The 57,395-nt window shown below is 71.6% G+C and carries 51 protein-coding genes and 2 riboswitches (1 of these 53 only partly in view); of the genes, 29 read left to right on the top strand and 22 right to left on the bottom strand.

The genetic code is table 11. The features are described 5' to 3' along the window. Positions 1-19: 19 nt before the first annotated feature. Entirely contained in the window at positions 20-1,024 is a 1,005-nt protein-coding gene (locus tag IF09_RS0113250; protein WP_051832411.1) for an Lrp/AsnC family transcriptional regulator, read from the bottom strand. Positions 1,025-1,182: 158 nt separating this feature from the next. Between IF09_RS0113250 and IF09_RS0113245 the strand changes: the two genes are divergently transcribed. Both IF09_RS0113245 and IF09_RS41685 read left to right on the top strand, forming a co-directional pair. Next, positions 1,183-2,730, top strand: coding sequence for an MFS transporter (locus IF09_RS0113245; protein ID WP_030295182.1), 1,548 nt, complete (start codon positions 1,183-1,185; stop codon positions 2,728-2,730). 165 nt (positions 2,731-2,895) lie between these two features. Next, positions 2,896-3,525, top strand: a complete 630-nt coding sequence (locus IF09_RS41685) for a hypothetical protein (RefSeq protein ID WP_030295181.1) — start codon at positions 2,896-2,898, stop codon at positions 3,523-3,525. 115 nt (positions 3,526-3,640) lie between these two features. Here IF09_RS41685 and IF09_RS0113235 read toward each other — a convergent pair whose 3' ends face one another. After that, entirely contained in the window at positions 3,641-5,908 is a 2,268-nt protein-coding gene (locus IF09_RS0113235) for a M4 family metallopeptidase (protein ID WP_037634758.1), read from the bottom strand. 380 nt (positions 5,909-6,288) lie between these two features. On the opposite strand from IF09_RS0113235, the gene IF09_RS0113230 reads away from it, so the two are divergent. Then, complete coding sequence (locus IF09_RS0113230) at positions 6,289-7,776, top strand: sugar transferase (RefSeq protein ID WP_030295179.1); 1,488 nt, start codon at positions 6,289-6,291, stop codon at positions 7,774-7,776. Between the two features lie 25 nt (positions 7,777-7,801). Here IF09_RS0113230 and IF09_RS0113225 read toward each other — a convergent pair whose 3' ends face one another. After that, positions 7,802-8,746: a GDP-L-fucose synthase family protein gene (locus IF09_RS0113225; RefSeq protein ID WP_030295177.1), complete on the bottom strand. Its 945-nt coding sequence runs from the start codon at positions 8,744-8,746 to the stop codon at positions 7,802-7,804. Positions 8,747-9,024: 278 nt separating this feature from the next. Between IF09_RS0113225 and gmd the strand changes: the two genes are divergently transcribed. From gmd to IF09_RS0113205, 4 genes are all read left to right on the top strand, one after another. After that, positions 9,025-10,038 (top strand): GDP-mannose 4,6-dehydratase, encoded by a 1,014-nt coding sequence (gene gmd, locus IF09_RS0113220; RefSeq protein ID WP_030295176.1) that lies wholly within the window; start codon positions 9,025-9,027, stop codon positions 10,036-10,038. 245 nt (positions 10,039-10,283) lie between these two features. After that, positions 10,284-13,061, top strand: coding sequence for a DUF7594 domain-containing protein (locus IF09_RS0113215; protein WP_030295175.1), 2,778 nt, complete (start codon positions 10,284-10,286; stop codon positions 13,059-13,061). 95 nt (positions 13,062-13,156) lie between these two features. Next, on the top strand, positions 13,157-13,834 hold the full coding sequence (locus IF09_RS0113210; RefSeq protein ID WP_030295173.1) for a hypothetical protein: 678 nt from the start codon (positions 13,157-13,159) through the stop codon (positions 13,832-13,834). A 119-nt stretch (positions 13,835-13,953) separates the two neighbouring features. After that, on the top strand, positions 13,954-14,166 hold the full coding sequence (locus tag IF09_RS0113205) for a hypothetical protein (protein ID WP_030295171.1): 213 nt from the start codon (positions 13,954-13,956) through the stop codon (positions 14,164-14,166). A 12-nt stretch (positions 14,167-14,178) separates the two neighbouring features. Here IF09_RS0113205 and IF09_RS0113200 read toward each other — a convergent pair whose 3' ends face one another. Both IF09_RS0113200 and IF09_RS0113195 read right to left on the bottom strand, forming a co-directional pair. Continuing rightward, on the bottom strand, positions 14,179-15,294 hold the full coding sequence (locus tag IF09_RS0113200; RefSeq protein ID WP_030295169.1) for a glycosyltransferase: 1,116 nt from the start codon (positions 15,292-15,294) through the stop codon (positions 14,179-14,181). Next, on the bottom strand, positions 15,291-15,830 hold the full coding sequence (locus tag IF09_RS0113195; RefSeq protein ID WP_030295168.1) for a WcaF family extracellular polysaccharide biosynthesis acetyltransferase: 540 nt from the start codon (positions 15,828-15,830) through the stop codon (positions 15,291-15,293). Before IF09_RS0113195 ends, IF09_RS0113200 begins: the two co-directional genes overlap by 4 nt. Before the next feature lie 109 nt (positions 15,831-15,939). On the opposite strand from IF09_RS0113195, the gene IF09_RS0113190 reads away from it, so the two are divergent. Then, complete coding sequence (locus IF09_RS0113190) at positions 15,940-17,439, top strand: hypothetical protein (protein ID WP_199920435.1); 1,500 nt, start codon at positions 15,940-15,942, stop codon at positions 17,437-17,439. Between the two features lie 80 nt (positions 17,440-17,519). Here the strand turns inward: IF09_RS0113190 and IF09_RS0113185 are convergent, their stop codons facing one another. From IF09_RS0113185 to IF09_RS0113175, 3 genes are read right to left on the bottom strand one after another with little or no spacing between them, the layout of a single operon-like run. Beyond that, positions 17,520-18,734 carry a hypothetical protein gene (locus IF09_RS0113185; RefSeq protein WP_030295164.1) on the bottom strand — a complete coding sequence of 405 codons (1,215 nt, stop codon included), beginning with the start codon at positions 18,732-18,734 and terminating at the stop codon, positions 17,520-17,522. Further along, entirely contained in the window at positions 18,731-20,500 is a 1,770-nt protein-coding gene (locus IF09_RS0113180; protein ID WP_051832409.1) for a lipopolysaccharide biosynthesis protein, read from the bottom strand. Before IF09_RS0113180 ends, IF09_RS0113185 begins: the two co-directional genes overlap by 4 nt. Next, positions 20,497-21,702: a glycosyltransferase family 4 protein gene (locus IF09_RS0113175; protein WP_030295159.1), complete on the bottom strand. Its 1,206-nt coding sequence runs from the start codon at positions 21,700-21,702 to the stop codon at positions 20,497-20,499. Before IF09_RS0113175 ends, IF09_RS0113180 begins: the two co-directional genes overlap by 4 nt. Before the next feature lie 172 nt (positions 21,703-21,874). Between IF09_RS0113175 and IF09_RS0113170 the strand changes: the two genes are divergently transcribed. Next, complete coding sequence (locus IF09_RS0113170) at positions 21,875-22,345, top strand: adenylyltransferase/cytidyltransferase family protein (RefSeq protein WP_030295158.1); 471 nt, start codon at positions 21,875-21,877, stop codon at positions 22,343-22,345. 51 nt (positions 22,346-22,396) lie between these two features. Here the strand turns inward: IF09_RS0113170 and IF09_RS0113165 are convergent, their stop codons facing one another. Next, on the bottom strand, positions 22,397-23,119 hold the full coding sequence (locus IF09_RS0113165; protein ID WP_030295156.1) for a CDP-alcohol phosphatidyltransferase family protein: 723 nt from the start codon (positions 23,117-23,119) through the stop codon (positions 22,397-22,399). A gap of 61 nt (positions 23,120-23,180) precedes the next feature. Then, a complete protein-coding gene (locus IF09_RS0113160) occupies positions 23,181-24,380 on the bottom strand; it encodes an MFS transporter (protein WP_051832408.1) in 1,200 nt (399 codons plus the stop codon). Positions 24,381-24,453: 73 nt separating this feature from the next. Between IF09_RS0113160 and IF09_RS0113155 the strand changes: the two genes are divergently transcribed. Continuing rightward, the gene (locus tag IF09_RS0113155) at positions 24,454-24,966 is read left to right on the top strand and encodes a MarR family winged helix-turn-helix transcriptional regulator (protein ID WP_030295153.1); all 513 of its coding nucleotides are present in this window, start codon (positions 24,454-24,456) and stop codon (positions 24,964-24,966) included. A gap of 50 nt (positions 24,967-25,016) precedes the next feature. Here IF09_RS0113155 and glgX read toward each other — a convergent pair whose 3' ends face one another. Next, entirely contained in the window at positions 25,017-27,314 is a 2,298-nt protein-coding gene (gene glgX / locus IF09_RS0113150) for a glycogen debranching protein GlgX (protein WP_030295151.1), read from the bottom strand. Between the two features lie 183 nt (positions 27,315-27,497). On the opposite strand from glgX, the gene IF09_RS0113145 reads away from it, so the two are divergent. The 7 genes from IF09_RS0113145 to IF09_RS0113115 all read left to right on the top strand — a co-directional run bounded on the left by IF09_RS0113145 (position 27,498) and on the right by IF09_RS0113115 (position 34,456). Next, entirely contained in the window at positions 27,498-28,718 is a 1,221-nt protein-coding gene (locus IF09_RS0113145; RefSeq protein WP_030295149.1) for a L,D-transpeptidase, read from the top strand. A 141-nt stretch (positions 28,719-28,859) separates the two neighbouring features. Beyond that, positions 28,860-30,104: a L,D-transpeptidase family protein gene (locus tag IF09_RS0113140; RefSeq protein WP_030295147.1), complete on the top strand. Its 1,245-nt coding sequence runs from the start codon at positions 28,860-28,862 to the stop codon at positions 30,102-30,104. 86 nt (positions 30,105-30,190) lie between these two features. Beyond that, the gene (locus IF09_RS0113135; protein WP_030295145.1) at positions 30,191-30,958 is read left to right on the top strand and encodes an enoyl-CoA hydratase/isomerase family protein; all 768 of its coding nucleotides are present in this window, start codon (positions 30,191-30,193) and stop codon (positions 30,956-30,958) included. 228 nt (positions 30,959-31,186) lie between these two features. Then, positions 31,187-31,690, top strand: coding sequence for an ATP-binding protein (locus tag IF09_RS0113130; protein WP_030295143.1), 504 nt, complete (start codon positions 31,187-31,189; stop codon positions 31,688-31,690). A gap of 383 nt (positions 31,691-32,073) precedes the next feature. Further along, a complete protein-coding gene (locus tag IF09_RS0113125; protein ID WP_030295141.1) occupies positions 32,074-32,865 on the top strand; it encodes a polysaccharide deacetylase family protein in 792 nt (263 codons plus the stop codon). Next, a complete protein-coding gene (locus IF09_RS0113120) occupies positions 32,862-34,052 on the top strand; it encodes a YncE family protein (RefSeq protein WP_030295139.1) in 1,191 nt (396 codons plus the stop codon). Before IF09_RS0113125 ends, IF09_RS0113120 begins: the two co-directional genes overlap by 4 nt. A gap of 191 nt (positions 34,053-34,243) precedes the next feature. Beyond that, a complete protein-coding gene (locus IF09_RS0113115) occupies positions 34,244-34,456 on the top strand; it encodes an EF-hand domain-containing protein (protein WP_030295137.1) in 213 nt (70 codons plus the stop codon). A 75-nt stretch (positions 34,457-34,531) separates the two neighbouring features. Here the strand turns inward: IF09_RS0113115 and IF09_RS0113110 are convergent, their stop codons facing one another. From IF09_RS0113110 to IF09_RS0113085, 5 genes are all read right to left on the bottom strand, one after another. Next, entirely contained in the window at positions 34,532-35,089 is a 558-nt protein-coding gene (locus IF09_RS0113110; RefSeq protein WP_030295136.1) for a PadR family transcriptional regulator, read from the bottom strand. A gap of 372 nt (positions 35,090-35,461) precedes the next feature. Continuing rightward, positions 35,462-36,283: an energy-coupling factor ABC transporter ATP-binding protein gene (locus IF09_RS0113100; protein ID WP_418953044.1), complete on the bottom strand. Its 822-nt coding sequence runs from the start codon at positions 36,281-36,283 to the stop codon at positions 35,462-35,464. After that, the gene (gene cbiQ, locus IF09_RS0113095; RefSeq protein WP_030295132.1) at positions 36,280-37,029 is read right to left on the bottom strand and encodes a cobalt ECF transporter T component CbiQ; all 750 of its coding nucleotides are present in this window, start codon (positions 37,027-37,029) and stop codon (positions 36,280-36,282) included. Before cbiQ ends, IF09_RS0113100 begins: the two co-directional genes overlap by 4 nt. Positions 37,030-37,032: 3 nt before the next feature. Beyond that, entirely contained in the window at positions 37,033-37,398 is a 366-nt protein-coding gene (locus IF09_RS0113090; protein WP_030295131.1) for an energy-coupling factor ABC transporter substrate-binding protein, read from the bottom strand. Between the two features lie 5 nt (positions 37,399-37,403). Beyond that, positions 37,404-38,096: an energy-coupling factor ABC transporter permease gene (locus tag IF09_RS0113085; protein WP_030295128.1), complete on the bottom strand. Its 693-nt coding sequence runs from the start codon at positions 38,094-38,096 to the stop codon at positions 37,404-37,406. A gap of 28 nt (positions 38,097-38,124) precedes the next feature. Further along, a riboswitch (cobalamin riboswitch) is annotated at positions 38,125-38,320 on the bottom strand. Between the two features lie 120 nt (positions 38,321-38,440). On the opposite strand from IF09_RS0113085, the gene IF09_RS0113080 reads away from it, so the two are divergent. Further along, positions 38,441-39,154 carry a flavodoxin family protein gene (locus IF09_RS0113080; protein ID WP_030295126.1) on the top strand — a complete coding sequence of 238 codons (714 nt, stop codon included), beginning with the start codon at positions 38,441-38,443 and terminating at the stop codon, positions 39,152-39,154. A 193-nt stretch (positions 39,155-39,347) separates the two neighbouring features. Here IF09_RS0113080 and IF09_RS0113075 read toward each other — a convergent pair whose 3' ends face one another. From IF09_RS0113075 to gcvT, 6 genes are all read right to left on the bottom strand, one after another. Continuing rightward, positions 39,348-39,848, bottom strand: a complete 501-nt coding sequence (locus IF09_RS0113075; RefSeq protein WP_030295125.1) for an AMIN-like domain-containing (lipo)protein — start codon at positions 39,846-39,848, stop codon at positions 39,348-39,350. Positions 39,849-39,965: 117 nt separating this feature from the next. Further along, positions 39,966-40,382: an SsgA family sporulation/cell division regulator gene (locus IF09_RS0113070; RefSeq protein WP_051832406.1), complete on the bottom strand. Its 417-nt coding sequence runs from the start codon at positions 40,380-40,382 to the stop codon at positions 39,966-39,968. A gap of 293 nt (positions 40,383-40,675) precedes the next feature. Next, positions 40,676-42,058, bottom strand: coding sequence for an L-serine ammonia-lyase (locus IF09_RS0113065; protein ID WP_030295121.1), 1,383 nt, complete (start codon positions 42,056-42,058; stop codon positions 40,676-40,678). 218 nt (positions 42,059-42,276) lie between these two features. Then, positions 42,277-43,533: a serine hydroxymethyltransferase gene (glyA, locus tag IF09_RS0113060; RefSeq protein ID WP_030295120.1), complete on the bottom strand. Its 1,257-nt coding sequence runs from the start codon at positions 43,531-43,533 to the stop codon at positions 42,277-42,279. Positions 43,534-43,548: 15 nt separating this feature from the next. Continuing rightward, on the bottom strand, positions 43,549-43,929 hold the full coding sequence (gene gcvH, locus IF09_RS0113055; RefSeq protein WP_030295118.1) for a glycine cleavage system protein GcvH: 381 nt from the start codon (positions 43,927-43,929) through the stop codon (positions 43,549-43,551). A gap of 124 nt (positions 43,930-44,053) precedes the next feature. Then, positions 44,054-45,169, bottom strand: a complete 1,116-nt coding sequence (gcvT, locus tag IF09_RS0113050; RefSeq protein ID WP_030295116.1) for a glycine cleavage system aminomethyltransferase GcvT — start codon at positions 45,167-45,169, stop codon at positions 44,054-44,056. Between the two features lie 184 nt (positions 45,170-45,353). Beyond that, a riboswitch (glycine riboswitch) is annotated at positions 45,354-45,457 on the bottom strand. 194 nt (positions 45,458-45,651) lie between these two features. Here gcvT and IF09_RS0113045 point away from each other — a divergent pair. The 11 genes from IF09_RS0113045 to IF09_RS0112995 all read left to right on the top strand — a co-directional run. After that, a complete protein-coding gene (locus IF09_RS0113045; protein ID WP_418953047.1) occupies positions 45,652-46,323 on the top strand; it encodes an AAA family ATPase in 672 nt (223 codons plus the stop codon). 73 nt (positions 46,324-46,396) lie between these two features. After that, positions 46,397-47,131 carry an enhanced serine sensitivity protein SseB gene (locus IF09_RS0113040; protein ID WP_030295112.1) on the top strand — a complete coding sequence of 245 codons (735 nt, stop codon included), beginning with the start codon at positions 46,397-46,399 and terminating at the stop codon, positions 47,129-47,131. Positions 47,132-47,192: 61 nt separating this feature from the next. Continuing rightward, positions 47,193-47,933 carry an enhanced serine sensitivity protein SseB C-terminal domain-containing protein gene (locus tag IF09_RS0113035; RefSeq protein WP_030295110.1) on the top strand — a complete coding sequence of 247 codons (741 nt, stop codon included), beginning with the start codon at positions 47,193-47,195 and terminating at the stop codon, positions 47,931-47,933. 506 nt (positions 47,934-48,439) lie between these two features. Further along, positions 48,440-49,432 carry an ABC transporter permease gene (locus IF09_RS0113030; RefSeq protein ID WP_030295108.1) on the top strand — a complete coding sequence of 331 codons (993 nt, stop codon included), beginning with the start codon at positions 48,440-48,442 and terminating at the stop codon, positions 49,430-49,432. A gap of 41 nt (positions 49,433-49,473) precedes the next feature. Beyond that, positions 49,474-51,240: an ABC transporter substrate-binding protein gene (locus IF09_RS0113025; RefSeq protein WP_030295107.1), complete on the top strand. Its 1,767-nt coding sequence runs from the start codon at positions 49,474-49,476 to the stop codon at positions 51,238-51,240. A 141-nt stretch (positions 51,241-51,381) separates the two neighbouring features. Further along, the gene (locus tag IF09_RS0113020) at positions 51,382-52,383 is read left to right on the top strand and encodes an ABC transporter permease (RefSeq protein WP_030295105.1); all 1,002 of its coding nucleotides are present in this window, start codon (positions 51,382-51,384) and stop codon (positions 52,381-52,383) included. After that, positions 52,380-53,498, top strand: coding sequence for an ABC transporter ATP-binding protein (locus IF09_RS0113015; RefSeq protein WP_030295103.1), 1,119 nt, complete (start codon positions 52,380-52,382; stop codon positions 53,496-53,498). Before IF09_RS0113020 ends, IF09_RS0113015 begins: the two co-directional genes overlap by 4 nt. Before the next feature lie 5 nt (positions 53,499-53,503). Next, positions 53,504-54,574 carry an ABC transporter ATP-binding protein gene (locus tag IF09_RS0113010; RefSeq protein WP_030295101.1) on the top strand — a complete coding sequence of 357 codons (1,071 nt, stop codon included), beginning with the start codon at positions 53,504-53,506 and terminating at the stop codon, positions 54,572-54,574. Between the two features lie 159 nt (positions 54,575-54,733). After that, positions 54,734-55,390, top strand: coding sequence for a trimeric intracellular cation channel family protein (locus IF09_RS0113005; protein WP_030295100.1), 657 nt, complete (start codon positions 54,734-54,736; stop codon positions 55,388-55,390). Between the two features lie 58 nt (positions 55,391-55,448). After that, positions 55,449-56,300, top strand: a complete 852-nt coding sequence (locus tag IF09_RS0113000; protein WP_030295099.1) for a thioesterase family protein — start codon at positions 55,449-55,451, stop codon at positions 56,298-56,300. A 198-nt stretch (positions 56,301-56,498) separates the two neighbouring features. Continuing rightward, a protein-coding gene (locus tag IF09_RS0112995; RefSeq protein ID WP_030295098.1) for a cysteine desulfurase family protein crosses the window boundary here: on the top strand, positions 56,499-57,395 show its 5' portion. It continues 267 nt past the right edge of the window; 897 of the gene's 1,164 nt are visible here — the first part of the coding sequence; the start codon lies at positions 56,499-56,501; the stop codon falls past the right edge of the window.

Here is a 57,395-nt window from a genome sequence, read left to right as displayed (position 1 = left end):
GGGGTCGGAGACGGCCTGGTCAGGGGGCGGGCGGCGGGTCCACCAGCCGCCCGCCCTCCACCAGCATCCCGGCCCGCTTGATGTTGCGCAGGGTCGGGATCAGTTCCACGTGCCGGATGCCGGGCACCGAGCCGATCCGTTCGGTCAGGTACGTGTACAGCGCGTCGGTGTCCCGGCACACCACCGTGGCCATCAGGTTGGCCGTGCCGGTCACCGCGGCCGCGAACGGCACTTCCGGGTGGCCGGCGAGCGCGGCGCCCGCCTCCGCCAGCCGAGCCGGCTCCGCGGTCAGCATCAGCGTCGCCTCCGCCTCGAAGCCCACGGTCGACGGGACGAACTCCAGATCGAAGTGCAGCGCCCGCAGCTCCCGCAGGCGGTCCAGCCGGCGGCGCGCGGTGGACTCCGACAGGCCGGAGGCGCGGGCCAGCTCGGGATAGCCCGCCCGGCCGTCCTGGGCGAGCACCGCCAGCAGCGCGAGTTCGGACTCGTCCAGGGTGTACCGCTCCTGCCCGGGCACCACGGGGGGCTGCTTCAGCGCCGCGACCTGCCCGGGCCGCAGGGTGTCCAGGCCGCACCACCCCGTCGAGCCCCGGGTGTGCACCCGCAGGATGGTCTGGGCGCTGACCCCGGTCACCCGGCGGGTGCGCGGAAGCTTCTCCAGCAGCAGGCCGTCGCGGTCCTGCCGGGTGCGGGCCTTGGTCAGACAGCTGATCTCGGTACCGCCGGAGCCGAGTTTCACCCAGGAGATGTCCGGCCGCCGGGCCAGCGCCCCGGCCACCGAGAGAGCGGCGTCGGGCGTGCACTGCACCCGCAGCCAGGACTCGAACAGGCCGACGCGGCTGCCCAGCGGCAGCCCGACCACCCGGATCAGGCCGGAGGTCCGCAGCCGGCGGTAGCGGCGCACCACCGTCTGGTCGGAGACCTCGAGCACCTCGGCGATCCGGCTGAAGGGGGCCCGGCCGTCGAGCATCAGGGCCTGCATCAGCCCCTTGTCGAGGGCGTCCAGCTCTACGGGTGCGGTCATGGAATCCATCATGACAGGGGCCGCCGTGGGTGAAATCCGGCAGCAGGGGGCGTGTGGATGGGGGATCGGCCGTGCGGTTGAAAGTTTGGAGCCACCGCCAACCCCCTGCCGGCCCTGCCCGGCCCCTGCCGGGCCTTCGGGTCCCGAGGAGAACCCACATGCGCAAATGGCTCCCGCTGACCGCGGTGTGCCTCGGGGCGTTCATGCTCCTGGTCGACGTCACGATCGTGATGGTCGCCCTGCCCGACATGACCGCCGACATGCACACTTCCTTCTCCGCACTCCAGTGGGTCATGGACGTCTACGCCCTGGCCCTCGCCGCCCTGCTGCTCGGCGCCGGCTCCCTCGCCGACCGGATCGGCCGCCGCAGCGTCTACCTCGGCGGGCTCGGGCTCTTCGCCGCCGCCTCCCTCGCCTGCGGGCTGGCCACCGGACCGGCCGCGCTGATCGCCTTCCGCGCCGTCCAGGGCATCGGCGGCGCCGCGATGTTCGCCACCACCATGGCCCTGCTCAGCAGTGCCTACCAGGGGCGCGACCGCGGGATCGCCTTCGGTGTCTGGGGTGCGGTCAACGGCGCCGCCGCCGCGGCCGGACCGATCATCGGGGGGCTGCTGACCGAGCACTTCGGCTGGCGCTGGATCTTCTTCATCAACCTCCCGGTCTGCGCCCTGGCCGTGTACGTGACCCTGCGGGCGGTGGCCGAGTCCCGCGCTCCGCGCGCCAAGGGGCTCGACCTGCCCGGCATGGCCGCCTTCACCACCGGCGCGGCGGCCGTCACGTACGCCCTGATCCGGGTCGGCGAGAACGGCTGGACCGGCGGCGCCACCCTCGGCCTGTTCGGCCTCGGTGCGGCCGCCTTCGCCGCCTTCGTCCTGGTCGAACTGCGCAGCTCCCGCCCGATGCTGGACCTCTCGCTGTTCCGCAGCAGTACCTTCGTCGGCGTCATGGCCGGGGCGCTGCTGCTGTCCGGCGCCGCCTTCTCGTACCTGATGTACGTCTCCCTGTGGCTGCAGTCCGCCGAGGGGATGGGCCCGGTCTCCGCCGGACTGGTGCTGGTGCCGCTGAGCCTCGCCGCGTTCGCCGTCTCGGCGGTGGCCGGGCGGCTGCTGCACGGGGCTCCGGCGCGGCTGACCATCGGCGGCGGGCTGCTGCTGATCGGGTCGGGCGCACTGCTCCAGGCCTGGATGACGGATGCCGGGGACGGCTGGCAGGCCCTGGTCCCGGGGCTGGTGGTGACCGGCCTCGGCGTGGGCATGGCAACCCCGGCGCTGGCGGCCGCCGCGATGGGGGCCGTGGCCCCGGCCCGGGCGGGCATGGCCGGCGGGGCCCTCAACACCGCGCGGCAGCTGGGCATGGCGCTCGGCATCGCGGTGCTCGGCGCGGTCTTCCAGGCCGGGCTGAAGGACGGGCTCGGCGGCTCCGGCCAGGGGCCTGGCACCGCCGAGGCGCTGGCCTCCGGCCGGGCCGGGGAGCTGCTGGCCGCGGGGCCCGCCGCCCGGGTCTGGGTGGAGGAGGCCTTCGCGAGCGGGCTGCGGGAGACGTTCCTGGTCTCCGGGCTGATGGGACTGGCCGGCGCACTCGTGGTGTTCGTCCTGGTCCGTACGGCGGCGCAGGCTCCGGCGTCCGTCCCGGCTGCGGCTCCCGTACCGGCTCCGGCGGGGCCGGCCGGTGCGGCCGCCCCGGAGTCCGAACGCGCGCCCGCGTAAAGGGTGCGGGGTGGGACCGTACGGGCGCAGGCCGCCGATCCAGGAGGGTGAACCCGCGCACGCGCTGCGCATGCCGAATCGTTTCTGTGCAGGGGGGCGCTCCTACGCTGCCCGCTGGATGCCACCGGACCGGCATTCATTGCCCACAGAACGGACTGCCTCCCCATGCGTCTTCGCCCCACCGCCGCAGCGCTCCTCGGTGCCCTCGCCCTCGTCCTGCCCACCGCCGGCCCGTCGATGGCAGGCGACGACGACCTCGGCCGGCTGGAGTACATCATCGACAACGACGAGCGCGCGCAGATCCGGCCGGCGGACAACGACACCTGCTACGAGCTGACGGACACCTCGCGCAGCCGCCCCGCGACGGCGGTGCACAACGACACCGACTCGCGGGCCGTGCTCTACCCGAACCACGGCTGCAACGGCCGGGTGGAGCGGGAGCTGCAGCCGGGCGACACGGTGCACGACGTTGCGGTCCTCTCGGCGACTTTCGTGCCGGTCCACGTCCGCAATGACGACGAACGCCGTGACGACTGGCGCGACGGCCGCCGCACCCACCGCGCGCCCATGGACGGGCCGGAGCAGGCGCAGGCGCGACAGGAGCAGGGCCAGGAGGAGGAGCACGGCCGGGAGCGGGAGCACGGCCAGGAGGAAGAGCACGGCCGGGAGCAGGAGCACGGCCGGGAGCAGGAGCACGGCCAGGAAGAGGAGCACGGCAAGCAGCACGGCGGGCGCGACGAGCACCGCGGGCACGGGCACGACCTCTTCGACTCCATCTTCAAGCACGTGGGCTGACCTTCGGACCTGAAGGTTCCGGTGCCATATGGAACAGGGCCGCCCGGGAGGGTCTCTCCCGGGCGGCCCCGCGTTTTCATGGGTCAGCCGCTTCGCATCACCTGCCCCGATGGGGTCAGAAGGTGAGCTTCCAGCTGTTGATGTAGCCGGTGTCCAGGCTGGCGAGGTCCGCCACGCGGAGCTTCCAGGTGCCCTGGGCCACCTCGGACGAGGCGTTCACGGTGAAGCTCTGGACGATGTTGTCCGCGCTGCCGCCGCTGCGGTTGCGCAGGTTGTAGACGGTGCCGTCGGGGGCGACCAGGTCGACCCGCAGGTCACCGACGTAGGTGTGGACGATGTTCACGTCCACCTTGAGGGTGCTCGGGGCGTTGCCCGTGCGGGTCACGGCGATCGGCGACTCGACGGTCGCGTTGTCCGCGATCTGGTAGTCGTTCGTGTTCTCGAACACGTTCTGCTGGGACGTGCCGACGGTCCAGGTGAAGGCCGCCGTGCCCGTCTGGCTCGCCGAGTCGGTCACCGTGACGGTCACGTTGGACGTGCCCGCGGTGGTCGCCGTGCCCGAGATCAGACCGGTCGAGGAGTTGATCGACAGGCCGGCCGGCAGGCCGGTCGCCGCGTAGCTCAGCGCACCCGGGTTGGTGCTGGTCGCCTGGACCTGAAGGCTCACAGCGGTGTTGATCTGGGTGGTCTGGTTGGCGATCGGGGTGACCGAGACGCCGTTGACGATGCGCGGACCGACGTTGATGCCCGCCCAGGCGTTGGCCACGTTGTTGTACGTGGCCGAGCCGGCGCCGTACAGGTCGGCAGCGGCCTGCAGGGTCGCGGTACGGGCGGCCGCGTAGTTGGTGTTCGACTTGAAGTAGCCGACCGTCAGCGCGCGGAACCAGATCTTCGAGGCTGCGTCACGGCCGATCGCGGTGACCGGGAGGCCGTCGGAGGTCGGCGAGTTGTAGCTCACCCCGTTGATGACCTTGGCGCCGGAGCCCTCGGAGGCCAGGTAGTACCAGTGGTTGGCCGGGCCCGAGGAGTAGTGGACGTCGATGCCGCCGATGCCCGAGTACCACGCGTCCTTGGAGCCGCCGTCCTTGCTCGGCTTGTCCATGTAGCGCAGCGGGGTGCCGTCGCCGTTGATGTCGATCTTCTCGCCGACCAGGTAGTCGCCGACGTCCTGCGGGTTGTTGGCGTAGAACTCGACGGCCGCCGCCATGATGTCGGAGGTCGCCTCGTTCAGGCCGCCGGGCTCACCGCTGTAGGTCATGTTGCCGGTGACCGAGGTGAGGCCGTGGGTCATCTCGTGGGCGGCCACGTCGATGGACGTCAGCGGGTGCGAGTTGCTCGTACCGTCGCCGTACGTCATGCAGAAGCAGGAGTCGTCCCAGAACGCGTTCACGTACGCGTTGCCGTAGTGGACCCGGCTGTACGGGGCCACGCCGTCGTTGCGCAGACCGTTGCGGCCGTGCACGTTCTTGTAGTAGTCCCAGGTCAGCTGTGCACCGTAGTGCGCGTCCGCACCGGCGGTCTCCTTGTTGGAGGCGGCGCCGTTGCCGAAGATGTTGGTGGTGTTGCTGAAGAGGGTGCCGGTGCCGGAGCTGCCGCCGTTGAGGTTGTAGGTCTTGTGGTTGCCGCGCGCGGCGTCGGTCAGCGTCCAGTTGCTGCCCGACTGCGAGGTGCCCAGCGTGACCTGGCCGCTGTACATGGTGTTGCCGGTGCCGGTCTCGATGGCCTGCCACTGGGTGATCTTCGCGCCGGTCTTGGCGTTGGTGATCACGTGCAGCTCGCTCGGGGTGCCGTCGTCCTGGAGGCCGCCCACGACGGTCTCGTAGGCGAGGACGGGGGCGCCCTCGGCGGCCCAGATCACCTTGCGGGCGGTCTTGGAGGCCTTGGCGTCCTTGGAGCCCTCGGAGTTCGCGGCGGAGACGGCCTGGCCCTCGGCGGCGGCCGGGGTGACCGTGGCCGTGGTGTCGGCGACCTTGATCTCGTGGTGGGTGGCCTTGGTGATGCTCTTGGTGACGCCGGCCTTGGCGTGGACCGTCAGGTCGCCGCCGAGCACGGGGAGTCCGCCGTAGGTGCGCTCGTACGTGGTGTGCGTGGTGCCGTCGGCGTCCTTGACGACGTCCCGGACGACCAGCTTCTCCTGCTCGCCGAGGCCGAGGGCCTTGGCCGCCTGGACGGTGGTCGAGTTGGCGTCGGCTATGAGCGTCGCACGCTCGGAGGGGCTGAGATTGACGGCGGCCGCACCCGGGTTGGGCTGAGCGGCGTTGCGTGCCTGCGACGCGGTGGCGTCGGCGGTGGCGGTGCCGGCCTGGATGCCGACGGCGAGCAGCGCGGCGGCGGCAACGAGCGCGCCGGCAGCGGTGGCACGCCTGTGGGGGGTGTGACTCAACGCAGACTCCTTCTGCAAGGGGGGTTCCGGACGGCTGGGTGGGCCTCCGGGCAGAGCAGGCTGGTGCGAAGAACGGATCGAAGAGTGCCAGCTGTCGGCTCCAATGTCAGGGCCGCGTCAAAAGGTTGGCTGGAAACGGTTCGTTGACCGATGAGACGTATCCGGTATCCGGACCATTCACCTTCGTGTGCGAAGGGGGGTCCGGTATCTGGAACGGTTGGTACCGGTTGCTAACACTTGCGCAACAAGAGGCCTCGTTCGGCCAATCGGCATTTGTCGTACGGGTGTTTGTCGTACTGTTTGTCGGTGCGCCAGTTGTCCGTCGCCAGGGGAAGCCATGGGCACGCGCCGCTGTCATAGACCACGTGCCAGGGGGGCCCATGAGTCATGTCCATTTTCCTGCGCAAAGACTGGCCGCAGGAGCCGCCGAATCGGCACGGCTCGCGGCCGCCCCGGCGAGGCGGCTCGGTGACAAGGCCCGCTGGTACCTGCCCGCTGCCCTCACGGCCGACTTCCTCGGCGCCGCAGTCCCCGTAGGGCTGGTCTTCCATGCGGCGCAGCAGGTCCGGCCGGTGTACTGCGCCCTCGGCGCGGCCCTGGCATGGACCGGCGTGCAGGCGGTGCGCCGACGGTACGCGGCCCGCGTTCTCGGAGAATCGCGCGGTGTGCTGCCCGTCGTACACGACTGGCTGATTCTGATCGGTGTGCTGGCCGTGGCCCGCGTGGTGACCGGTGAGAGCACCCCCCGGCTGTCCGCGCTCGGCGCCCTGCTGCCCGCCCTCCTCATCACCGTGGCCTGCCACAAGCTGACCTACCGCCACCTCTCGGCGGCCCGCCGCGAGGCGCACGCCGTCAGCCGGGTCCTGGTGGTCGGCGAACCCGGCGCCGCCGAGTCCGTCATCGAGCACCTGGCCGCGCGCACCGACCACCCGTACGTCGTCGTCGGAGTGGTGCCGGTCGGCGCCGGCGCGCTCGAGGGCGGGGTGCCCGTCGCGGCCCGGCTCGACGACGCCGCGCCCGAGGCCCCGAACGCGGACTCGGCCGCCGTGCTCGGCGCCGTCCGCAGCCACCACGCCGACCTGGTGCTGGTCGCCCCCGGCGCGCGGATCGCGGGGGAGCGGCTGCGCAGGGTCGCGTGGGCGCTGCACGACGCGGGCCTGGAACTCGCCGTCTTCCCCGGCCTCGTGGAGGTCTCCGTCAAGCGGCTGGAGACCCTGTCCGCGGGCGGGCTCGCCGTGCTGCGGGTGGCTCCGCCGGTGAGCCGCGGCGTCCAGACCCTGCTCAAGTCGGTCCTCGACCGCACGGGGGCCGCGCTCGGGCTGCTGCTGCTCTCCCCGGTCTTCCTCGGCATCGTCCTGGCGATAAGGCTCGGCTCGCGCGGCCCGGCGTTCTACCGCCAGCGGCGCATCGGGCGCGACGGGGTGCCGTTCGTCATGTGGAAGTTCCGCACCATGGTCGTGGACGCGGACCGCCTCAAGAACGAGCTGTCCGGGGCCAACGAGAACGACGGCCTGATGTTCAAGATCCGCCGCGACCCCCGGGTGACCCGGGTGGGCCGGCTGCTGCGCCGCACCTCCATGGACGAACTGCCCCAGCTGTTCAACGTGCTGAGCGGGCACATGTCGCTCGTCGGCCCGCGCCCGCCGCTGCCGGAGGAGGTGGCCCAGTACGACGAGGTCGAGCTGCGCCGGCTCACCGTGCGGCCGGGCATGACGGGGCTCTGGCAGATCAGCGGACGCTCCGACCTGTCCTGGGACGAGACGATCCAGCTCGACCTGCAGTACGTCGACAACTGGTCCTTCACCAGTGACGTCGACGTCATGGGCCGTACCCTCCGCGCCGTCGTCGACGGTCGCGGAGCGTACTGAGGGGCCGCACCGCGTGCCGCTGCGTTCAGCCCTGCTCGCGCCACCACCGGTAGGTGGCGGCGATGCCGTCCCGCAGTCCGGTCTCCGGCTTCCAGCCGAGCGAGGTCAGGCGGGTGACGTCCAGGAGCTTGCGCGGCGTGCCGTCCGGCTTGGACGTGTCCCAGACGAGCCGGCCGCGGAAGCCGGTCACCTCGGCGACGGTCTCGGCGAGGGCCTTGATGGTGAGGTCCTCTCCGCACCCGATGTTGACCGGCTCGTCGCCGTCGTAACTGCCCAGCAACACCGCGCAGGCGGCCGCCAGGTCGTCCACGTGCAGGAACTCCCGGCGCGGGGTGCCGCTGCCCCACAGCGTGACCTCGTCGCGGCCCTCGGCGGCGGCTTCGTGGAAGCGCCGGATCAGGGCGGGCAGCACGTGCGAGGTCTCGAGGTCGAAGTTGTCGCCCGGCCCGTAGAGGTTCGTGGGCATCGCCGAGATGTACGAGGCCCCGTACTGCTTGCGGTACGACTGGACTTGGACGATGCCGGCGATCTTCGCCAGGGCGTACGCCTCGTTGGTCGGCTCCAGCGGTCCCGTCAGCAGGGCGTCCTCGCTGATGGGCTGCGGGGCGAGCTTCGGATAGATGCACGAGGAGCCCAGGAACAGCAGACGGCCCACGCCGGCCTCGTGCGCACCGGCGATCACGCTGAGCTGGATCTTGAGGTTGTCCTCGAGGAACTGCACCGGGTAGGTGCTGTTGGCCATGATCCCGCCGACCTTGGCGGCGGCCAGCACGACGGCGTCGGGGCGGACGTCCTTCAAGTACGCCCCGGTGGCGGCGGCATCGCGCAGGTCGAGGTCGGCGCGGCCCCGGGTGAGCACCTCGTGGCCGTCGGCGGTGAGCCGGCGGGCGACCGCGGAGCCCACGAGGCCGCGGTGGCCCGCGACGAAGACTCGGGCGTTCGGGGGCAGGAGCGGCAGCGAACTTGTCATACCGCCGATGATGCCAGTCCGCCGCCGCGGGCAGCAGACGAGGTCCGCCGCGGCGGAATCCGCCCGAAGGGGGCGGGGCGACGCCGTGTACGGTACGCATCCAGCCCCTTGGGCCCCGCGGCCGTACGCGCCGTCAGGTCCGGCGCGAAAACGGGGGCGCAGCCCCCGGCCGGGCGGGACCCGTCACCGCGAGGTGCGGCCCCACGGGCGGGCCGCACCGCCGCCCCCGAGGCCCTGCCTCACCAGAACAGACCGATACGACCCCCAGGGGGACCCACATGGGCAAGACCGCACTGATAACCGGCGTCACCGGGCAGGACGGCTCCTACCTCTCCGAGCTGCTGCTCTCCAAGGGCTACACGGTGCACGGCCTCGTGCGGCGGTCCTCCAGTTTCAACACCGAGCGCATCGACCACATCTACCAGGACCCGCAGACCGCCAACCGGTCCTTCGTCCTGCACCACGCCGACCTGTCCGACGGTGTGGCGCTCGTGAACCTGCTCCGCGAGATCAGGCCCGACGAGGTCTACAACCTCGGCGCCCAGTCCCATGTGCGGGTGTCCTTCGACGCTCCCCTCTACACCGGCGACGTGACCGGCCTCGGCGCCCTGCGGCTGCTCGAGGCGATCCGGGCCAGCGGCGTGGACACCCGGATCTACCAGGCCTCGTCCTCGGAGATGTTCGGGGCCACCCCGCCGCCGCAGAACGAGAAGACCCCGTTCCACCCGCGCAGCCCGTACGGCGCCGCCAAGGTCTTCGCGTACTGGACCACGGTGAACTACCGCGAGGCGTACGACATGTTCGCCGTCAACGGGATCCTCTTCAACCACGAGTCCCCGCGCCGCGGCGAGACCTTCGTGACCCGCAAGATCACCCGCGCCGTCGCCCGCATCAAGGCCGGTCTGCAGGAGCACCTCTACCTCGGCAACCTCGACGCGGTCCGCGACTGGGGCTACGCCCCCGAGTACGTGGACGCCATGTGGCGGATGCTCCAGCAGGACGAGCCGACCGACTACGTCGTCGCCACGGGCGTGGCCGCCACGGTCCGCGAGTTCGTCGAGTCGTCCTTCGCCCACGCGGGCCTCGACTGGGCCGAGCACGTGCGCTACGACCCCAAGTACGAGCGCCCGAGCGAGGTCGACGCCCTCATCGGCGACGCCTCCAAGGCCAATGAACTGCTTGGCTGGAAGCCAACGGTGCTGGTGGCCGAGTTGGCTCAGATCATGGTCGACGCCGACATCCGGCAGGTCGAGGACCAACTGGCGGGCGTGACGGTCCGCATCGACCGCTGAAAGCCTTATATTTCCCCTACGATTTGCCGTGTCCCGGTCATCTCCACTGGTATCGGTGGGTGTGGCCGGGGCAAACCTGCCGTATGTCCGCTGCGCGCCCTCCAACCTGAACCGTTCATTCCAAGTTGGTATGCAATGGGTCAAGGGAGGTGACCGGGTCCTCGCGGGAGCCCTAGTCTGCGCCAGTACATATGGCTGTTCGGATAGTTCAAGCCATCAAACCGGGCGATTGCCCTGGGGGGCTCATGCGTAGATCCAGAGGGCTGACTGCTGCCCTCGTCCTGTCACTGGCCGGCGCCGGCACCGGCATAGGTCTGGTGCTGATGCCCGAGGCGTCCGCCATCACGCCTCCCGTGGCATTCACCGCCGACGAGCTGCCCACCTGGCAGCCCAACGGCATCGTCTTTGCGATGGCCCAGGCGAACGGCACCGTCTTCGCGGGCGGCACCTTCTCGGCCGTCCGTCCGCCCGACGGCACCAGCGGCGCCGAGCAGGAAGCCGTGAACTTCGTGGCGCTCGACGCCGCGACGGGCAAGCCGACCTCGTGCAAGCTCGCCTTCACCATCGGCGACGGCAGCGCGACCGTCCGCGCGCTGGCCGTCTCCAAGGACAACAAGACCCTGTACGCCGGCGGCTACTTCGGCGCCGTCAACGGCACCCCGGTCTCCAGCGTCGCGGCGATCGACATCGAGAGCTGCACCCCCAAGGCCGCCTTCCACCCGGGCTTCCCCGCCACCGTGCGCGACCTCGCCGTCACGGACGACACCCTGTACGCGGCCGGCGACTTCGCCGCCGTCGAGGGCCAGACCCGCGAGCGGTTCGCCGCGGTCGACGCCGGCTCCGGTGCGCTCAAGCCCTTCACCGCCAACGCCGACGAGCCCGGCCGCGCGGTCGAGGTCACCCCGGACGGCAAGAACGTGCTCCTGGGCGGTGACTTCTTCTCGGTCAACGGCTCCAACACGCACGCCCTGGCCGTCGTGAACGCGACCACGGGCGCGGTCGCCAAGACCTACAGCAACATCCCGTCGAACTCCGTGGTCAAGGACATCGCCACCGACTCGACCGGCTTCTACACCGGCAACGAGGGCTCCGGCGGCGGCGTCTTCGACGGCCGCATCGGCCTCAGGCTGAGCGACTTCAGCGAGAAGTGGCGCGACCGCTGCCTCGGCGCGACCCAGGCCGTGCTCCCGTACGACGGAGTGCTCTACAGCTCCTCGCACGCGCACGACTGCTCGCTCGAGGGACAGTTCCCCGACGGCAAGCGCAACTTCTTCAACGCGCAGCTGACCAACTACGAAGGCGCCTCCCCGGCGCCCGTGGACGGCTTCGTGCGCAGCCCGCGCAAGCTCGGCTGGCACCCCACCGCCAACGACGGCCTGGGCGAGGGCATCGGCCCGCGCGCCATGACGATCGCCGAGAAGGGCGACGTCAAGTACATGTGGGCCGGCGGCGAGTTCACCGCCATCAACGGCAAGCCGCAGCAGGCGCTCACCCGCTTCGCCTCCACCGGCGACGTCGGCGCCCCGACGACCCCGGTCGCGAGCGCCGGCAGCGTCAAGCCCGGTGAGGTCCAGGTCCGCTGGCGCACCAGCTACGACGCGGACGACAGCAAGCTGACGTACCGCATCTACCGCAACGGCTCCGCCAGCCCGATCGCCACGGTCGCCGCCGAGTCCCTGGAGTGGGAGCGTCCCCAGGCCTCCTGGAACGACACCACGGTCAAGGCCGGCCAGTCGTACACCTACCGCGTGACGGCCACCGACGCGGCCGGCAACACCAGCGCCCTGTCGGCCACGGCCTCGGTCACGGTCCCGAGCTCGGTGCAGTCGTACCCGAACCAGGTCCGCGCCGACGGCGCCAACCTGTACTGGCGCTACGACGACACCGTCAGCCCGTACGTCGCCGACTCCTCGGAGAGCGGCAACACCAGCGGCATCCAGCTCAACGCCCCGGCCCTGCGCCAGACGCCCGGCGCGATCAGCGGCGCCAGCACGGCGATGGGCTTCAACGGCACCAGCCAGCAGGTGTACAGCGACCACCGCCAGACCGTGGGCAACGCCTTCTCGGTCGAGACCTGGTTCAAGACGAACACCACGCGCGGCGGAAAGCTGATCGGCTTCGGCAACAACACCACGCGCAACAGCGGCTCGTACGACAAGCAGATCTACATGACCAACACCGGTCGTCTGGTCTTCGGCGTCTACAACGGCTCGACGCGCACCGTCTCCACCGGTCTGTTCGACACGTACAACGACAACAAGTGGCACCACGTCGTCGGAGCCATGGGTCCGGCCGGCATGGAGCTGATCGTCGACGGCCAGAGCAAGGGCACGCTGAACGTCACCAGCTCCGCCTCGTACGAGGGCTTCTGGCACGTCGGCGGCGACAACCTCGCCAGCTGGCCGACCAGGCCGACGAGCAACTTCTTCGCCGGCCAGATCGACGAGACGGCCGTCTACCCGAAGGCGCTCACCGCGGCCCAGGCCAAGAACCACTACGACCTGGCCAAGGCGCCCTCCGACACGGTCTCCAAGGTCTCCGCGACCGAGGACACCTACATCAACCAGGGCGCCCCGAGCGCGGCCAACGGCGCGAGCACCTCGCTGGCCGTCCGCGGCACCTCGGCGTACGAGACGTACCTGCGCTTCAACCTGCCGGCCGCGCCGGCCGGGCAGGTCCTGAAGTCCGCCGCGCTCCAGATCAAGACGTCGACCCAGGCGAACGCCGGTACGGTCGACAAGGTGTCCGTGGTCCCGGTCACCGGCACCTGGAGCGGTGCGAGCACGACGTTCAACAACAAGCCGACCCTGGGCACCACCCCGCTCGGCGCGTTCGCGAGCGTGCCGGACGGCTCGGCGGTCCAGAGCACCCCGCTGGACACCGCCGTGCTCTCCCCGGTGCTGGGCAGCAGCTACAGCCTGGCCCTGACGAGCACGGGCACCGACCCGCTGTGGATCTGGTCCATGGAGTCGACTGCAGCGGAGGCCGCTCCGCAGCTCGTCCTCACCTTCGGCCCGAAGTAACCGTCTGACGGATGCGGGGCCCGGCGCGAAACTCGGCCGGGCCCCGCACCCCTATCCCACCCGATCAACCGGCACGTAATACAGGAGCCCTAGAGATGTACCGACGCTCCGCCGCGGCTGCTGTTCTGCTGGCCGCAGCTCTGACCCTGACCGCCTGCAGCTCGGGCGGCGACGGCAAGGCCGACGCCGCGGCGGCGAAGCCGAAGCCGCCGGCCTCGTCGGCGGCCCCGGACCCGGCGGACGCCACGGCTGCGCCGGCCTCGCCCGACGCGAAGCCGACGGGCCCGGTCCTGCCGGACGCGAAGCTCACCCCGAAGACGGGCAGCTTCAAGCCCAACGAGAAGCAGTACCTGAGCGGGCGGGTCCCGGAGAAGATGGACCCGGCGGCGGTCCTGCAGACCGGCCAGGAGTCCTGCCAGCGGGTGGAGCGCACTGCGAAGCGCGACAAGGACGCGGCGACCGGGTCCATCATCGCGGGGGAGATCCCGGGCGCGAAGGACGCGATCACGTACCTGTGCCCGGAACAGAAGCCGATCCTGGACGCGGCGTCCAAGGGCTTCGCCGACGGCACCCGCGAGTCGCCTGCGGCGGGCACGTACCGGGCGCTGACCCAGAGCACGACGTGCACCTGGGAGGCCAAGGGCAAGGACGGCGCCGTCCTGGCCTCGGGCCCGGAAACCACTCCGAAGGCCGGCGACAAGATCACGGCCACGATCCCTTCGGGCACGGCGACGTTCACGTCGACGGGCTGCTACGCCTGGATCCCGGCGTAGCCTCCCGGCACGTACGAGGACGCCGCTCCCGCCCGGACTCCGGGCCGGGGGCGGCGTTTTCGTATGCGCTTCCCGGGTAACCGCGGGGTCAGACGACCACGACTGTGGAGGCGAATCACATGGGAGGCATCGGCGGCTGCATTGCGCTGATCGTGGTGGGGGCCATCCTCACCTTCGCGACGGACTGGAAGATGGAGAGCGTCAACCTCGACGTCGTCGGCCTGATCATGATGGCGGCCGGCGCCATCGGCCTCGCCGTCTACGCGAGCGTCTTCAAACGCCGCCGCACGGCGGCCCTCCCGGTGGTGGACGAAACCCGCCGCGAGGTGTAGCGCGCCGGCGCGTCAGCGCAGGGCCGCCTCGTAGACCGGGATCAGGGTGTCCAGGACCGCGTCCATCGAGAAGGAATCCGTGGCCAGTTCGCGGGCCGCGGCCGAGGCCCTGGCGTTCCCGGCGGGGTCCAGGAGGGCGAGGACCGCCTCCGCGACGCCTGAGGGGCCCGGGGCGACCGCGTGGCCGGCGCCCGCGGCCGCGATGTCGCGGGCCAGGCCGTTCGAGTGCGTGACCACCACAGGGACGCCCACCGACAGGGCCTCCAGAACCGACATCGGGAACGGCTCGTCCACCGAGGGGAGGACGTAGACGTGCGCCCGGCGCAGCTCCGTCAGGACCTCGGCAGTGGACAGTGCCCCCGGGACCGTGAAGCGGGACGTCAGGCCCAGCTCCGCCATGCGCGCCTTCACCGCCGGCAGTTCGCCCTCGTCCGGGCCGGCCACCACGAACTCCGCGTCCGGGTGCGCCGCCAGGATCGCCGGGGCCGCGTCCACGAAGTCCACCGGGCGCTTACGGGCCTGCAGGCGCGCCGAGTACAGGATGCGCGGGGGACCGGCGAGCGCCGGGCGCTCCTCCTGCGCCGGGGTGCCGTTCACGAGCCGGACCGCCCCCGGCAGAGGGGCGCCCACCACCGCGTCGAGGCCCTCCCGTTCGTGCGGGGTCAGGTACAGCACCGCGTCCGCGCCGCGCAGCAGCCGGCGCACGGCCACCGCGTCCAGCACCTTGGCCAGCAGCTTCCCGCTCGGGTCCACCATCCCGTGGGTCTGCAGCACCAGAGGCTTGCCGGCCCGCAGCGCCGCCAGGGCCACCGGCAGCGTGACAAGGTCCCGCGCCAGGTGGACGTGGACCACGTCCGCGTCCCGGACCAGCCGGCCCGCCGAGGCCAGCAGGGTCGGCGAGGTCATCCCGCTGAAGCCCAGGGGCAGGATGCGCCGGGCCGGGAACAGCTTGGCCGGCACCCCCTCCACGGAGGTCGGCCACGGGTCCGGGAAGCCCTCGCCGAGCGCCAGCAGCCGGGCCTCGTGGCCGCGCGCCCGCAGCCCCTCGGCCAGGTTCAGCGCGACCCGGACCGGCCCGCCGAAGGCGTGCGAGGGGGAGTGGAGCGTGACGGCGTGCAGGACTCTCACTTGGGCTCCTCGACCGGGCGGCGCTGCCCGTCCATCGTCTGCAGGGTCAGTGCAGGAAGGTTTCTGTGGACCACCGAACCGGCGCCCGCCACCGCGCAGCGGCCCATCGTGACCCCGGCCAGCACGGTTGCCCGTACGGCCACCCACGCACCGTCCTCGACCACGATCGGCGCGTTGCGGTAGCGGAAGTCGGCGGCGCGGTGGTCGTGCGAACCGGTGCACAGCATGGCTTCCTGCGAGATGCACACGTTCGCCCCGATGGTCACCGGCTCCAGGTTCAGCAGCCAGGCACCCTCACCGATCCACGTGTGGTCCCCGACGGTGAGCTTCCACGGCCACAGCACCCGCACCCGGTGCCGGATCAGCACGCCCTCACCGATCTGCGCGCCGAACGCCCGCAGCAGCGCCACCCGCAGCCGGGCCGGACAGAACCACGCCATGAACAGCGTGTTCATCACCGCGAACCAGAGCGCCTGCGTCAGCAGCCCGCGCCCCTTGTCGTACCCGGCCAGCGTGAAGGCAGGAAGATCACGCAACTGTCGCCCCTCATCGTGCTCCGCAGGCGCGCCTCCCCGGGCGCCGCCCGCTCAGACTAGACTGCGCGCGGACCAGGCACATGGGGTGGGGGCGGCAGTGGCAACGGACATACGCAAGCCCCCCGTGACCCCGCCGGTTCCCGAGCTCGAGGACGAGCACAAGTGGGGCCGCGTCACCACCCCGCGCACCCTGCTCTCGCGCGCCCTGTCCGTCCCGCTCATCCTCGGCTTCACCGTCTTCCTGCCGCTCATCGTGGCCGCCCAGCCCGGCGACGGCCAGCGCGACGCGGCCTTCTGGCTCCAGCTCCTGCTCACGATGTACGCGGGCGCCCGGCTCTCCGCGATGGTCCTGACCAGCCGCCGCAAGCTGCTCCAGGGTTCCTTCTGGCTGTTCGTCTACATGGCGATGGGCGTCGCCCCGCTCGCGCAGGCCGTCCTCGGCCGGGTTCCGACCCCCGTGGTCGGCCCCCGTTCCGACCTCACCATCGCCATCGGTCTGGTCCTGCTCGGCTGCACGGCGTTCGACGTCGGCGTCCTGCTCGCCCGGCACCGGCCGGCCGGCCGCGCCGGCGGCTCCCAGAAGGAGCCGCGCCCGGTCATGGCACACCGGCGCCGACTCCAACTGCTCACCGCGATCTCCTTCCTGTGCAGCGCGGCCTTCATCATGAAGCTCGGCGGCCCTGCGGTCTTCTTCTCCAGCCGGCAGGAGATCATCGCGGGCATCGAGGAGGCCGGCGTCTCCAACGGCGACGGCCAGGCCGGCCAGGCCCTGCTGCGCGGCTTCGGCACCGTCCCGGCGCTGCTCGCCCTGCTGCTGTACACGCGCTGGCTGATCACCTCGACGTACGCCCGCCGCAAGGTCTCGATCATCGTCACCTGGGGGGCGCTCGCCCTGCTGAACCTGGTGGTCAACAACCCCATCTCGAACCCGCGGTACTGGTTCCTCACGGTCATGTTCGCGCTGCTCTTCACCGTCTTCCCGGTGAGCGCCGCGATGTACCGGGTCGCGCTGTCGATGGCGGTCGTGATCGCCCTGCTCGTGTTCCCGTTCGCGGACCGCTTCCGGTACGACGAGAAGAACTACAAGCCGGTCGAGACGACGTCGTTCCTGGAGCCGATGGCGCTGAAGGACTACGACCAGATCGGCATGTTCGCGAACACCATCACCTTCTCGAACTCCGGGCCCGGGCACTACTACGGGCGCCAGCTCGCGGGGTCGGTCTTCTTCGCGGTGCCGCGCTCGGTGTGGCCGGGGAAGCCGCGGGACACGGGCGTGATGGTCGGCCAGTGGATGGGGACGGTCAACACGAACCTGTCCTCGCCGATCTGGGCCGAGCTGTGGCTCGACTTCGGGTCGCTGGGGATGGGGGCCGGGCTGCTGGGCCTGGGCTACGCGTCGGCGCGCGTGGACCGCCGGTACGCGAAGCGCGCCACGCGCAGGTCCCCGCCGGGGAGCCTGATCTCGGTGGTGGTCCCGCTGGTGGCGGGCTACTCGTTCATCCTGCTGCGGGGGCCGCTCCTGCAGGCGTCCGGGCGCGTGGCGATAGCCGGCCTCTGCCTGGCGCTGGTCGCGACGTACCGCCAGGACCGGTCCACCACCCTCCGCTGACCTCCGCTGCCCCGCACAGCGGCGCAGCCTGCGGGTGGCGGTGAGCGGGCTCGGCCCGGGGGCGGGGCGCGGCCCCGGGGTCAGGCGGCGGTCGTGACCGGGACCGGGGCCGGGATGCGGGAGACGCGGAGCCAGGCCGCCGCGGCCTTGAGGGCCGAGCCCGCCGCCAGGCCCCACGCGGCGCCGGTCACACCCCCGAGCGCGTAGCCGCCCAGCAGCAGCGCCACCGAGAGGACCGAGAAGACCACTTGCAGGGACAGCGTGGCCTTGGGGGCCAGCACCCGCAGGGTCAGCAGGGCGCACGTGCCCAGCCCCATCACCGCGTACTGGGCACCCGTCGCAGGGAGCAGGGCAGAAGCCGCCCCCCACGTGTCGCCCAGCAGCTGCCGGCCCACCCGCGCCGGCAGCGCGTACAGCACCGCCCCCCACCCGGCGCCGAGCACCGCCAGCACCCCGCCCATCAGCAGCGTCAGCCGGACCACGCCCCGCTTGCCCGAAGCCCGCCCCACCACCGGCGGCCCGAACGCGTTCGCCGAGTTGAACAGCACGTTCAGCGGCCCGAACAGCGTGGTCGCACCCCGCAGCGCGCCCACCGCCAGCGGCGTGGCGAACAGCCCGAGGCCGAGCACCGCCAGCTGGCTCGAGCCGTTGCCCACCGCGAACTCGACGACGAACCGCTGCCCCAGGTGTCCGCGCCGCAGGTACGGCCGCAGGTCTACGGCAGCGCCGCGCACGTACGGGCGCAGCAGCCACAGCCCCAGCGTCAGCGCTGGAAGCGCCGAGACGCCCCACACCAGCACCAGCCGCCCCGGCGAGGCCCCTTCGGGCTGCAGCAGCAGCGCAGCGACGACGCACGCCAGCCGCAGCGCGTCCGCGGCCAGCGCCCGCTCGGGTTTGCGCAGCGCGGAGAAGCAGTACCGCAGCCCGTCCTGGACGAGCACCAGCGGCAGTACGAGGCCCAGCGCGAGGAAGGCCCGGCCGCCGGCCCCGGGCAGGGCGAGGCCGACGACGACCAGTGCCGCGCCCACCGTCGCCGAGGCGGCCGCGGTGAACGCGAGGCCCGAGCGGCACACCGCGCCCAGCCGGTCCTCGTCCTTCTCCAGCACCACCGTCTGGCCGACGTACGCCATGTTCAGCCCGAGGAGCACGCCGAACGTCACGTACACCATCGAGAAGCCGGCGAAGCCGGACGCCGAGGACAGCCGGGCGGCCAGCACCAGCACCAGGATGTTGGTGGCGCTGGATGCGGCCTGGTCCAGGACCGAGGAGACGGCGGCGAGGCCGCGCCGGCTCATCTGCGGCCCATGCGCACCGTGCGCAGGGCCACCGTGTCCGTGCCGTCGCCCGGGATGTGCTGCTCCGGCTCGGCCTGCCGGTTCGGCTGGTTCGGCTGCCGCGTGAGCGGCTGCGGCGGGGGCGCGGACGGCCGGGCCGCAGCGGTCGGGGCGCCCGCAGCCTTCGACTTGCCGCCGCGGCTGCGCTTCTCGCCGGGCAGCGGGGCGTGCAGCACCGCGCCGAGCACCGTGCCGCCGGCGCCGCTGATCAGCTCGCGGATCCGGGACAGGTCGCTGCGGTGGACGGCGCGCGGGTCGCAGACGACCAGGACCCCGTCGACGCGGTCGACGAGCGCGAGGGCGTCGGCGTACGAGAGCACGGGCGGCGCGAGCACGACGACGGTGGAGTTGGGGGAGTCGGCCTCGGAGATCAGCCGGGAGGCGCGCGGGGAGGTCAGCGCACGGGCCACGTTGCGGACCGGCTCGCCCGGGATCAGGTCGAAGGCGCCGGACTCCCCGGCGTCGACGACGAGCTGGCGTCCGTCGGGCCAGTCGGAGTCGCCGTGTGCGGCGGCCTGCCCGCCGCCGGCCGGGCTGCCGGGCGTCTGGCTCCAGCGCGGCCGGCCGCCCGCACCGGTCGGCAGCTGGCTGGCCAGCACCGGGGTGCGCAGGTCGGCCTCGATGAGGAGGACGTCCTTGCCGGTCTCCGCGAAGGAGGCGGCCAGGTTCACGGCCGCCGCGGCGGCGGTCTCGCTGCTGCCGCGCGGGGCGACGACGAGCAGCCGGCGCCGGTCGGCGAAGCGGGAGTCGTAGGCGAGCCGGAAAGCCACCGAGCGGAACTCCTCGGCGAGCCGGGGGTCCTCCTCGCCGGCCGCGAGCAGCGGTCCGCCGATGGTCTTGGCCCGCGGCAGGTAGCCGAGCACGGGCGCGCGCAGGGCCCGCGCCACGTCGCCCTCGGAGCGCGGCGCCGGGTCGAAGACGAGCCGCACCCACGCGGCGAGCAGGCCGAGCGCGAGGCCCACGGCCGCGCCGAGGGCGAGCGACATCGGGACGCCCGGGCCGTCGGTGTCGGACGGCGGGGTCGCGGCGCTGGTGACCCGGCCCGGGGTCATGTCCAGGGCCTGGAGCTTCGCGATGTTGCTGTTGAGCGTGTTGACCTTGCTCTGGAGGTCCGTCTTCGAGGAGTACGCGGCGTCGCGCCCCGGACCGGCCGGCATGGCGTTGATCTGCTTGACGAGCTCGTCGAGGTTCTTGGCGACCGGATCGCGCTGCTCCTGGTACCCCTTGACCATCTTGTCGCGGGTGACGTCGAGGGACTCCTGCCGCTTGAGCAGGTAGGCCTCGGTCATCGCGTTGGCGCGGGTCGCGGCCTCCTTGGGGGAGGACGCGGTGTACGTGAAGCGCAGCACCATCGTCTGCGGCGGGTTGGTCACCTGGAGGCCGCTGCGCAGGCCGGCGAAGTCCTTCGCGGACACGCCGAGCTTCTTCGCGGCCTCGTTGGCTATGGAGGAGCTGAGCGCGACCTGCCGCTCCGAGCCGATGTTGATCGCCTTGTCGGGCGCGAGGCTCGGGTTGAAGGGGTCGTCGGTGGGTGCGCGCAGCACGATGTCCGCGGTCGCGACGTAGGTGTCGGCCGTGGAGATGCCGAGGTAGACGCCGCCCAGCAGGCCGATGCCGATACCCGCCCCGAGGAGGCGGCGGTAGCGCAGGAGCTGCTTGAACTGGTCCCTGAGGAGATCCGGTTCGTCCTCCGCCGGGACCGCTGCAGGGCGGTTCGTCTCGATCACGGCTGCGGACCCCCAAGTGCTTCGTCTATCAGTGCGTCGATGCGGGCCAGGCCCGCGTCACGGCTCAGGTGGGCCGCCACGTGGCGCGGCCCGGCCGCCCCGAGTGCATCCGCGCCCTCGGGGTCCTCGGCGAGGGCCCGTACGGCCTTCAGCAGGGCGTGGGGGTCCTCCGGTGGTACGAGCACCCCTGCGCCCGAGCGTTCCACTTCCTGGGCGGTACCGCCTTCCGCCGCGACGGAGGCGACGACGGGCCGGCCGGCCTGGAAGTAGGAGGTCAGTTTGGACGGCACGCTCATGTCGAGCACGGCCGCGTGCTGCGTCACGGCGAGCACATCCGCCGCCGCGAGGATATCCGGGAACTCTCCGTCGGCGGCAGGGGGGATGATGTCCAGATTCGGTACGTCGGCCGCGAGGTCGGCGAGGGCCGAGCGCTGGCTGCCGTCGCCCATCAGGACGAAACGGACGCCCGGATCGAGGCGGGCGGCGCCGACGAGCACCTCGAGGCCCTGCTTGAGGCCCATGTTCCCGGAGTGCAGGACGACCGGCTGGCCGGGTGCCCAGCCCAGGTGGCGGCGGGTCTGGCCGCGCGGCCTGGTGGGCTGCGGGACGTGCGACCAGTTGGGGACGAGGCGGATCTTCTTCGGGTCCACGCCCATGCCGACGACCCGGTCCACGAAGGTCTCGTGGATGACGCCGACCAGGGTGGCCCGCTTCAGGGCGTACGCCTCCGCGCGCCCGGCGATCGCGGCCGCCTTGTCGCCGCCGCTGATCCCGCTCTGCGCGGCGGCCGCGCCCATCAGGTCCTGGACGACGGGGATGTACGGGACCTTCCAGCGCGCGGCGAGCCGGGCGGCGACGACGCCGCCGGCCAGGCTGGGCATCTGGGCCATGACGGCGTCCGGGCGCGGCATGCGGGGCGGGGCCACGGTGCCGTGCAGCAGAATCGATCCTTCGAACAAGGCCCGCTTGACGGCGGTCTGGCGCGGCGGCACGGTGTGTGCACGGCGGTGCACAGTGACCCCCGCGCGCCGTTCCGTGCGCCGGAGAGCCCCCTTGTACTCCGGCTCCAACGACCATGACGGGTAGTGCGGCATGCCGGCGAGGACATGGGTGTCATGGCCGAGATCCGCCCAGTGCTCCGCGATCTGGGTGGCGTACGGCCCAATCCCCGCGTGCTCGGGAGCGTAATTGGTGGAAACCAGCAGTAGGCGCCGGTGACCGGATCTCGACACTGAACGTCCCCTTCTCCCCTGGATGATGCGCTCGTCACCCTATTCGTTCACCGACAGGGTGGGGAACGTGCACGCTATTGTCTGCTAATCCGCCGCACCGGGGGGTGTGGCCGCTGGGGGGTAACTCATGACGGAGCGCGACATGTCCGAACTTGGCGCAGCTGCGCACAGACCGTACCGAGTCGGGTATGCCCCGGGCGCTTACGACCTGTTCCATATCGGACATCTCAACATCCTTCGCCACGCCCGGAGTCAATGCGACTACCTGGTGGCCGGGGTGGTCTCCGACGAGATGGCGGAACTGGCCAAGGGCAGGCGCCCGATGATCCCGCTCGTCGAGCGGCTCGAAATCGTCCGCAGCGTGAAGTACGTGGACGCGGCGTTCGTCGAAACGGTCCCGGACAAGGTGGAGACCTGGAGGCAGGTCCGCTTCGACGTGATCTTCAAGGGCGACGACTGGCGGGGCACCCCCAAGGGCGACAAGCTGGAGAAGGACTTCGCCGCCGTCGGCGTCGACGTCGTCTACTTCCCCTACACGGTGCACACCTCCAGCACCCAGCTGCGCCGGGCGCTGGACGCGCTGTCCGAACCGCTCAGCGCCGAGCGCCGCTGAGCGGGTACGGAGCCCGAAGGGTCAGGGGAGCGGCTGCGGGTACGGAAACGCTCAGCGCGCAACGGCGCTGAGCTCCCGGAACCACTTCGCGAGGAACGCCAGCAGGAACAGCGCGGCGACCGCGCCGAGCCCCGCGTACGCCCAGCGGAACAGCCCCCCGCCCCCGAGCACCAGGAACACCAGGCAGAACACCCCGTAGTCCACGGGCAGCAGCGCCACCGCTCGCACCGTCGACGGTGCGGCGGCCGGGCTCCCGGGCGCCGGCTTCGGCTTGAGCTTCTCGGTCAGCAGCCCGCCGAAGAAGGTGACGACGGAGGCGAACTGGAAGCCCAGCGGCACCAGCAGCCAGCCGTCCCCGCCCGTCCCGTACGCCTCGGGGAAGCGGTAGAACGCGATCAGCACGCAGGTGTGCAGGGCGGTCAGCTTGGCGCAGTCCACGACGTGGTCGAGCCATTCGCCCGCCGCGCTGCCGCCCCCGCGCAGCCGGGCCAGCTGGCCGTCGGCGGAGTCGAACGCGAAGCCGACGGCGAGCGCGGACCACACGGCGACGCCCAGCCCCCACGAGGGCGCGGCGAGCGCGACGGCGGCCACGGCGGCGAAGCTGAAGGCGGCGCTGACCAGCGTCACCTGGTTCGGGGTCAGCCCGAGCGCGTACGACACGGCGGCCAGGTAGCGCCCAGCGGGCCGGTTGACGAACCGCGAATAGAGCGACACCCCCTTCGCCGACTTCTGCGCCCCGCGCAGCTCCCGCAGCGCGGTCCCCACCTTCGCCATGCGTACCCCTGATTTCCTGCGGCGGCACACGTGTACGGGTGCACGTGTGTACGAGCGCACATCATCGCAGGGCGAGTGAGGGTTCCCGCTCCGGTTCCCTGCGCACGTCCGGGAGCAGCAGCACGGACAGGTTCGCGGCGGCGCTCAGGGCGGCCGCCACCAGCAGCGGCGCCGCGGTCCCGGTGACCCCCGCCAGCGGCGCCGCGACCGCAAGTCCCAACGGCCGGGCGGCGAAGGAGATCAGGGTGTCGAAGGAGCCGACCCGGCCCAGCGTCTCCAGCGGGATCCGGCGCTGCATCTCCGTCTCCCACAGGGGACTCAGCACACCCAGGCCGAACATCGCCGCGAAGAAGGCCGTCGCCGTCACCGCCACGGGCAGCCGCAGCGCGAGGGCCGTGAGCGGCAGGGCCTGCGCCGAGGCCCCGACGGCCACCCCGTACAGCGGCCGCCGCACGGGCAGCCGGCCGGCGGCCCAGACCCCGACGAGCATGCCGGCCGTGCCCACCTGGGCGATCACCACCCAGGTCGCCGCCCCGCCCAGGCTCTCGACGGCGATCAGCGGTCCCAGGGTGAGCAGCAGACCGGCCGCGAGGTGCCAGACCCCGTGGGCGAGCACGTTGGCCAGGAACCAGGGGTGGCGCCGGGTCTCGGACCATCCCGCCCGCAGTTCGGCGGTGAACCCGGCGCGGGTACGCACGGGCGGCGCCGGGGCCGTCCGCAGCCCGCCGAGGGTGAGCGCGGAGGCGGCGAACAGTGCGCCGGTCAGCAGGGAGGACCAGCCGGCCCCGAGGGCCAGCATCATCGTGCCCGCGGCGGCGGGGCCCGCCATCTGAGCGAGCCCGGTCGCCACCCCGAGCCGGGAGTTGACCCGCAGCCGGCTCTCGGCGGGGACGGCCGCGGCGACGAGCGTGCGGGCCGAAGGGTTCCCGAAGGCGACGCCGGCGCCGGTGACCGCCGCCAGGGCCGCGAGCTCCGGGATCCGCACCGGACCGGCCAGCAGCAGCATCCCGGTCGCGCCCTGCGCGGCGGCGCGCACCAGGTCCGCGGCCAGGACGACCCGCCGGGCGGGGAAGCGGTCGGCGGCCACGCCCGCGACGGGCAGCAGGAGCAGCATCGGGAGCAGTTCGCTCGCGAGCACGATGCCGAGGTCTCCGGCCGAACCGGTGCGCACGACCGCCAGGGTGAGGGTGGTGGGGATGAGGGCGCTGGCGAAGGCCGCGAAGGTGCGCCCGGCGAGAAGCCGCCAGATCGACGAGGTCATGACAGCAGACAATATTTCGCCAGCGAATCATTCGTCAACGAACTATCGCGCCCGGGGTGCGATACTTCCGACCATGGACACGGAGTACGCCGAGGATTCGGTCGACCGGCACATCGCCCGCTGGAGCGGCAAGGTCCCCTTCGACGTGCCCACCGAGGCGGTCATCACGCGGATCCAGCTCCTGGCCAAGCACGTGAAGTACGGCAAGGAACGGGCCCTCGCCGAGACCGGACTGCAGGAGTTCGAGTTCGAGACCATGCACCGGCTCGCCTCCCGCGGCACGCCCTGGCGTGCCCCCTCCGCCGAACTCGCCGCCGAACTGCTGCTCTCCCCGGCCGGCATGACCGGCCGCCTCGACACCCTCGAGAAGTCGGGGCTGGTCCGCCGGGTACGCGCCTCCGGGGACCGGCGCCGGGTCGACGTGGAGCTGACCGACGACGGGCACCGGCGCTGGACCGACGCCATGCGCTGGCGCGGCATCGCCGAGGCCGAGATGGTCGACCCCCTCGACGACGGGGAGCGGGCCGCACTCTCCGCCCTCCTCAAGCGGATGCTGCGGCACGTCGAGGAGAAGCAGGAGAAGTAGCGGCCGTTACGCCCGTCCCCTCCGCCCTCCGGCCCGCGCGCCGCGCCCCCTCAGTCCACCACCCGCAGCAGCAGGACCGACCGGGCCGGCACCGTCAGGGTCTCCCCGCCCCGGAACCGGGTGCCGGGAGGCGCCGCCTGGTCCTCCCGCGCGGTGTCCAGCACCAGTTCGTACCCGGCCGCCCAGGGCGCGTCCGGCAGCACCCACGCCACCGGCCGGTCCCCGGCGTGCAGCAGCGCCAGGAAGCTGTCGTCGGTCACCTGCCGCCCCTGCTCGTCGCGCCCCGGGATGTCCCGCCCCGACAGGTACATCCCGAGCGCGGCGGCCGGCGCGTACCAGTCCCGCTCGGTCATCTCCGCGCCCGCCGGCGTGAACCAGGCCAGGTCCCGCAGCCCGTCCGCGCCCTGCGGCCGCCCCGAGAAGAACGCCCGCCGGCGCAGCACCGGATGCTCCTGGCGCAGCGCCACCAGCCGCGCGGCCAGCGCGCACAGCTCCCGCCAGGCTGGGTCCTCCAGCAGCGACCAGTCCACCCATCCCGTCTCGTTGTCCTGGCAGTACGCGTTGTTGTTGCCGCCCTGCGTCCGCCCGAACTCGTCCCCGGCGACCAGCATCGGCACCCCGGTGGACAGCAGCAGCGTGGTCAGCAGGTTGCGCAGCTGCCGCCGCCGCAGCTCCCCGATCCGGACGTCGTCCGTCTCCCCTTCGGCCCCGCAGTTCCACGAGCGGTTGTCGTTGGTCCCGTCGCGGCCCGCCTCCCCGTTGGCCTCGTTGTGCTTGCGCTCGTACGACACCAGGTCGCGCAGGGTGAACCCGTCGTGCGCCGTCACGAAGTTCACCGAGGCGTACGGCCGCCGCCCGCCCCACGCGTACAGATCGCTCGAGCCCGACAGCCGGTACCCCAGATCCCGTACGTCCGGAAGCGCGCCCCGCCAGAAGTCCCGTACGGCATCCCGGTACCGGTCGTTCCACTCCGTCCACAGCGGCGGGAACGCCCCCACCTGGTAGCCGCCCGAGCCCACGTCCCACGGCTCGGCGATCAGCTTGACCCGCCGCAGCACCGGGTCCTGGGCGATGACCGCGAGGAACGGCGAGAGCATGTCCACGTCGTGCATCGAGCGGGCCAGCGCCGCCGCCAGGTCGAAGCGGAAGCCGTCCACCCCCATCTCCGTGACCCAGTAGCGCAAGGAGTCCGTGATGAGGCGCAGCACGTGCGGCCGCCCGGCGTGCAGGGTGTTCCCGCAGCCCGTGTAGTCGGCGTACCGGCGCTGGTCCGGCTGGAGCCGGTAGTAGCCCCGGTTGTCGATGCCGCGCAGTGAGAGCGTCGGGCCCAGCTCGCCCGCCTCCGCCGTGTGGTTGTAGACCACGTCGAGGATGACCTCGATCCCGGCCGCGTGCAGGGCCTTCACCATCCGCTTGAACTCGCCGACCTGCTGCCCGGCCGTACCGGACGAGGAGTAGCCGGCGTGCGGGGCGAAGTACCCGATCGAGTTGTAGCCCCAGTAGTTGCGCAGGCCCCGGCGCAGCAGGTGGTCCTCGTGCGCGAACTGGTGCACCGGCAGCAGTTCGACCGCCGTCACCCCGAGCCTGGTCAGGTGTTCGACCGCCGCCGGATGGGCGAGGCCCGCGTACGTGCCCCTCAGCTCCTCGGGAACACCCGGATGGCCCATCGTGAACCCGCGCACGTGGAGCTCGTAGATCACCGAATCGGCCCACGGGGTCTTCGGCCGGACGTCGTCCGCCCAGTCGTCGTCATCGTGGACCACGACCCCCTTGGGGACGTACGGCGCCGAGTCGCGGTCGTCGCGCACGGTGTCCGCGATGTACTGCTGCGGCCAGTCGCGGACGTGCCCGTACACCTCCGGCGGCAGCGTGAAGTCCCCGTCGACGGCCCGCGCGTACGGGTCCAGCAGCAGCTTCGCCGGATTGAACCGGGCCCCCGTCCACGGGTCCCAGCGGCCGTGCACCCGGAACCCGTACCGCTGCCCGGGGCGCACGCCGGGCAGGAAGCCGTGCCAGATCTCGTGCGTCAGCTCGGTCAGCGCACAGCGGGTCTCGGCGCCCTCCGCGTCGAAGAGGCACAGCTCCACCGCCTCCGCGCCCTGGGCCCACAGCGCGAAGTTCGTGCCCGCCGTCCCGTCGGGGCCGGTGCGAAAACGCGCCCCGAGCGGGTGCGAGGAACCCGGCCACACCGGGGGCCCCGGGCGCGTGACGGCCCGTAAGGCCGGCTCGCGGCCCAGGACCACCGGCCCGCTCCTCTGCCCGTTGACGTGCGGGGCGGGCGACTCCACTGAGGTCACTGACTCCATGGCGGCGGTAACCACCGCCTCTTGCTCGGCTGCGCTCGACACTGCCCGCCTCCACGGCTCCTGGGTACCGGCGGGGGTAGGGGAGAGTGCGGCCCCGGCGTCCCGGCCTGGGCCCGCCCCCGTCTGGTCCTTCCCACTGTTCTGCCCGGAGAGATCTGCCCGGAACGTGGCCCGCGCTCACGTTTCCCCCGGAGGGGGCCGGTCGTTGGAGGGATCGTGACACTTCTGACGAGGCGGGCAGGGGCGGGCTTGGCCGCCGTGGCGGCATGGGCGGCCCTGCTGGGCGGCCTGGCCGGATGCACCGGGAGCGGCGGTTCCCCGGTCGAGATCCAGCTCCCCGGCAAACCCCGGTCGCCCGACGAGGCCATCCGGATCACCCCCGAGGACAACGCCAAGGGGGTCCCGGCCGAAGGCCCGCTGACGGTCAGAGTGCCCGAGGGCCGCCTCGAGCGGGTCGTGGTCACCAAGGTCGAGGACGCCCAGGAGGAGCGCGTTCCCGGCTCCATCGCCCCCGACGGCCTCAGCTGGAGCCCCGACCTGGCGGGCGGCAAACTCGCGCTCGCCGCCAAGTACACCGTGGACGCGGTCGCCCTCGACGGGCACGACCGCCGCCAGGCCCGGCACACCACCTTCACCACCTACGTCCCCGAGGAGCGGTTCATCGGCTACTTCAAGCCCGAGAACCGCTCCACCGTCGGCACCGGCATGATCATCTCCTTCAACTTCAACCGGTCGATCGAGAACCGCGCCGACGTCGAGCGGGCCATCACCGTCACCTCCAAGCCCCCGGTGGAGGTCGTCGGCCACTGGTTCGGCCACGAGCGCCTCGACTTCCGGCCCAAGGAGTACTGGAAGGCCGGCACCGAGGTCACCGTCACGATGAACCTGCGGGACGTGCAGGGCGCGCCCGGCTCGTACGGCATCCAGGACAAGGCCGTCACCTTCACCGTCGGCCGCTCCCAGGTCTCCACCGTGGACGCCGAGGCGCACACGATGGAGGTCCGCCGCGACGGGAAGCTGATCTCCACCCTCCCGATCAGCGCCGGAGCGCCCAAGAACACCACCTACAACGGGAAGATGGTGGTGCTGGAGATGTTCGACGTGACCCGGATGAACGGCCAGACCGTCGGCTTCGGCGGCGAGTACGACATCCCCGACGTCCCGCACGCCATGCGGCTCACCACCTCCGGGACCTTCCTGCACGGGAACTACTGGGCCAGCCCCGACACCTTCGGCTCCACCAACACCAGCCACGGCTGCGTGGGGCTGCGCGACGACAGGGGCGGCGGTTCGGACACCCCGGCCGGCTGGTTCTTCGACCGGACCCTCGTCGGGGACGTGGTGGAGGTCGTCAACTCGCAGGACAAGACGGTGGCCCCGAACAACGGGCTGGGCGGCTGGAACATGGACTGGGCGCACTGGGTCGCGGGCTCCGCCCTCGGCTGACGCCCCCGGAACCGCAGGCTCCGCGCGACACGCCGGTCCTTCCCCCTTCTTGGGACGGAACGGTGACAAGACCGTTTCTCTTCGTGATCCCCCCATGTGATTTCCTGTCGGCAAGCGCGCGACTGTCCGCGCGCGGGGGACATGGGGAGAACAAGAGTGAACGTGCAGCCGATACGCGGCCGCGCCCGCCGCACCGGCCTGCCGGCCCTCCTGCTCGGAGCGGCACTGCTGCTCACGAGCGCGTGCAGCGGAGGCGGCAACACCGGCGGCGGAGGCGGCGACAACGCTGGGGGCGGCGGGGGCGGCAAGACCGGTACCGAGGCGTCCAAGGCCGTCGTCAGCGTCAAGCCGGACGACGGTGCCAAGGAGGTCGCCACCAGCGGCATCCTGAAGATAACCAGCACCGGCGGCAAGCTGACCACTGTGACCGTCGCCGACACCAAGGGCAACGCCGTCGACGGCAAGCTCGCCGCGGACGGCGCGAGCTGGGAGCCCGCCCGCAATCTGGCCGCCGCCACCGAGTACAAGGTGCACGCCGTCGCCAAGGACGAGGCCGGCCGGGAGTCCGCCAAGGACACCACGTTCACCACCCTGACCCCGACCAACACCTTCGTCGGCCACTACACGCCCGAGGACGGCGAGACCGTCGGCGTGGGCATGCCGGTGTCGTTCAACTTCACCCGCGGCATCACCAACCCCGAGGCCGTCGAGAAGGCCATCACGGTGACGGCCGAGCCGTCCGTGCCGGTCGAGGGCCACTGGTTCGGCAACGACCGCCTCGACTTCCGCCCCGAGAAGTACTGGGCCGCGGGCACCAAGGTCACCGTGAAGATCGCCCTGGACGGGGTCGAGGGCCGTCCCGGCGTCTACGGCAAGCAGACCCGTACGGTCACCTTCACCATCGGCCGCTCGCAGGTCTCCACGGTCGACGCGAGCGAGCACACGATGCAGGTCGTCCGCGACGGCCAGGTGCTCAAGAACGTCCCGATCACCGCGGGCGCCCCGTCGACGACCACGTACAACGGGCAGATGGTCATCAGCGAGAAGTACAAGGTGACCCGGATGAACGGCGCGACCGTCGGCTTCGGCGGCGAGTACGACATCTCGGACGTCCCGCACGCCATGCGCCTGTCGCAGTCGGGCACCTTCGTCCACGGCAACTACTGGGCCTCCTCGGGCACGTTCGGCTCCGAGAACGTCAGCCACGGCTGCGTGGGCCTCAAGGACGTCCGCGGTGCGGGCGACGGCAACCAGCCCGCCGCGTGGTTCTTCAACGAGTCGCTGATCGGTGACGTCGTCATCGTGAAGAACTCCAAGGACAAGCAGATCGCCCCGGACAACGGCCTCAACGGCTGGAACATGGACTGGGCCGAGTGGATCAAGTAGTCCCCTCCCGTACGTAGTCGAGTGGCCCGGTGCTGTGACCCACAGCACCGGGCCACTTCCCGTTAACCGCCGCTAACCTTTCGCGTATGACCCTCTCTCTCGAAGTCTCCGAAGGCGTCGGCACCCTCCGCCTGGACCGGCCTCCCATGAACGCCCTGGACATCGCCACCCAGGACCGGCTGCGCGAGCTCGCCGTGGAGGCCACCGACCGGGCCGACGTCCGTGCGGTGATCATCTACGGCGGCGAGAAGGTGTTCGCGGCCGGCGCGGACATCAAGGAGATGCAGACGATGGACCACGCGGCCATGGTCGCCCGGTCCCGCGCGCTCCAGGACGCCTTCACGGCCGTGGCGCGCATCCCCAAGCCCGTCGTCGCCGCCGTCACCGGCTACGCCCTGGGCGGCGGCTGCGAGCTCGCGCTGTGCGCCGACTACCGGATCGCCGCCGACAACGCGAAGCTCGGCCAGCCCGAGATCCTGCTCGGCCTGATCCCCGGCGCCGGCGGCACCCAGCGGCTGTCCCGGCTGATCGGCCCGTCCAGGGCAAAGGACCTGATCTTCACCGGCCGCATGGTCAAGGCCGACGAGGCGCTCACGCTCGGGCTCGTGGACCGGGTCGTACCCGCCGCGGAGGTGTACGAGCAGGCGCACGCCTGGGCCGCCAAGCTCGCCCAGGGTCCGGCGATCGCGCTGCGCGCCGCCAAGGAGTGCGTGGACGCGGGTCTGGAGGCGGACATCGACACCGGCCTGACCATCGAACGCAACTGGTTCGCGGGCCTGTTCGCCACCGAGGACCGCGAGCGCGGCATGCGCAGCTTCGTCGAGGAGGGCCCCGGCAAGGCGAAGTTCCTCTAGTCCTCCCTGGGGGTGGATTAGCCAGGCCTTAAAACAACCTTAAGGAGCTGTGGAGATCCACTCGGGGTGATCGTCCGGGAGCGATGTGTCACTGCAGATCAGGGTGGTTCCGCGGGCTTCCGGTTGCCCAACGCATATGACGGGACGCCCCCTTGGAATCGACCATTCCGGGGGGTGTTTTCCTGCGGAACGGCCCGGACGGGCGTATCGGCCGTCCATGATGGGTTCATGGCGGGCCTGGAGGGTGTGGAACAGCCGCGGCAGCGCAGCAGCGCTTCCGCCGTACGGCTGACGGCGGCTCTTGAGGATGAACAAGGTCTCAAGGCACTGGAGTTGTACGGCAATCCGTCCGAGGCGGAAGTGACGCTCCCGTCCATGCCCGAGTCGGCGAGCACGGCCCGCCGGCTCGCCCGGTACGTGGTGATCCGCTTCTGGGGTTTCTCCCCGCAGGTGTCCGAGCACACCGTACTGCTGGTCTCGGAGCTCGTCGGCAACGCGGTCCGCCACACCGGCGCCCGCTCCTTCGGCTTACGGATGCTGCGGCGGCGCGGCTGGATCCGGGTCGAGGTGCGCGATCCCTCGCGCGGGCTGCCCTGTCTGATGCCGGTCCACGAGATGGACACCACCGGCCGGGGGCTCTTCCTCGTCGACAAGCTCTCCGACCGCTGGGGCGCCGACCTGCTGCCGCGCGGCAAGATCACCTGGTTCGAGATGCGGGTGGCCGACCGCTGACTCCCCGCAACGCCTGAAGCCCCCGGCCGCCGTTGATGGGGCGTCGTGGGGGCTTCATGGGTGCGCCGAGGATCGAAGGGGGTGTGATCCTCGGCGTGGCGACTTCGCTCGGGTCAATGGGGAAGTCGTGATTCCGACTATGGCAGACGGGCGACCAAACGCCAAAAGTCCCAACTTGGACATAAGTGTGCAAATACTAAGAGTTTCCAGCTAAATCCTAGGTGAGGTGAGCCACTCGCCTCACAATCAATGAATAACTATCCACCGCTGTGTGTGATTCGTTGATCGCAAACCGGACACTCCCTCGTGTGGGTGCACTGCGGGGAAGGTCCCGAATTGGGTCAATCGTTATCTTCGGGGTCATTCCCCACTTAAATGGGCGAGTGCTCTGCTACCCGGACCGCCGATCCGCCCTCCGCGCCGGCGCGGCGGTCGCCGTCGGCGCCCTCACCGCCGCCTGCGGCGCCGGCGGCCCGGCCCCCTCCGCGCCCCCGGCCAAGGCCGCCCCGGCCACCGGGCCGGCCGCACGCGCCGGCCGGGCGGTCGCGCCCGCCCCGCGCCGGTTCCCCGGGCAGCCCGACGAGATCGGGCACGGTCCGCGCGACCGCCCCCGGGTCGCCCTCACCTTCCACGGCAACGGGGACCCCGCCATCGCCCGGGCCGTACTGGCCGAGGCCGAAAGAGCGGGCGCGCGGGTCACCGTACTGGCGATCGGCAGCTGGCTCGACGCCCACCCGGACATGGCCCGCCGGGTCCTGGACGGCGGCCATGAGCTCGGCAACCACACCCAGCGCCACCTCGCGATCAACGACCTGCCCGAGGCGGAGGCCTATGCCGAGATCACCGGCTGCGCCCAGCGGCTCAAGCGGCTCACCGGCTCCATCGGTCCCTGGTTCCGGCCCTCCCAGACCCAGTACGCCACCCCCCTCGTCACGAAGCTGGCCCGGCGGGCGGGCTACCCGCACGTCCTGTCGTACGACGTGGACTCCCTCGACTTCACCTCGCCCGGCGCCGCGGCCGTCATCCGCACCGTCACCGGGACGATCCGCAGCGGATCGGTGGTGAGCCTGCACTTCGGCTACGCGGACACGGTCGACGCGATGCCGCCCCTCCTCGAAGAACTCGCGCGCCGCAAGCTGCGCGCGGTGACCACCACGGAGCTGCTGACCTCATGACGACCACCCGCCTTCCCCGGAGGGCCAGCGTGCTGCTGGCCGGTCTGGTCCTCGCCGCCCTGGCCGGCTGCGGATCGGCCGACAAGGAGCCCGCCGAGGCGCTCGGCTCCGCAGCCCCGGCCCGGCAGCCCGTCAAGGCCGTCCCCGCCGTCCCGCCGGGCCTGGCCGGGATGCCGCCGCTCCTCGACCCGAACGACGTGTACGCGGCCGACCGGCCGAACAACCTCGCCCCGGCGGTGAGGGACTTCCCGTCGCGCGTCTACGTGCCGAACACCACCTCCAACACGGTGTCCGTCATCGACCCGAAGACGTACAAGGTCGTCGACACCATCCCGGTCGGAGTCCAGCCCCAGCACGTGGTGCCGTCCTGGGACATGAAGACCCTGTGGGTCAACAACAACCGGGGCCACACGCTCACGCCGATCAACCCGGCCACGGGCCAGGCCGGCGAGCCGGTCGAGGTGCACGATCCGTACAACCTGTACTTCACGCCGAACGGCAAGTACGCGGTCGTGATGGCCTCGATGGACCGCGAGCTGGTCTTCCGCGACCCGCACACGATGAACCGCGTCAAGACCGTCCCGGTGACCTGCTTCGGCGTCAATCACGCGGACTTCTCCGCCGACGGCCGCTACTTCATCGTGAGCTGCGAGTTCTCCGGCGAGCTGCTCAAGGTCGACACCGAGAAGATGGAGGTCGTGGCCCAGCAGAAGCTCCCCTTCGAGGGCGCGATGCCGCAGGACGTGAAGGTCTCCCCGGACGGGAAGACCTTCTACGTCGCCGACATGATGGCGCACGGCATGTGGGTGTTCAGTGGCGACAAGTTCGACATCCCCAAACTGCTGCCCACCGGGAAGGGCACCCACGGCCTGTACGTCAGCCGCGACTCCAAGGAGATGTACATCTCCAACCGCGGCGAGGGCAGCATCTCCGTCTTCGACTTCAAGCAGAACAAGCTCACGAAGAAGTGGGAGCTCCCCGACGGCGGCAGCCCCGACATGGGCGGCGTCTCCGCCGACGGCAAGGTGCTGTGGCTTTCGGGCCGCTACAACTCCGAGGTCTACGCGATCGACACGGCGACCGGCGAGCAGCTCGCCAAGATCCCGGTGGGCGGCGGCCCGCACGGCCTGGCCGTCTACCCGCAGCCGGGCCGCTACTCGCTCGGCCACACGGGGATCTTCCGGTAGGGGGTGTCGAGCACGGGGCACGGTGGCACGGCGGCGCCCCTGGAGCCCGCACGGCTCCCGGGACACCTTCCTGCCCTCGCCCGCGGACGGCGCGTGCGGCGTACGCCTGGTTCCGGGACCTGCGGGAGGGGCGGTGCCCGGCTGCCGCTACCCTTGGCCGGTCAACAAGCACCGAGAAGGGGTGGATCCCAGTGGCTGACATCGAGAGCGCGCGGGCGACGTTCGGCAAGTTCGACGCGGACGGTGACGGCTTCGTCACGGCCGACGAGTACAGCGCGGCCATGAAGGCGATGGGCGACGCGTTCGTGACCGGCGCCGTCGCGGACGCCGTGGTCGCGTCCAAGGACAGCAACGGCGACGGCCTGCTGAGCTTCGACGAGTTCTGGGCCTCCCTGAACAAGTAAGTCCTGCGCAGCCCCCGCCACGCCCTCCTGCCGGGCGGGCGGGGGCATTGCGCTGCCCCGGCGGGCTTCCCGGGGTCAGCAGTCGGGTCCGCCGGGCGGCGCCATGTCCTCGACCTCGGCCAGGGCCTCCTCCAGCCAGCGCAGCCAGAACGTCTCCAGGCCGATGCCGCCGTGCAGCACCAGCCGGCGCAGCCGGTCCTCGTCGGAGTCCCGCTCCGGCGGGAAGTCCTTCTCCTCGATCGCCTCGTAGACCGCCAACTGCCTCCGGTGCAGATCGAGATGGCGCCGCAGCTCCCCGGCCAGCCCGTGCGGCCCCACCACGGCGGCCGCCCGGATCCGCAGCAGCAGCGGATCCCGGATGGCTTTGGGGTCCTGGCTCTCGCCGACCCACCGCGCGAGCTCCGCGCTCCCGCCGGCCAACACCTCGTACTGCTTCTTCTGCCCCCGTACGGGCACCTCGCTGGGCAGCTCCCGGATCAGCCCGGCCTCCTCCAGCCGGCCGAGCTCGCGGTAGATCTGCTGGTGCGTCGCGGACCAGAAGTACCCGATCGACCTGTCGAACCGCCGGGTCAGCTCCAGCCCCGACGAGGGCTTCTCCAGCAGGGCGGTCAGGATGGCGTGCGGCAGGGACATGCGGCCATCCTAGGGATGGGGGAGGTGGAGGACCGCGGGCCCGTTCCCGACGGCGACCGCGAGACGGCTCCCGCCGGCGTGCAGGGCCGCGACCGGCGAGGGGACGTGCTCCACGCCGTAGGCCCCCTCCGCTCCCCTCACCGAAGCCCTCCCCGGTGCCCTGGCGCGTGGTTCGGGCCCCGCCGGCGTTCGAGGCGCGGGTCCGGGCGGAGCCCCGGGGAACGGGGGACGGGGGTAGGGGGCGGCCCCGGGCAGCGGCAGCGGCCGCGTACGCCGAAGCGGAAGCCGCCCACCGCGTCCACCAGTCCGTCGCCGTCCCACCGGGGGCCCCGGGGTGGCTCGTCGCCTCGAAGATCCGCGGGGGGACGGACCCTACTGCCAGGCGGCCAGGGCCTCCGGGGTCTTCGGACCCGGGGTGTGCGGGGGCAGGAGGGCGTGGGCGCGGAGGAACGACGTCACCGCCGGGGACCAGGCCTGGCGCAGGCCTGCCGAGGCCAGGAGCTCCGGGTCCGAGAGGAGGGCCTGCGCCGGGCCGACGCGGATGCCCGACGGGGTCAGCACCGCCGCGTCGTCGGCCCAGCGGACCGCCAGGTCGACGTCGTGCGTGGCCATGACCACCGTCGTACCGGCCGCCCGCAGCCCCGCCAGGACGTCCAGCAGGCGCTCCTGACCGTCCGGGTCCAGGCCCGCCGTCGGCTCGTCCAGGATCAGCACCCGCGGAGCCATCGCCACCGCGCCCGCGATCGCCGCGCGCTTGCGCTGCCCGTACGAGAGCAGGTGCGTCGGGCGGTCCCGCAGCGCCGTGATGTCCAGTGCGGCGAGTGCGGACTCCACCCGGGCCCGGACCTCGTCCACCGCCAGCCCCATGTTCATCGGGCCGAAGGACACGTCCTGCTCCACCGAAGCGGCGAACAGCTGGTCGTCCGGGTCCTGGACCACCAGCTGCACGGACGTACGCAGCCGGACCAGGCCCGCCCGGTCGTACGACACCGCCGTTCCGTCCAGGCGCAGCGACCCCGAGCCGGGCCGCAGGCCCCCGCTCAGCAGCCGCATCAGCGTGGTCTTGCCGCTGCCGTTGCGACCCAGCAGGACCAGCGCCCGGCCCTCCGCGATGGCGAAGTCCACGTCGGACAGCACCGCCGGGCCGTCCTCGTACGCGTAGCCCGCACCGGCCAGTTCCACCAACGGGTTCACAGCCACAGCCCCTTCAGGGTGAGAGTCAGAGTGATCAGGGCCGCCAGCAGGGCCCCCGAGGCCGCCAGGAACCGCCACGACAGGGCCGCCTCCGGTACGAGGACCCGCAGCGCGCCGTCGTAGCCGCGCCCCGCCAGGCCCACCTGGAGCCGCCCCGCGCGGTCGAAGGCCCGTACGAACGAGGTCGCGGCGAGCCCGGCCAGCGAACGCCACACCGCGGCCCGGCCCGACTGCCCCAGGCGGGCCGCCTGGGCGCGCCGGACCTGGGCCATCGAGTCCAGCAGTAGGAAGCCGATGCGGTACATGACCAGGGCCACGTCCACCACCGGCGCCGGCACCCCCGCCCGGACCAGCCGGGGCAGGACGTCCGAGACGGGCGTCGTGAAGGCGAACAGCAGCACCCCGAGGGACGCCGCCGAGGTCCGCAGCAGCAGCTCCGCCGCATGCCGGGGGCCGTCAGGGGCGAGCGAGACGGGCCCGGCCGGCCCGCCGACGGCGACCAGCAGAGGCAGCGCGCCGGTGACGCAGAAGCCCAGTGGGATCCGGAAGGCCCGCCACAGCTGCCGCCCGGCCACGCCGGCCGGGCCCAGCAGCACGGCCAGCGTCGCCGCGGCGACCAGCGGTCCGCCGGGCCAGGGCGGCAGGCACACGGCGGTGACCGTCAGCCCCAGCCCCAGCAGGGCCTTCTCGAGCGGATGGCGGCCGCGCCACCGGCTGCTGTGCGCGGCCACGTCGATCGGCAGCACCGCCTACGACTCCGCTGCGGTGGTGCCGGACGGGGCCGCTGCGGTGCCCGGCGCCGCGGCGGCGGCCGCCGCGGCCGCGCCCTGCCGGCGGCCCTTGCGGACGCCGAAGTAGTACGCGAGCACGCCCGCGCCGAGCGCCGCCTGAAGGGCGAACAGCGCCGACTCCACGTCCCCGGAGGGGGGTTCGTACAGCGGCGAGAACCACGGCTCGTAGTCCGGCTTCAGCTCGCTGATCGCCGCCTCCGCCTGCGCGTCGGCGCCCGTGAACGGCTCCTCCTTGCCCTCGCCCAGCCCCAGCGCGAGCGGCAGTACGGCCAGCGCCGCCACCAGGAGCAGCAGCAGGCCGTTGATCTTCGCGTTCCGGCTCATGTTCATCACACCGCCGTCTTCTGCTCGCTGTGACCGGTCAGCTTCGCGACGCCCAGCCGGACCAGGTCCGACTTGCTCGACTGCATCAGCAGCCGCATCACGAGCACCGTCAGAAGGCCCTCGCTCACCGCGAGCGGGATCTGGGTGACGGCGAAGATGCCCCCGAACTTCGCCAGCGCCCCCAGGAACCCGCTGCCCGGGTCCGGGAAGGCCAGCGCCAGCTGCACGGAGGTCACGCAGTACGTGACCAGGTCGGCGAAGAAGGCGCCGAAGAAGACGGTCACCATCAGCGGGACGCCGAAGCGCTTCAGCAGCAGGTAGACCCCGTACCCCGCCCACGGCCCGGCGATCGCCATCGAGAAGACGTTCGCGCCGAGGGTGGTCAGCCCGCCGTGCGCCAGCAGCAGCGCCTGGAAGAGGAGGGTGATCGTGCCGAGCACCGCCATGATCGGCGGCCGGAACAGGATCGCGCCGAGCCCGGTCCCCGTGGGGTGGGAGCAACTGCCCGTCACCGACGGGATCTTCAATGCGGACAGGACGAACGTGAACGCTCCGGACGCCCCGAGCAGCAGCGTGCTCTCCGGGTTGGCCTTCACCTCGCGGGTGAGGGCGCGGACACCGTGGACGACGAAGGGAGCGGACGCGGCGCCCCAGGCGACCGCGTGCAAAGGGGGCAGGAACCCCTCGGCTATATGCATGAGTAGGGAGACCTCTCCAGCACCTCGTGGATGGACAACGCGCCCCGGCCGGTCTCCTGGCTCACGGGTACTGATGCCCTGGCTCCGCCTTCCCGGGCGATGCGGATCCTCCCGCGCCGCCCAGTGGCTTCCCAAAGGAGTGGAGCCGGACTTCCCGTTCACAGTGGCGAGGGCCGCACCGGTTTCCCACCGGTTTCCCGTACACCAAGGCCCGCTGACCCTAGTCGGAGGGACGGACCGGTACCAACCCGGCCCGAACGGCGCCGCCCGAACAGGCCCGAACCGGCGCCCCGAACGGCTGCGGCCCGGTGGCGGCGCCGCCCGCCGGCCCCCAGGCTGGCGGCGTGGCCGCCGACTACGACTACTCCGACCTGACCGCCGTCTACGTCAACTGCACCCTCAAACGCTCGCCGGAGACCAGCAACACCGAGGGCCTGATCGACCGGAGCCGCGCCGTCATGGCGGCGGCCGGCGCCCGGACCTCGCTGATCCGCGCCGTCGACCACGACATCGCCACCGGTGTCTGGCCCGACATGACCGACCACGGCTGGGAAACCGACCAGTGGCCCGTCCTGTACAGCCAGATCATGGACGCCGACATCCTCGTGCTCTGCGGCCCCATCTGGCTCGGCGACAACAGCTCCGTCATGAAGCAGGTCATCGAGCGGCTCTACGCCTGCTCCTCGATCCTGAACGCGCAGGGCCAGTACGCCTATTACGGCCGCGTCGGCGGCGCTCTGATCACCGGCAACGAGGACGGCGTGAAGCACTGCGCCATGAACGTCCTCTACAGCCTCCAGCACCTCGGCTACGCGATCCCGCCGCAGGCCGACGCGGGCTGGATCGGCGAGGCCGGGCCCGGGCCCTCGTACCTCGACCCCGGCTCGGGCGGGCCCGAGAACGACTTCACCAACCGGAACACGACCTTCATGTCGTGGAACCTCATGCACCTGGCCGCCCTGCTGAAGCGCTCCGGCGGGATCCCGGCGCACGGCAACCAGCGCTCGGAGTGGGACGCCGGCTGCCGCTTCGACTTCCCGAACCCCGAGCACCGGTAGGGGCTGCCTCTCACGCCGGTACGCCGGCCGCCGCCGGGGCCCGCACCAGGCTCCGCCCCGAGCACCGGGGCGGCACGTGTGCACGCAGGACCTGTTCGGCGGCGGCGACCCGAGCCGGATGCGGATCCGCCCGGTGATCTGGCCCCGTACGAGGGGGTGGGCGGGCGCCCCGGGCACCCGCCCACCTCCGGCTTCACCGGCACACGTTGCGGTGCGCGACGTCCAGTACGAACCGCTCGGGGCCGTGCAGCTTGAAGGAGGTGAAGGAGGGCTTGCTGTGGAAGGCGGCGCCGAAGGTGACGTACCCCTCGAAGTCGCCGGTCATTGCGAGCCCCTTGAGCTGGGGCAGGTAGATCTTGACGAGCTTCGGCCCGTGGTACGTGCTGTCGCCCGCGCGGTTGTGCGCGGCGGCGGGATGCAGGCGGATCTGCAGGAAGTGCTTCCCGCCCAGCGGGACGGGCTTGCCGGACCCGTCCTGGACCAGCTTCGGCACGCGGGTGACGGTGACCCCGGGGACGTGTCCCCGCAGGTCGATGACGATGCGGTCGTACGTGCAGTGCCCGCCCCAGCGGGCATTGACGACGAGCGGCGTGGGCCGGACGACGGCCGAGGCCGGCGCGGCGAGGGTGATCCCGGTGGTGAGCAGCGCACCTGTGGCAAGGGCCACGAGCTGCCGGCGGCGGAGGTGGTTCATGACGTCCCCCTGGTTCTTCGGAGGCGGGGACCGGTGTCACTGCTGAGGACACTCCCGGCGGGCTCATGGTTGCACCTGAATCACCCGGAACCAAAAGAAATGGGTATGGATCGTTGCCTATCGGGGCAGAAGCGTGCTCAGCCCGGCGTCGAGGTCGTAGTACCGTTGCTCCTCGCCCCGCGGCACCAGCGCGACCAGCCGCCGGCACAGCGCGCGCACGTCCTTCGCCCGGGCGGACACCACGCAGCTCCGCTCGCCGTTGGTGAAGGCGAGGAACACGCGCGGCTCGCTGCCCTGCCACCGCGGCCACACCTGGACGTCCCCCTCGCCCGTCGCGCAGGTCTCCCCGTCGAGCAGCAGGTCCCGGGAGAACACCCAGCGCGCCACCTGCGTCCCGGCGCCCCGGAAGTCGAGGGCCAGCTCGTAGGGCCGGTCGCAGCGGTAGGTGAGAGCCCCGAGCAGCGGCAGGGGCGCGGACGAGGCCTCCAGCCGGAGCGGGAGGACGTGGTGCTCGATTCCGTCCGTGCCGTGCATGCGCTCCACCTCTCTGTCGGCTCACGGGGGAATCCGCCCCCTCGGGCAAGCTAGCCCACCTCCCGGCCGCCCCCGCGGGCCGAAGGTCCCGACCCGGAGGGCCGCTGGGCCCGTCCTGGCACGGGAACGTGCAGCGGCCCGCCCTCCCGGGGGAAGAGCGGGCCGCTGCGCCACCCGTCCGTTACGGGACGGGGTTGAAGACGAACGAGTCGTTGGACGCCCCGGAACCGGTGGCGACCTGCCGAGGGGCCCGGCGCATTGCGCCGGGCCCCTCACTCGTCATGCCTGCCGGATCAGCACTCGATGACGTTGACCGCCAGACCGCCGCGGGCGGTCTCCTTGTACTTGACCTTCATGTCGGCGCCCGTCTCCTTCATGGTCTTGATGACCTTGTCGAGGGAGACCTTGTGGGTGCCGTCGCCGCGCATCGCCATCTTCGCCGCCGTGACCGCCTTGACCGCCGCCATGCCGTTGCGCTCGATGCACGGGATCTGGACCAGGCCGCCGACCGGGTCGCAGGTCAGGCCCAGGTTGTGCTCCATGCCGATCTCGGCCGCGTTCTCGACCTGCTCCGGGGTGCCGCCCAGGACCTCGGCGAGGGCGCCGGCCGCCATCGAGCAGGCCGAGCCGACCTCGCCCTGGCAGCCGACCTCGGCGCCGGAGATCGAGGCGTTCTCCTTGAAGAGCAGGCCTATCGCACCGGCCGCCAGCAGGAAGCGGACCACGCCCTCCTCGTCGGCGCCGGGCACGAAGTTCACGTAGTAGTGCAGGACCGCCGGGATGATGCCCGCGGCGCCGTTCGTCGGAGCGGTGACCACCCGGCCGCCCGCGGCGTTCTCCTCGTTCACGGCCATCGCGTAGAGGGTGATCCACTCCATCGACAGCGCCAGCGGGTCGCCCTCGGAGCGGAGCTTGCGGGCCGTGTTCGCCGCCCGGCGCCGGACCTTCAGGCCGCCCGGCAGGATGCCCTCGCGCGACATGCCGCGCGCGACGCAGGCCTGCATGACGCGCCAGATCTCGAGCAGACCCTCGCGGATCTCCTCCTCCGTGCGCCAGGCCTTCTCGTTCTCCAGCATCATCGCGGAGATCGACAGGCCGCTCTCCCGGGCCATGCGCAGCATCTCGTCACCGCTGCGGAAGGGGTACTTCAGCTCGGTGTCGTCGAGCTTGATCCGGTCCTCGCCGACCGCGTCCTCGTCCACCACGAAGCCGCCGCCGACCGAGTAGTACGTCTTCTCCAGCAGCGGGGCGCCCGAGGCGTCGTACGCGAAGAGCGTCATGCCGTTCGCGTGGTACGGCAGGGACCGGCGGCGGTGCAGGATCAGCTGGCTCGGCTCGTCGAACGCGATCTCGTGCGCGCTCCCGATCTCGGTGCCGAGCAGACGCAGGCGGCCGCTCCGGCGGATGCGCTCCACCTCGTCGTCGGCCGTCTCCACGTTCACCGAGCGGGGCGAGTGGCCCTCCAGGCCCAGGAGCACCGCCTTGGGCGTGCCGTGGCCGTGCCCGGTCGCACCGAGGGAGCCGAACAGTTCGGCACGCACCGAGGCGGTCTCGGCGAGCACGCCGTCCTTCTTCAGCCGCGTCACGAACATGCGGGCGGCCCGCATCGGACCGACCGTGTGGGAGGAGGAGGGGCCGATGCCGATGGAGAAGAGGTCGAAGACGGAGATGGCCACGGTGGCGGACTCCCTTGTCTGCTCGTGGGTGGAGGGGCAGGCGGGGTGGAACGTACGAGGGGGGATTGTTCGGATTTTGTCCGACAGTCGAGCTTAACGTGGCGAGGTGAACGTTTCGTCTGCCCGAGATGGTGGCCGGACGGCGCTCGGGTATGGCTCATGTCACACAGGAAGGGCCCGGCCCTGTGACACCAGGCCGGGCCCTCCCAAGCCGTCACCTAGAGCGACGGGTACAGCGGGAACTTCGCGGCGAGCGCGGAGACGCGGGCCTTGAGGGCCTCACTGTCGTAGGCCGGCTTCAGCGCCTGCGCGATGATCTCGGCGACCTCGGTGAAGGCCTCGGCGTCGAAACCGCGGGTCGCGAGGGCCGGCGTACCGATCCGCAGACCCGAGGTGACCATGGGCGGCCGCGGGTCGTTCGGGATGGCGTTGCGGTTGACCGTGATGCCGACCTCGTGGAGGCGGTCCTCGGCCTGCTGCCCGTCGAGCTCGGAGTTGCGCAGGTCGACCAGGACCAGGTGCACGTCGGTGCCGCCGGTGAGGACGTCCACGCCCACGGCCTTGACGTCGTCCTGGACCAGGCGCTCGGCGAGGATCTTCGCGCCCTCGAGGGTGCGCTCCTGGCGCTCCTTGAACTCGGGCGAGGCCGCCACCTTGAAGGAGACCGCCTTGGCCGCGATCACGTGCTCCAGCGGGCCGCCCTGCTGACCCGGGAAGACCGCGGAGTTGATCTTCTTGGCCAGCTCCTGCGTCGACAGGATGACACCGCCGCGCGGACCGCCGAGGGTCTTGTGCGTGGTGGTGGTGACGACGTGGGCGTGCGGCACCGGGTTCGGGTGCAGACCCGCGGCCACCAGGCCGGCGAAGTGCGCCATGTCGACCATCAGGTACGCGCCGACCTCGTCCGCGATGCGGCGGAAGGCGGCGAAGTCCAGCTGGCGCGGGTAGGCGGACCAGCCGGCGACGATCAGCTGCGGCTTGGACTCCTTGGCGAGGCGCTCGACCTCGGCCATGTCGACCTCGCCGGTCTCGTCGACGTGGTACGGGACCACGTTGTAGAGCTTGCCGGAGAAGTTGATCTTCATGCCGTGGGTCAGGTGACCGCCGTGGGCCAGGTTCAGGCCCATGATCGTGTCGCCCGGCTTCAGCAGCGCGAACATCGCGGCGGCGTTCGCCTGCGCACCCGAGTGCGGCTGGACGTTCGCGGCCTCGGCGCCGAACAGCGCCTTGATGCGGTCGATCGCGATCTGCTCGACGACGTCGACGTGCTCGCAGCCGCCGTAGTAGCGGCGGCCGGGGTAGCCCTCGGCGTACTTGTTGGTCAGGACCGAGCCCTGGGCCTCCATGACGGCGACCGGAGCGAAGTTCTCCGACGCGATCATTTCCAGGGTGGACTGCTGGCGGGCGAGCTCGGCGTCGACGGCGGCGGCGACGTCGGGGTCGAGCTCGTGGAGGGGCGTGTTCAGTACGGACATCAGGATCCCCTGGGGTCAGTTACCGGCGGTGAGCTTGGCGTACTCGTCGGCGGAGAGCAGGTCGGCCGGCTCCTCCGCGACGCGCACCTTGAACAGCCAGCCACCCTCGAACGGGGCGGTGTTCACGAGAGCCGGGTCGTCCACGACGTCCTGGTTGGCCTCGACGACCTCACCGGTGACGGGGGAGTACAGGTCGCTGACGGACTTGGTCGACTCCAGCTCGCCACAGGTCTCGCCCGCGGTCACGGTGTCGCCGACCTCGGGGAGCTGGGCGTAGACGACGTCACCGAGCGCGTTGGCCGCGAACTCCGTGATGCCGACCGTCGCGACGCCGTCCTCGGCGGTCGACAGCCACTCGTGCTCCTTGCTGTAACGCAGCTGCTGGGGGTTGCTCATGACCTGATTCTCCTGGATGCGGGGGAGTGGATACGAACAGTGGTCTTGCGTGCTGAGACGGCCGGCACGGCGCCCGTACGACGCGCTCACGGCGCCGGCGGGGAGCCGGTACGGGGTACGGGCGCTACTTCTGCCGCTTGTAGAACGGCAGGGCCACGACCTCGTACGGCTCATGCGTACCGCGAATGTCCACGCCGACGCCGGAGGTGCCGGGCGCGGCGTGCGCCGCGTCCACGTACGCCATCGCGATCGGCTTGCCCAGCGTCGGGGACGGGGCACCCGAGGTGACCTCGCCGATGACCTGCCCGTCGGCCACGACGGGGAAGCCGGCGCGCGGGACGCGGCGGCCCTCGGCGATCAGGCCGACCAGCTTGCGCGGCGGGTTCGTGGCGGCGCGCTCGGCGGCGGCCTCCAGGGCGGCGCGGCCCACGAACTCGCCCTCCTTCTCGAACTTCACGACCCGGCCCAGCCCCGCGTCGAACGGGGTGAGGGAGGTGGTCAGCTCGTGCCCGTACAGCGGCATGCCCGCCTCCAGGCGCAGGGTGTCGCGGCAGGACAGGCCCGCCGGGACCAGGCCGACGCCCTCGCCGGCCTTGGTCAGCGCCTGCCACAGCTCGACGGCGTGCCCGGGGGCGACGAACAGCTCGAAGCCGTCCTCGCCCGTGTAACCCGTACGCGCGATCAGCGCGGGCACGCCCGCGACGGTGCCCGGCAGGCCGGCGTAGTACTTCAGGCCGTCCAGGTCGGCGTCCGTGAGGGAGGCGAGGATGCCGGGGGACTCCGGGCCCTGGACGGCGATCAGCGCGTACGCGTCGCGGTCGTCGCGGACCTCGGTGTCGAACCCGGCGGCGCGCTCGGTCAGGGCGTCCAGGACGACCTGGGCGTTGGAGGCGTTCGCGACGACCATGTACTCGGTCTCGCCCAGGCGGTAGACGATCAGGTCGTCGACGATCCCGCCGTCCTCCCGGCAGATGTGCGTGTAGCGGGCGCGGCCGACGCCGACGGTGGAGATGTTGCCGACCAGCGCGTAGTCCAGGGCCTTGACGGCCTCCGGGCCGGTCAGCGTGATCTCGCCCATGTGGGACAGGTCGAACAGGCCTGCCTTGGTGCGGACGGCGTTGTGCTCGTCGCGCTCACTGGCGTACCGCAGGGGCATGTCCCAGCCCGCGAAATCGGTCATGGTCGCACCGAGCGAACGGTGCAGCGCATCGAGGGCGGTCAGGCGGGGGGCAGTGCTCATGGGTGTGGCTCCCGGGTCCCAGGGCATGACATGACGAGGACGATCCTCCCCATCTGTCATCGGAACCTGAGAGGTTCGCCGAGAGTTCCCGGTCGGACCCGGGGAACCTCGACTTGCACCTTGGGTGGAGCGCACGCGGATGCCGTCGTGAGGGACGGCGGCGCGGCTCGCTTTTCAGATCTGCCTCATCCACGCGGTACGGGGCCTGAGAGATTCAAGGGAGGAACTTGCTCCTTCGGCGCCCGGGCACGGCCTCACGGCCTGCCGGGACTCTCCCGCGCGGATTCAAGCGGCCGGTATGCAGTTGGTCCAGATGGCGCACATCATTGCACGCCGTCCGGGTGATCGGGCGGTCGGGCCCGAAAGAGCGTACGGACCGGTGAGGCGCCCGGAAGCTCAGGCCGGAACCGGGCGGTGCCGGATTACCGTCTCTTTACACTCAGTGGGCATGAGGGGCCCTGCGGGCCCGATGGGGGAAGGCGATCACTGTGCGGAGATTCGGAGTGCTGGCGGCGACCGGGACGGGAGCCGTGGAGGGAGTGCCGGCGGCGCGGCGGACGTGCTCCGCCGCAGGCCCCGTACGCGACCTGCGCGGCCGGGGGCCGCACGGACCGCAGTGGCTCGGCTTCGCCGAAGGGGACATCGTCGTGGTGTCCGGCCTGCCGGGCGGCGGCAAGAGCACGCTGATCAAGCGGGCCGCGCAGGGGGGCGGCATCGACTCCCAGGACGTGCGCGAGCGCTGGGAGCGGCGGATGCCGCCGGCGCTGCCGTACGCGGTGTACCGGCCGCTGGTCCGCTTCGCGCACTACTGGGGGCTGTGGCGGACGCTGCGCTCCGGGGCCTCCGCGGTGGTGCACGACTGCGGGACGCAGAGCTGGGTGCGGAGCCTGCTGGCCGCGGCCGCACGGCGGCGGGGCCGGGCGCTGCACCTGCTGCTGCTGGACACCACCCCCGAGGAGGCCCTGTCCGGACAGGCGGCGCGGGGGCGGGGGGTGTCGGCGTACGCCTTCGCCCGCCATCGAGGCGCGGTGGCCCGGCTGCTGCGCGAAGCGGAATCGGGCCGCCTCCCCGCGGGCTGCACGTCGGCGGTCCTCCTGGACCGCGGCTCGGCCGCGGCCGTCACCCGCATAGCGTTCCGGCGGGACTCGGCATAGCCCCCGGAAGAGGGCGGGGCCCGAGCCGTTAACCTCGGGCCGACAGCGTGGGGCGAAATCAGCGGAGGCGTACATGCAGGGCGGCGGCTGGCCGGACAACGAGCTGGAGCAGGTGCTCGGGGCGGCGCTCGGGCAGGCGGACGCCGGGGCCCGGATCGTCGAGGTGCTCGGCCGGAGCCTGCTGTGGGTGCCCCTGCCCGGCGGTGGCGGCCCGGACGGGGCCGGCCTCGTGCTCCCCACCATGGAGATCGCCGGGGCCGCGTACGTCCCCGTCTACAGCTCCGAGGCCCAGTTCCGCGCCTGCGCCGGACCCGCCATGGACTTCGCCGTCGCCCCGGCCGTCGAGTTCGCCCGGGGCCTGCCCCCGCAGCTCGGCATCGCCGTGAACCCCGAGGGCGCCGTCGGCGTCCCGCTGCCCCCGCCCGCCGTCGCGGAGCTCTGCCGCATCGGCCGGACCCCGCTCGACGGCCCCGCCACCGGCGGCCGCGTCCGGCTCTACGAGCCCGACTGGCAGGAAGACCCGGTGGACTTCCTGACCGCCGCCGCCGAGGAGTTCCGCGCCACCGGCGTGGTCGCCGCCGCCCACCGCTGCCTCGCCAGCGTCGAGGGCGGGGACCCGGAGCTCTACATCGGGGTCCGGCTGCTGGGATGGGAGCCCGGCATGCGGAACGCCCCGATGGACGCGCTCGGCCGGGCCCTGACCCGGGTGCCGCCGCCCTGGCCCGTGCAGTTGATCCTCCTGGACGCCGCGCAGGACCCGGTGGTCGACTTCATCGTTACGCGCGTACGCCCCTTCTACCTGCCATAGGGCCGCTTAAGCTGGGTGCGGATACGGGTGGGACGACGGGCAGACGAAGAAGGAGTACCGGGTGAGTGCGTCAGGCACGGCCGCGGCCGGGCAGCTCGAGCACATGTTGCGCCAGGTGACTCCCGGGCGCTACGAGAGCTATGAGTCGCTTCTGCACGCCCTCGCCGAGGGCCGCCTCTGGATGCTGCTCTGGCAGGGGCAGCCGGGCTCCCCGGACGCCCAGTACGGCGGCATGGAGGTCGAGGGCCTCGGGTACGCGCCGTGCGTGACCTCCCCCCAGGAACTGGCCGCCAGTGGCTGGAACCGGGGCTACGAGGTGGTCACCGGCCGGGACATCGCCCGCGCCCTCTACCCGGACCGCTGGGGCCTGTGGCTCAACCCGCACGCCCAGGGCGGCGGCCTCGGCATCCCCTGGGCCGACCTGCGCCGGATCGCGACCGGTCTCGACCGGATGCCGGCCGGCCCGCTGCGGCTGTCCGAGCCCGCCCTGGAGCTCCCGCAGTTCTACGGGCTGCTGACCCAGCACGCGCACCGCACCCCCGCCGTCCGCTCGCTGCGCCGCGCCTGGGTGCAGCCTTCGCTGGGCTCGCCGTACCTCGCGGTCGGGCTCGACCTGTACGACGCCTCCGCGCCCGCGCTGGAATCCGTACGGGAGATGATGCGCCAGTCGGTCGGCGCGGTCCCCGACGGCGTGCCGGTGTGCACGGTGGCGCTGGCGGACGAGCACGATCCCGTCGCGATGTGGCTGCGCGCCCAGAGCCGCCCCTTCTACGACCGCGAGGGCCAGGCCCCCGCGTACTGACCCCGGGCTGCCCGCCGGGGTCTGCCCGGCCACTGAGACATCCGTATCGAGAAGACCTGAGGCCGCAGGGAACCACCGTTCCCTGCGGCCTTCGGCTTGTCCGGATTTCACCGCTGTTGTGGAGCCAAAAGACATGCTCCTCACGCGAGTTGGGCGCCATGTCCGATTGCGTACCGAACGGACGGTCTTGATCCGCTCAGGCGAGAGCGAAGTCCGGATAACGGGAACTCGACCCTCACATCACGGTTGCGCATCCATTCATCTGCGGGTCTGGCGGCTGATCGCAGCGCCGATGAAGACTCCCCACCCAAGAGCCGGTCAGTCCTCCGAAGCCCGGTTCCGTACATGAATTTTGCTTGTGGCTTTGCACAGCACTTCCTGCAGTTCTTGCACCTCAGCACGCGTCCTGCGTGTCACCACGCACTCCGAGCGCCACTCCGCACCAACGCCGCCACAGCGGCGGGCATGGGCCGGCAACCCGTCGGCCGAGAGGGGTCCCCACCACGATGACGGCACCACTGCATGACACGAGCGCGGAATCACCCGCACCCGTGTCCGTAGCCGACGTCCCTGCCAAGGCCATCGAAGGCCGCTCGCCCGGCCGCATCGCCTGGATGCGGCTCAAGCGCGACAAGGTCGCGCTGACCGGCGGCGTGGTCGTGATCTTCCTGATCCTGGTGGCGGTCTTCGCACCGCAGATCGTGAGCCTGCTGGGCCACCCGCCCAACGAGTTCCACGAGGACTTGATCGACCCGGACCTGGGCACACCGCTCGGATCCTTCGGCGGGATGAGCTCCGACTTCCTGCTCGGCGTCGAACCCACCAACGGCCGCGACGTGTTCAGCCGGATCGTCTACGGCGCCCGCATCTCCCTGGTCGTCGCCTTCCTGTCGGCCTTCGTGTCGGTCACCATAGGCAGCCTGCTCGGCGCGCTCGCCGGGTTCCTCGGCGGCTGGGTCGACGGCGTCATCAGCCGCCTGATGGACCTGCTGCTGGCCTTCCCGCAGCTGCTGTTCACCATCGCCCTGGTCTCCGTCGTCCCCAACTCCCTCTGGGGGTTCCAGGGTTCGGGCGTACGGATGGGCGTACTGATCGTCGTCATCGGCTTCTTCGGCTGGCCGTACATCGGCCGTATCGTCCGGGGCCAGACGATTTCCCTGCGGGAGCGCGAGTACGTCGAGGCCGCCCGCAGCCTCGGCGCGGGCCGCGGCTACATCCTGATCAAGGAGCTGCTGCCCAACCTGGTCGCGCCGATCCTCGTCTACTCGACGCTGCTCATCCCGACCAACATCCTGACGGAGGCGGCCCTCAGCTTCCTCGGTGCCGGCGTCAAGCCGCCCACCGCCTCCTGGGGAAAGATGCTCTCCGACGCCATCCCCATCTACCAGGACGACCCCGCGTACATGGTGGTCCCGGGTATCACGATCTTCATCACCGTCCTGGCGTTCAACCTCTTCGGGGACGGGCTGCGTGACGCACTCGACCCCAAGGGCAGCTGAACCGCTTCATCGATTCACCCACCTATGGAGGTTGGACCAACGTGATCCGCAGAAAGCAGGCATTCGCGATCACCGCCGTGATCGCCGCCCTGTCCCTGACCGCCGCGTGCGGTGGCAGTGACGGCGACAAGAAGTCCGAGGGCAAGGGCGGCGGTGGCGCTGCCTTCAACGCCGCGACCACCGGCATGGTGAACCCCTCGGACGCCAAGGGCGGCGAGCTCAAGCTCTGGTCGCCGCAGGACGTCGACTACCTCGACCCGGCGCGTGCCTACTACGGCTTCGTATGGGACATCCAGCGCCTCTACGTGCGCCAGCTGCTCGCGTACGACAGCAAGCCGGGCAAGGACGGCAGCAAGATCGTCCCGGACCTCGCCGAGGCCCTGCCGGTCCTGAGCAACGAGGGCAAGACGTACACCCTCAAGATCAAGGACGGCGTGAAGTTCGAGGACGGTACGCCGATCACCTCGAAGGACTTCAAGTACGGCATCGAGCGCGTCTTCGCGCAGGACGTGCTGTCCGGCGGTCCCACCTACCTGATCGACCTGCTCGACCAGGGCCAGAAGTACCCCGGTCCGTACAAGGACACCGACCCCAACAAGATGGGTCTGAAGTCCGTCGAGACGCCGGACGACAAGACGATCGTCTTCAACCTGGCGAGCGCCAACTCCGACTTCAGCTACCTGCTGGCCATGCCGTCCTCCTCGCCGGTCCCGGCGGCCAAGGACACGGGCGCCACGTACACCAACAAGCCGGTCTCCACCGGCCCGTACAAGGTCGAGAGCTTCACCGCGAGCAAGGGCGCGACCTTCGTCCGCAACGAGAACTGGGACCCGAAGACCGACACGATCCGCAAGGGTCTGCCGGACAAGGTCTCGTTCACGGTGACCACCAACCCGGACGACATGGACGCGCGTCTGCTGTCGGGCGACATCGACCTCGCCATCGACGGCACGGGCATGCAGCAGGCCGGCAAGAACAAGGTCCTCAAGGACGAGAACCTGAAGAAGAACGCGGACAACCCGTTCACGGGCTACATCCGCTACTTCGCCTTCCCGACCACGGTCGCGCCGTTCGACAACATCGAGTGCCGCAAGGCCGTCATCTACGCGGCCGACCCGAAGTCCCTGCAGACCGCCCGTGGCGGCCCGACCAGTGGTGACCTCGGCGCGAACATGCTGCCGCCCGGCATCCCCGGTTCGGACAAGAGCTACGACCCGTACAACCTGACCAAGGGCGAGCCGCAGGAGGCCAAGGCCAAGGAGGCCCTCAAGGCCTGTGGCAAGCCGGACGGGTTCGAGACCACCATCGCGGTGCGCAACAACCGCGCCCCCGAGGTGAAGACCGCCGAGTCCCTGCAGGCGTCGCTCGCCAAGGTCGGCATCAAGGTCACCATCGACCAGTACGACGGCAAGCTCTCCTCCTCCACGATCGGTTCGCCCGAGAACGTGAAGAAGAAGAACTACGGCATCATCGTGATGGGCTGGGGCGCCGACTACAACTCCGGCTCGGGCTTCCTGCAGCCGCTCGTCGACGGCAAGTTCATCCAGCCCAACGCCAACAACAACTACACGATGATCAACGACCCGGAGATCAACGAGCTCTTCAAGACGGCTGCTGCCGCCGCGACTCCGGAAGCCGCTGCTCCGTTCTACACGGACATCAACAAGAAGGTCATGGAGAAGGCCCTCTACCTTCCCATCAACTTCGACAAGGCCTTCGTCTACCACAACCCGCGTCTGACGAACGTCTACTTCAACGACTCCATGGGCAAGATCGACCTGGCCACCGTCGGCATCGCCGCCAAGTAGTCGAGTCGTCGAGTCGTCACGTAACAACAGGCAAGTGCCTTCACCGCACATGCGCTAGTCCGAAGGGCAGGTGAAGGCCGCAGGCGGCGGCTGCCGTCCCCACGAGGGACGGCAGCCGCCCGCCCCGGGCGGCCGACTGCAGTGCTCGTCTACCTCATACGGCGGCTGTTCAACGTCGTCGCCACGCTGCTGGTGGTCTCCGTGGTCACCTTCGGCATCTTCTTCGCGGTCCCCAAGCTCACAGGCAGCGATCCGGCCCTGATGTACGCCGGCCGCGAGACCAACGAGACCGCCCTGGCGGGCATCCGCGTGAAGATGGGCTTCGACAAGCCCATCTCCGAGCAGTACCTGACCTTCGTCAAGGGCATCTTCGCCGGCCGTGACTACGACGGCGGCACGGATGTCACCCACTGCGCCGCGCCGTGCTTCGGCTACTCCTTCAAGACCGAGGCTCCCGTCTGGGAGACCATGGTCGACCGCATGCCGGTCACCCTCTCGCTCGCCCTCGGCGCGGCGGTCATCTGGGTGATCGCCGGTGTGGCGACCGGTGTCATCTCGGCGCTCAAACGCCGGACGGCCATCGACCGCACCGTGATGGTCGGCGCCCTCGCCGGCGTCTCCCTGCCGATCTTCTTCACCGGCATGGTGGCTCCCGCGATCTTCGTCTACAGCCTCGGCTGGCTGGACGTGTCCAACTACAAACCGTTCACCGAAGACCCGGTGGCCTGGCTCAACTCCCTGATCCTGCCCTGGATCACCCTGGCCTTCCTCTTCGCCGCCACCTACGCCCGCATCACCCGCGCCACGATGCTCGAGGTCCTCGGCGAGGACTACATCCGCACCGCCCGCGCCAAGGGGCTCAAGGAGGGCGTGGTCATCCGCAAGCACGCCCTGCGCTCCACCCTCACCCCGATCGTCACGATGTTCGGCCTGGACCTCGGCGGACTCCTCGGCGGCGCGGTGCTCACCGAGACGACCTTCAACTTCCAGGGTCTGGGGACGGCGGCCGTGGCCGCCATCGGCCAGGGCGACCTGCCCGTGATCATGGGCGTCACCCTGCTCGCCGCGCTCTTCGTGGTGATGGCCAACCTGATCGTGGACCTGCTGTACGCCGTCATCGACCCGCGCGTGAGGCTGACGTGACCGAGAACCCCACCACCGCCTCCGGCGAGAGCACCTCCGGCGGGCCCGCGTTCGTCCCCGAGCAGGCCGGGCCCCCCAAGGAAGGCGCGTTCCTCTCCGTACGCGACCTCAAGGTCCACTTCCCGACCGACGACGGCCTGGTCAAGTCCGTCGACGGGCTCTCCTTCGACCTCGAGCGCGGCAAGACGCTCGGCATCGTCGGCGAGTCCGGCTCCGGCAAGTCGGTGACCTCGCTGGCCATCATGGGCCTGCACCGCACCGGCAACGCCCGCAGCCGCCCGGACATCTCGGGCCAGGTCGTGCTCGACGGCGAGGACCTCGTACGCGCCGACGCGGACCACGTGCGCAAGCTGCGCGGCCGCAAGATGGCGATGGTCTTCCAGGACCCGCTGTCCGCGATGCACCCGTACTACTCGGTCGGCAAGCAGATCATCGAGGCGTACCGGACCCACCAGGACGTCGACAAGAAGACCGCCCGCACCCGCGCGGTCGAGATGCTCGACCGGGTCGGCATCCCGGAGCCCCACCGGCGCGTGGACGCGTACCCGCACGAGTTCTCCGGCGGTATGCGCCAGCGCGCGATGATCGCGATGGCGCTGGTCAACAACCCCGAACTGCTCATCGCGGACGAGCCGACCACCGCCCTGGACGTCACCGTCCAGGCGCAGATCCTCGACCTGATCCGCGACCTGCAGAAGGAGTTCGGCTCCGCGGTCATCATGATCACGCACGACCTGGGCGTGGTCGCCGAGATGGCCGACGAGATCCTCGTGATGTACGGCGGCCGGTGCGTCGAGCGCGGCACCGCCGAGAAGGTCTTCTACGGACCCCGCCACCCGTACACCTGGGGCCTGCTCGGCTCCATGCCGCGCATCGACCGCGAGCAGACCGAGCGCCTGATCCCGGTCAAGGGCTCGCCGCCCAGCCTCATCAACATCCCGAGCGGCTGCGCCTTCAACCCGCGCTGCCCGTACGCCGACGTCCCCAAGGGCGGCATCACCCGCACCCAGCGGCCCGAGCTCACCGAGGACGACAGCCGGCACTGGTCCGCCTGCCACATGTCGCAGGAGGAGCGGACCCGGATCTGGACCGAAGAGATTGCGCCGAAGCTGTGACCGACATGAAGAAGACGGCGGACGCCTCCGAGGAACCGCTGCTGAAGGTGACCGGCCTGGTCAAGCACTTCCCCATCAACAAGGGGCTGCTGCGCCGGCAGGTCGGGGCCGTCAAGGCCGTGGACGGCATCGACTTCGACGTCCGGCGCGGTGAGACGCTCGGCGTCGTCGGCGAGTCCGGCTGCGGCAAGTCGACGATGGGCCGGCTGATCACGCGCCTGCTGGAGCCGACGGGCGGCACGGTCGAGTTCGAGGGGCGCGACATCACGCACCTCGGGGTCTCCGCGATGCGTCCGATGCGCCGCGACGTACAGATGATCTTCCAGGACCCGTACGGCTCGCTGAACCCGCGGCACACGGTCGGCACGATCGTCAGCGCGCCGTTCAAGCTGCAGGGGGTGCACCCGGAGGGCGGCCTGAAGGCGGAGGTGCAGCGCCTGCTGTCCCTGGTGGGCCTCAACCCGGAGCACTACAACCGCTACCCGCACGAGTTCTCGGGCGGACAGCGCCAGCGCATCGGCATCGCCCGCGCGCTGGCCCTGAAGCCGAAGCTGGTCGTCGCCGACGAGCCGGTCTCGGCGCTGGACGTGTCGATCCAGGCCCAGGTGGTCAACCTGCTGGACGACCTCCAGGAGGAGCTCGGCCTCACGTACGTGATCATCGCGCACGACCTGTCGGTCATCCGGCACGTGTCGGACCGCATCGCGGTGATGTACCTCGGCAAGATCGTGGAGCTGACCGACCGCAAGTCGCTGTACGAGAACCCGATGCACCCGTACACCAAGGCGCTGCTGTCGGCCGTGCCGGTGCCGGACCCGCGCCGGCGCGGTGCCAAGAGCGGGCGCATCCTGCTCAAGGGCGACGTGCCCTCGCCGATCTCGCCGCCCTCCGGCTGCCGCTTCCACACGCGGTGCTGGAAGGCCACGCAGATCTGCACGACGCAGGAACCGCCGATGCTGACGCTGGCCACGGGCCACCAGGTGGCCTGCCACCACCCGGAGAACGCCGCCGACCAGGCGCCGGGCGACCCGGTCCTGCCGGGCGCGGCGGAGGCGGTGGTGACGGTCTCGGAGTGACCGGGCCCACATCGTCCGGTGTCCCGGGCTCCGCGTAGCGGTCGGAGCCCGGGGCACCGGCTTGTCCGGCGCCGGCACGGCGGGGGCGGGGGCAGCCCCGGCCGGGGTGGCGGCCCCGTCCCGTCAATCCGCCGGCCGGGCGAGCTGCACAATGGGGCAGTGCTCCACGATCTCTTCCCGCCCGGGATCCAGCATGCCCTGGACCTCGCCGGCATCTTCGTCTTCGCCACCGCGGGCGCCCTGCTCGCCGTACGCAAGAACTTCGACGTCTTCGGCATCTGCGTCCTCGCGCTGGTCACCGCCCTCGGCGGCGGCCTCTTCCGCGATCTCGTCATCGGCGCCGTCCCGCCGGCCGCCTTCGGCGAGCTCAGCTTCTTCGTCACTCCGCTGATCGCCGCCGCGCTCGTCTTCTTCCTTCACCCCGAGGTCCAGCGGATCAACGCCGCCATCAACGTCTTCGACGCAGCCGGCCTCGGCCTGTTCTGCGTGACCGGCACCACCAAGGCCTACGAGTTCGGGCTCGGACTCACCGCGTCCGCGGCGCTCGGCCTGGCCACGGCCGTCGGCGGCGGCGTCCTGCGCGACGTCCTCGCGGGCGAGGTGCCCCGGCTGCTGCGCGACCGCGAGATGTACGCCGTGCCGGCCACCGTCGGCGCCACCATGGTGGCGGTCTTCATCGCCTTCGACGTCCTGAACGGCGTGACGACGGCCCTCGCGATCATCACCACCTTCGTGCTCCGGCTCCTCGCCATGCGCTACCACTGGCGGGCCCCGCTGGCCTGGAACCGCCGCTCCTCGGTGGCCGAAGAGCCGTAACCAGCGCGTAGCAAAGGAAAGCTACCGCTTAGTAGCTTCGCGTTGTAGTGTCGTATTCATGGCATACGCAGCGGCCCAGGCAACCATCGGCGACAGCGAGTTCGACCGCGACACCACCGTCACCGCCCGCGCGGGCGAGCCCGGTGTGTACGACGCGGAGCTCTCCGCCGGATGGACGATCATCACCGCCGTCAACGGCGGCTATCTGCTGGCCCTGGTCGGCCGGGCGCTGTCGGCGGCCCTGCCGCACCCGGACCCCTTCACCGTCTCCGCCCACTACCTGACCTCGTCGGTTCCCGGCCCCGCGGTGATCCGCACCGAGGTCGTCCGGGTGGGGCGCACCCTCTCCACCGGCCAGGCCTCCCTCTTCCAGTACGACGAGAACGGCGCCGAGATCGAGCGGATCCGGGTCGTCGCCTCGTACGGCGACCTCGCCTCCCTCCCGGACGACGTCCGCACCACCGCCGTGCCGCCGGTGATCCCGCCCTACGCGGACTGCCTCGGCCCCGAGGCCGGCCCGGCCCCGATCCCCGGCAGCAACGCGATCGTGGACCGGCTCCGGTTGCGGCTGGACCCGGCGACGGCGGGCTGGGCGCTCGGCGCGCCGTCGGGGAAGGGCGAGATGCGGGCCTGGTTCGAGCTGGCCGACGGCCGCGACGCGGACCCGCTCTCGATGCTGCTCGCGGTGGACGCGCTGCCGCCGACCTGCTTCGACCTGGGCCTGATGGGCTGGAGCCCGACCATCGAGCTCACCACCCACATCCGCCACCGCCCGGCCCCGGGCCCGCTGCGCATCTCCATCACGACCCGGAACCTGGCCGGGGGCTTCCTGGAGGAGGACGCCGAGGTCTGGGACTCCGAGGACCGCCTCGTCGCGCAGTCCCGCCAGCTGGCCCGCGCCCCCCGCTGACCCTGCGGGGAGCGGGGAGTTCCGGCCGCGGCGGGGTTTGAGGAGTGGCCGTTCGGGGGCAGGGGCCCGAGCGGGGTCCGGGCCAGGCGCCGGGTGAGCCCGCCCGGGCCGGCCGGCGGCTGCCGGGCGGGGCCTGGCGGGAGGGCGGGGGCCCGCGGGGTCCGGCCCCGTGGAGCGGACTCGTAGAATCGGGGGATCATGGCCTACCTCGACCACGCCGCCACCACTCCGATGCTCCCGGAGGCCGCTGCGGCGATGACCGCGCAGTTCGCCGCCACGGGTAACGCGTCCTCCCTCCACGCCGCCGGCCGCCGCGCCCGCCGTACCGTCGAGGAGGCCCGCGAGGCCCTCGCCGAGGCACTCGGCGCCCGCCCGAGCGAGGTGGTCTTCACCGCGGGCGGCACGGAGGCCGACAACCTCGCCGTCAAGGGCCTCTACTGGGCCCGGCGCGACCGGGACCCCGCCCGGACCCGGGTGCTCGCCAGCCCCGTCGAGCACCACGCCGTGCTCGACGCCGTCCACTGGCTCGGCGAGCACGAGGGCGCCCAGGTCGAGTACCTCCCCGTCGACCGCTACGGCCGCGTGCACCCCGGGGCCCTCCGGGAAGCCATCGCGCGCAACCCCGACGACGTGGCCCTGGCCACCGTCATGTGGGCCAACAACGAGATCGGCACCGTCATGCCGGTCCACGAACTGGCCGCCGTCGCCCGCGAGTTCGCGATCCCCCTGCACTCCGACGCCGTCCAGGCCTTCGGCCAGCTCGACGTCCGCTTCGGCGAAAGCGGCCTCGCCGCGATGACCGTCAGCGGCCACAAGGTCGGCGGCCCGTACGGCATCGGCGCGCTGCTGCTCGGCCGCGACCAGAGCCCCGTACCCGTCCTGCACGGCGGTGGCCAGGAGCGGCACGTGCGCTCCGGGACCCTCGACGTGCCCGCCGTCGCCGCCTTCGCGGTGGCCGCCGTGATCGCCGCCGAGCGGCGGGAGCGGTTCGCCGCCGAGATCGGCGCACTGCGCGACGAACTGGTCGCCGCCGTGCTCCGGGAGGTGCCCGACGCCGTCCTCGGCGGGGACCCGGACGACCGGCTCCCGGCCAAC

This window comes from Streptomyces katrae, from assembly GCF_000717655.1.
Lineage (GTDB): Bacteria > Actinomycetota > Actinomycetes > Streptomycetales > Streptomycetaceae > Streptomyces > Streptomyces katrae_B.
The sequence above is the reverse complement of the archived record's forward strand: the minus strand, read 5'-3'. Positions and strand labels throughout refer to the sequence as shown.

Bases quoted from the DNA above. Each gene is read 5' to 3' on its own strand.
- IF09_RS0113110 (WP_030295136.1), bottom strand. From the start codon at position 35,089: ATGTCCCTGCCGCACGCCATCCTGACCGCCCTGCTGGAGAAGCCCTCG.
- glyA (WP_030295120.1), bottom strand. From the start codon at position 43,533: ATGTCCGTACTGAACACGCCCCTCCACGAGCTCGACCCCGACGTCGCC.
- IF09_RS0113120 (WP_030295139.1), top strand. From the start codon at position 32,862: ATGACGACCACCCGCCTTCCCCGGAGGGCCAGCGTGCTGCTGGCCGGT.
- IF09_RS0113205 (WP_030295171.1), top strand. From the start codon at position 13,954: ATGGGAGGCATCGGCGGCTGCATTGCGCTGATCGTGGTGGGGGCCATC.
- IF09_RS41685 (WP_030295181.1), top strand. From the start codon at position 2,896: ATGCGTCTTCGCCCCACCGCCGCAGCGCTCCTCGGTGCCCTCGCCCTC.
- IF09_RS0113140 (WP_030295147.1), top strand. From the start codon at position 28,860: ATGGGGAGAACAAGAGTGAACGTGCAGCCGATACGCGGCCGCGCCCGC.
- IF09_RS0113075 (WP_030295125.1), bottom strand. From the start codon at position 39,848: ATGAACCACCTCCGCCGCCGGCAGCTCGTGGCCCTTGCCACAGGTGCG.
- IF09_RS0113000 (WP_030295099.1), top strand. From the start codon at position 55,449: ATGGCATACGCAGCGGCCCAGGCAACCATCGGCGACAGCGAGTTCGAC.
- IF09_RS0113070 (WP_051832406.1), bottom strand. From the start codon at position 40,382: ATGCACGGCACGGACGGAATCGAGCACCACGTCCTCCCGCTCCGGCTG.
- IF09_RS0113210 (WP_030295173.1), top strand. From the start codon at position 13,157: ATGTACCGACGCTCCGCCGCGGCTGCTGTTCTGCTGGCCGCAGCTCTG.
- IF09_RS0113215 (WP_030295175.1), top strand. From the start codon at position 10,284: ATGCGTAGATCCAGAGGGCTGACTGCTGCCCTCGTCCTGTCACTGGCC.
- IF09_RS0113250 (WP_051832411.1), bottom strand. From the start codon at position 1,024: ATGACCGCACCCGTAGAGCTGGACGCCCTCGACAAGGGGCTGATGCAG.
- IF09_RS0113155 (WP_030295153.1), top strand. From the start codon at position 24,454: ATGGACACGGAGTACGCCGAGGATTCGGTCGACCGGCACATCGCCCGC.
- IF09_RS0113135 (WP_030295145.1), top strand. From the start codon at position 30,191: ATGACCCTCTCTCTCGAAGTCTCCGAAGGCGTCGGCACCCTCCGCCTG.
- IF09_RS0113245 (WP_030295182.1), top strand. From the start codon at position 1,183: ATGCGCAAATGGCTCCCGCTGACCGCGGTGTGCCTCGGGGCGTTCATG.
- IF09_RS0113085 (WP_030295128.1), bottom strand. From the start codon at position 38,096: ATGCATATAGCCGAGGGGTTCCTGCCCCCTTTGCACGCGGTCGCCTGG.
- gmd (WP_030295176.1), top strand. From the start codon at position 9,025: ATGGGCAAGACCGCACTGATAACCGGCGTCACCGGGCAGGACGGCTCC.
- IF09_RS0113160 (WP_051832408.1), bottom strand. From the start codon at position 24,380: ATGACCTCGTCGATCTGGCGGCTTCTCGCCGGGCGCACCTTCGCGGCC.
- IF09_RS0113040 (WP_030295112.1), top strand. From the start codon at position 46,397: ATGCAGGGCGGCGGCTGGCCGGACAACGAGCTGGAGCAGGTGCTCGGG.
- IF09_RS0113090 (WP_030295131.1), bottom strand. From the start codon at position 37,398: ATGAGCCGGAACGCGAAGATCAACGGCCTGCTGCTGCTCCTGGTGGCG.
- IF09_RS0113170 (WP_030295158.1), top strand. From the start codon at position 21,875: ATGTCCGAACTTGGCGCAGCTGCGCACAGACCGTACCGAGTCGGGTAT.
- IF09_RS0113130 (WP_030295143.1), top strand. From the start codon at position 31,187: ATGGCGGGCCTGGAGGGTGTGGAACAGCCGCGGCAGCGCAGCAGCGCT.
- IF09_RS0113030 (WP_030295108.1), top strand. From the start codon at position 48,440: ATGACGGCACCACTGCATGACACGAGCGCGGAATCACCCGCACCCGTG.
- IF09_RS0113225 (WP_030295177.1), bottom strand. From the start codon at position 8,746: ATGACAAGTTCGCTGCCGCTCCTGCCCCCGAACGCCCGAGTCTTCGTC.
- IF09_RS0113165 (WP_030295156.1), bottom strand. From the start codon at position 23,119: ATGGCGAAGGTGGGGACCGCGCTGCGGGAGCTGCGCGGGGCGCAGAAG.
- gcvH (WP_030295118.1), bottom strand. From the start codon at position 43,929: ATGAGCAACCCCCAGCAGCTGCGTTACAGCAAGGAGCACGAGTGGCTG.
- IF09_RS0113010 (WP_030295101.1), top strand. From the start codon at position 53,504: ATGAAGAAGACGGCGGACGCCTCCGAGGAACCGCTGCTGAAGGTGACC.
- gcvT (WP_030295116.1), bottom strand. From the start codon at position 45,169: ATGAGCACTGCCCCCCGCCTGACCGCCCTCGATGCGCTGCACCGTTCG.
- IF09_RS0113185 (WP_030295164.1), bottom strand. From the start codon at position 18,734: ATGAGCCGGCGCGGCCTCGCCGCCGTCTCCTCGGTCCTGGACCAGGCC.
- IF09_RS0113230 (WP_030295179.1), top strand. From the start codon at position 6,289: ATGAGTCATGTCCATTTTCCTGCGCAAAGACTGGCCGCAGGAGCCGCC.